At 40.4% G+C, this 41024-nt stretch carries 35 protein-coding genes and 3 tRNA genes; 16 read left to right on the top strand and 22 right to left on the bottom strand.

What is annotated here, in order from left to right:
* Both HDF25_RS11885 and HDF25_RS11880 read left to right on the top strand, forming a co-directional pair.
* The coding region (locus HDF25_RS11885; RefSeq protein ID WP_260409364.1) for a pseudouridine synthase at nucleotides 1-1061 on the top strand (1061 nt) is incomplete at its 5' end.
* 14 nt (nucleotides 1062-1075) lie between these two features.
* A complete protein-coding gene (locus HDF25_RS11880; protein WP_184624987.1) occupies nucleotides 1076-2191 on the top strand; it encodes a lactonase family protein in 1116 nt (371 codons plus the stop codon).
* 218 nt (nucleotides 2192-2409) lie between these two features.
* Here HDF25_RS11880 and bshA read toward each other — a convergent pair whose 3' ends face one another.
* The 3 genes from bshA to tilS all read right to left on the bottom strand — a co-directional run bounded on the left by bshA (nucleotide 2410) and on the right by tilS (nucleotide 5475).
* Entirely contained in the window at nucleotides 2410-3555 is a 1146-nt protein-coding gene (bshA, locus tag HDF25_RS11875) for an N-acetyl-alpha-D-glucosaminyl L-malate synthase BshA (RefSeq protein ID WP_184624986.1), read from the bottom strand.
* 102 nt (nucleotides 3556-3657) lie between these two features.
* Complete coding sequence (locus HDF25_RS11870) at nucleotides 3658-4140, bottom strand: hypothetical protein (protein ID WP_041883721.1); 483 nt, start codon at nucleotides 4138-4140, stop codon at nucleotides 3658-3660.
* Entirely contained in the window at nucleotides 4141-5475 is a 1335-nt protein-coding gene (gene tilS / locus HDF25_RS11865) for a tRNA lysidine(34) synthetase TilS (RefSeq protein ID WP_184624985.1), read from the bottom strand.
* A gap of 111 nt (nucleotides 5476-5586) precedes the next feature.
* Here tilS and HDF25_RS11860 point away from each other — a divergent pair, with 111 nt between their 5' ends.
* Nucleotides 5587-7935 carry an OstA-like protein gene (locus HDF25_RS11860; RefSeq protein ID WP_184624984.1) on the top strand — a complete coding sequence of 783 codons (2349 nt, stop codon included), beginning with the start codon at nucleotides 5587-5589 and terminating at the stop codon, nucleotides 7933-7935.
* On the opposite strand, the gene HDF25_RS11855 is transcribed toward HDF25_RS11860, so the two are convergent.
* Together HDF25_RS11855 and HDF25_RS11850 are read right to left on the bottom strand one after the other, a co-directional pair.
* Nucleotides 7907-8488 carry a non-canonical purine NTP diphosphatase gene (locus tag HDF25_RS11855; protein WP_184625554.1) on the bottom strand — a complete coding sequence of 194 codons (582 nt, stop codon included), beginning with the start codon at nucleotides 8486-8488 and terminating at the stop codon, nucleotides 7907-7909. The genes HDF25_RS11860 and HDF25_RS11855 overlap by 29 nt on opposite strands.
* On the bottom strand, nucleotides 8488-9009 hold the full coding sequence (locus HDF25_RS11850) for a hypothetical protein (RefSeq protein WP_184624983.1): 522 nt from the start codon (nucleotides 9007-9009) through the stop codon (nucleotides 8488-8490). Before HDF25_RS11850 ends, HDF25_RS11855 begins: the two co-directional genes overlap by 1 nt.
* Nucleotides 9010-9119: 110 nt before the next feature.
* On the opposite strand from HDF25_RS11850, the gene HDF25_RS11845 reads away from it, so the two are divergent.
* The 4 genes from HDF25_RS11845 to HDF25_RS11830 are packed head-to-tail and all read left to right on the top strand — an operon-like array spanning nucleotide 9120 to nucleotide 12905.
* A complete protein-coding gene (locus HDF25_RS11845) occupies nucleotides 9120-9707 on the top strand; it encodes a hypothetical protein (protein ID WP_184624982.1) in 588 nt (195 codons plus the stop codon).
* Nucleotides 9708-9767: 60 nt separating this feature from the next.
* Nucleotides 9768-11135, top strand: coding sequence for a peptidylprolyl isomerase (locus HDF25_RS11840; protein ID WP_184624981.1), 1368 nt, complete (start codon nucleotides 9768-9770; stop codon nucleotides 11133-11135).
* A gap of 2 nt (nucleotides 11136-11137) precedes the next feature.
* Nucleotides 11138-12100, top strand: a complete 963-nt coding sequence (locus HDF25_RS11835; protein WP_184624980.1) for an AAA family ATPase — start codon at nucleotides 11138-11140, stop codon at nucleotides 12098-12100.
* 25 nt (nucleotides 12101-12125) lie between these two features.
* The gene (locus HDF25_RS11830; protein WP_184624979.1) at nucleotides 12126-12905 is read left to right on the top strand and encodes a DUF1963 domain-containing protein; all 780 of its coding nucleotides are present in this window, start codon (nucleotides 12126-12128) and stop codon (nucleotides 12903-12905) included.
* Between the two features lie 229 nt (nucleotides 12906-13134).
* Here the strand turns inward: HDF25_RS11830 and HDF25_RS11825 are convergent, their stop codons facing one another.
* The 7 genes from HDF25_RS11825 to mutL all read right to left on the bottom strand — a co-directional run bounded on the left by HDF25_RS11825 (nucleotide 13135) and on the right by mutL (nucleotide 21137).
* Nucleotides 13135-14025, bottom strand: coding sequence for a glycerophosphodiester phosphodiesterase family protein (locus HDF25_RS11825; RefSeq protein ID WP_184624978.1), 891 nt, complete (start codon nucleotides 14023-14025; stop codon nucleotides 13135-13137).
* 97 nt (nucleotides 14026-14122) lie between these two features.
* Nucleotides 14123-14980, bottom strand: coding sequence for a nuclear transport factor 2 family protein (locus HDF25_RS11820; RefSeq protein ID WP_184624977.1), 858 nt, complete (start codon nucleotides 14978-14980; stop codon nucleotides 14123-14125).
* Nucleotides 14981-15020: 40 nt separating this feature from the next.
* A complete protein-coding gene (gene cysS, locus HDF25_RS11815) occupies nucleotides 15021-16481 on the bottom strand; it encodes a cysteine--tRNA ligase (protein ID WP_184624976.1) in 1461 nt (486 codons plus the stop codon).
* 74 nt (nucleotides 16482-16555) lie between these two features.
* On the bottom strand, nucleotides 16556-17665 hold the full coding sequence (locus HDF25_RS11810; RefSeq protein ID WP_184624975.1) for an endonuclease/exonuclease/phosphatase family protein: 1110 nt from the start codon (nucleotides 17663-17665) through the stop codon (nucleotides 16556-16558).
* Nucleotides 17665-18534, bottom strand: a complete 870-nt coding sequence (locus tag HDF25_RS11805) for a rhomboid family intramembrane serine protease (protein ID WP_184624974.1) — start codon at nucleotides 18532-18534, stop codon at nucleotides 17665-17667. The genes HDF25_RS11810 and HDF25_RS11805 overlap by 1 nt, the downstream gene beginning before the upstream one ends.
* Complete coding sequence (locus HDF25_RS11800; RefSeq protein ID WP_184624973.1) at nucleotides 18527-19264, bottom strand: rhomboid family intramembrane serine protease; 738 nt, start codon at nucleotides 19262-19264, stop codon at nucleotides 18527-18529. Before HDF25_RS11800 ends, HDF25_RS11805 begins: the two co-directional genes overlap by 8 nt.
* 4 nt (nucleotides 19265-19268) lie before the next feature.
* Nucleotides 19269-21137: a DNA mismatch repair endonuclease MutL gene (gene mutL / locus HDF25_RS11795; RefSeq protein ID WP_184624972.1), complete on the bottom strand. Its 1869-nt coding sequence runs from the start codon at nucleotides 21135-21137 to the stop codon at nucleotides 19269-19271.
* 135 nt (nucleotides 21138-21272) lie between these two features.
* On the opposite strand from mutL, the gene HDF25_RS11790 reads away from it, so the two are divergent.
* Complete coding sequence (locus tag HDF25_RS11790; RefSeq protein WP_184624971.1) at nucleotides 21273-23090, top strand: serine hydrolase domain-containing protein; 1818 nt, start codon at nucleotides 21273-21275, stop codon at nucleotides 23088-23090.
* A 116-nt stretch (nucleotides 23091-23206) separates the two neighbouring features.
* A tRNA-Thr gene (locus HDF25_RS11785) sits at nucleotides 23207-23279 on the top strand.
* Nucleotides 23280-23334: 55 nt separating this feature from the next.
* Here HDF25_RS11785 and HDF25_RS11780 read toward each other — a convergent pair.
* The gene (locus HDF25_RS11780; RefSeq protein ID WP_184624970.1) at nucleotides 23335-24297 is read right to left on the bottom strand and encodes an isopenicillin N synthase family dioxygenase; all 963 of its coding nucleotides are present in this window, start codon (nucleotides 24295-24297) and stop codon (nucleotides 23335-23337) included.
* 297 nt (nucleotides 24298-24594) lie between these two features.
* Between HDF25_RS11780 and msrA the strand changes: the two genes are divergently transcribed.
* Nucleotides 24595-25194, top strand: coding sequence for a peptide-methionine (S)-S-oxide reductase MsrA (gene msrA / locus HDF25_RS11775; RefSeq protein ID WP_184624969.1), 600 nt, complete (start codon nucleotides 24595-24597; stop codon nucleotides 25192-25194).
* A 61-nt stretch (nucleotides 25195-25255) separates the two neighbouring features.
* Here msrA and HDF25_RS11770 read toward each other — a convergent pair whose 3' ends face one another.
* Nucleotides 25256-26575: an SGNH/GDSL hydrolase family protein gene (locus HDF25_RS11770; protein ID WP_184624968.1), complete on the bottom strand. Its 1320-nt coding sequence runs from the start codon at nucleotides 26573-26575 to the stop codon at nucleotides 25256-25258.
* Between the two features lie 20 nt (nucleotides 26576-26595).
* The gene (locus HDF25_RS11765; protein WP_184624967.1) at nucleotides 26596-27810 is read right to left on the bottom strand and encodes an OmpP1/FadL family transporter; all 1215 of its coding nucleotides are present in this window, start codon (nucleotides 27808-27810) and stop codon (nucleotides 26596-26598) included.
* Nucleotides 27811-28127: 317 nt separating this feature from the next.
* Here HDF25_RS11765 and HDF25_RS11760 point away from each other — a divergent pair, with 317 nt between their 5' ends.
* Both HDF25_RS11760 and HDF25_RS11755 read left to right on the top strand, forming a co-directional pair.
* Complete coding sequence (locus tag HDF25_RS11760) at nucleotides 28128-28760, top strand: NAD(P)H-dependent oxidoreductase (RefSeq protein WP_184624966.1); 633 nt, start codon at nucleotides 28128-28130, stop codon at nucleotides 28758-28760.
* A 263-nt stretch (nucleotides 28761-29023) separates the two neighbouring features.
* Nucleotides 29024-31648: a carboxypeptidase regulatory-like domain-containing protein gene (locus HDF25_RS11755; protein WP_260409363.1), complete on the top strand. Its 2625-nt coding sequence runs from the start codon at nucleotides 29024-29026 to the stop codon at nucleotides 31646-31648.
* Between the two features lie 54 nt (nucleotides 31649-31702).
* On the opposite strand, the gene HDF25_RS11750 is transcribed toward HDF25_RS11755, so the two are convergent.
* From HDF25_RS11750 to HDF25_RS11725, 6 genes are all read right to left on the bottom strand, one after another.
* Entirely contained in the window at nucleotides 31703-32131 is a 429-nt protein-coding gene (locus tag HDF25_RS11750; RefSeq protein WP_184624964.1) for a CBS domain-containing protein, read from the bottom strand.
* 125 nt (nucleotides 32132-32256) lie between these two features.
* On the bottom strand, nucleotides 32257-33846 hold the full coding sequence (locus HDF25_RS11745; protein WP_184624963.1) for a PspC domain-containing protein: 1590 nt from the start codon (nucleotides 33844-33846) through the stop codon (nucleotides 32257-32259).
* 10 nt (nucleotides 33847-33856) lie between these two features.
* Nucleotides 33857-34192 carry a PadR family transcriptional regulator gene (locus HDF25_RS11740; protein ID WP_184624962.1) on the bottom strand — a complete coding sequence of 112 codons (336 nt, stop codon included), beginning with the start codon at nucleotides 34190-34192 and terminating at the stop codon, nucleotides 33857-33859.
* A gap of 633 nt (nucleotides 34193-34825) precedes the next feature.
* A complete protein-coding gene (locus HDF25_RS11735; protein ID WP_184624961.1) occupies nucleotides 34826-35968 on the bottom strand; it encodes a putative sensor domain DACNV-containing protein in 1143 nt (380 codons plus the stop codon).
* Nucleotides 35969-35990: 22 nt separating this feature from the next.
* Nucleotides 35991-36938 (bottom strand): 23S rRNA (adenine(1618)-N(6))-methyltransferase RlmF, encoded by a 948-nt coding sequence (rlmF, locus tag HDF25_RS11730; RefSeq protein WP_184624960.1) that lies wholly within the window; start codon nucleotides 36936-36938, stop codon nucleotides 35991-35993.
* Nucleotides 36939-37017: 79 nt separating this feature from the next.
* Complete coding sequence (locus HDF25_RS11725) at nucleotides 37018-38430, bottom strand: sugar MFS transporter (RefSeq protein WP_184624959.1); 1413 nt, start codon at nucleotides 38428-38430, stop codon at nucleotides 37018-37020.
* Between the two features lie 177 nt (nucleotides 38431-38607).
* On the opposite strand from HDF25_RS11725, the gene HDF25_RS11720 reads away from it, so the two are divergent.
* The 4 genes from HDF25_RS11720 (at nucleotide 38608) to HDF25_RS11705 (ending at nucleotide 40021) form a co-directional block, all read left to right on the top strand.
* Nucleotides 38608-38955: a diacylglycerol kinase family protein gene (locus HDF25_RS11720; protein ID WP_184624958.1), complete on the top strand. Its 348-nt coding sequence runs from the start codon at nucleotides 38608-38610 to the stop codon at nucleotides 38953-38955.
* Between the two features lies 1 nt (nucleotide 38956).
* On the top strand, nucleotides 38957-39682 hold the full coding sequence (gene recO / locus HDF25_RS11715; protein ID WP_184624957.1) for a DNA repair protein RecO: 726 nt from the start codon (nucleotides 38957-38959) through the stop codon (nucleotides 39680-39682).
* 108 nt (nucleotides 39683-39790) lie between these two features.
* Nucleotides 39791-39865, top strand: a tRNA-Val gene (locus HDF25_RS11710).
* 81 nt (nucleotides 39866-39946) lie between these two features.
* Nucleotides 39947-40021: transfer RNA gene (locus HDF25_RS11705), tRNA-Val, on the top strand.
* Between the two features lie 286 nt (nucleotides 40022-40307).
* Here the strand turns inward: HDF25_RS11705 and HDF25_RS11700 are convergent.
* Nucleotides 40308-41024, bottom strand: a 717-nt coding sequence (locus HDF25_RS11700; protein ID WP_184624956.1) for an IS3 family transposase, incomplete at its 5' end; no start/stop codon positions are given.

Raw genomic sequence — 41024 nt, 5'->3', positions numbered from 1 at the left:
ACTTCAAAGCAAGACCTCCAAGAGACGGTGATGCTAAAAGTTTCTCTTCAAGAGGCGCTGGTGGTAAAACATTCAAGCCACGTGCATTCAAAGAAGGCAGTTCTAAAGAAATGCCGAGAAATGAAAGCCGTAGTTACGTAAAGAAAGACAATTTCGGTACTGATGGTGAAAGACCATTCAGAACTTTCGATGATAAAAAGAATACATCCAGAAGTACAGATAGCAGACCTTTCAGAAAGAGAGAAGAAGGTGCTCCTGCTAAACCATATTCAGGTGCACCAAGACCATTTGCACCTAAAACGTCTGTTATGCGTTCCAGAAAGGAAAGTAACAGCGTAGATGATGGTAAAATCCGTTTAAACCGTTATATCGCGAACTCTGGTATCTGTTCACGCCGTAAGGCAGATGAGCTGATCTCAGCTGGCGTAGTTTCTGTGAATGGTGTACCAGTTTCAGAACTGGGTTATAAAGTAGATCCTGCAAAAGACGAAGTACGCTACAACGGTGAATTACTTAAACGTGAAAAGAAGATCTATGTACTTTTAAATAAACCTAAAGATTATATTACCACTACTGATGACCCTCAGGAACGTCGTACTGTAATGTCATTGGTAGAAAAGGCAAGCAGAGAGCGTATCTACCCTGTAGGACGTTTAGACCGTAATACAACAGGTCTGTTATTAATGACTAACGATGGAGATTTAGCTGATAAGTTATCTCACCCAAGTTATGGAATCACTAAAATCTATCACGTAGAATTAAGCAAGAGCTTAAGCCAGGGAGACCTGAATAAAATTCAGTTCGGATTAGAATTAGAAGATGGTATTATTAAACCTGATTCTGTATCTTACGTAGCTGGTGGTTCAAAACGTGAAGTAGGTATCCAGATTCACAGTGGTAAAAACAGAATTGTTCGTAGAATATTTGAACACTTAGGTTATGAAGTTGTGAAATTAGACCGCGTAGTTTATGGTAATTTGACCAAGAAAGATCTTCCACGTGGAAGATGGCGCTTTTTAGAAGAACATGAACTGATCCAGATCAAACATCTGATCAAGTAATTATAGCCTGAATTATGAGAAAACTATTTTGTCTGTTAACCGCTTCCATCTTTTTCTTTTCTGCTCAAGCACAACAGGCAGATTATCATCTTGTCATCGGAACCTATACGGCTCCAGGTAAGAGCGAAGGGATCTATGTTTATGACTTCAATACTTCCAAAGCTTCATTTAAGCTGGAGAATGTAGAAAAGAACGTCATCAACCCAAGTTTCCTTTCGGTTACGGATGATCGCAAGTTTGTATATGCAGTGAATGAGGATGGTGCTCAAAGTGGCGTAAGCGCTTTTAACTTTGATGCGGTTACAGGTAAATTGAGTTTTTTAAATAAACAAAATGCAGAAGGTGCAGATCCTTGTTATCTGATCGCCGATCGTAAAAATGTAATGATCGCCAATTACTCCGGGGGTAGCATTGCTATATTCGGAAGAGAGGCAGACGGTTCATTGAGCAAAGTAAAACAGGTTGTTCAGCATATTGGCTCAAGTGTGAACAAAGCCAGACAAAGCAGCGCCCATGTTCACATGGTCCTGTTCAGTCCTGACCACCGTTACGTAATTTGCAACGATCTGGGGAAAGATAAAGTCTACACCTACGCATATCATCAGGATGCACAAAAAGATGTCCTTACCTTAAAAGACAGCGTAAGTATCAAACCTGGCAGCGGGCCAAGACATCTTGCTTTCAGCAAAAATGGCAAATTCGCTTATCTGGTACAGGAAATGACCGGCGATGTAACTGCTTTCAGTTATACCAATGGTTCCCTGAAAAAGATCCAGGAGACTACCATACTGGCTAAAGACTTTAAAGGAGAAAATGGTGCTTCGGCTATAGAACTCTCTGCTGATGGAAAATTCTTATACGTAAGTAACAGAGGAACTGCCAACACGATCACTACTTTCAAAGTAGAGAACGATGGCCGTCTGACCAGCAAAGGTCAGGTGAGCACAATGGGTAAAGGTCCAAGGGCTTTTGTAATTGATCCAAGTGGTAACTGGTTACTGGTTGGCCATCAGAACAGCAATGATGTTGTTGTGTTTAAACGCGATAAAATTACAGGTACGTTGACAGACAGCGGAAAAAGACTCGAGGTTGGTGCTCCGGTATGTTTTGTATTTGTACCCAAAAAATAAGAACAGATTAATAACAGAAAAAGGCCGGTTCTCTTTGTAGGGAACCGGCCTTTTTCTTTAGGTACTCTTCGACATAAGGCCACCATTAGGCCACCTTTACCCCACGTTCAGGCCACCTTTCACCTTAGGAAAAACGTGGCCTCACCATACCCGAAGGACGTCCTGAATATGGCCCGGTTACGAACAGTACCCGAACACAAAGTGAACCGTCTCTGAGCTTATAATGGTTGCAAAGCCATGTTTTTCGCTATAATTTCATTGTAGTAATCCACATAAAGTGGTAATATCTTTTTCAGATCAAAATCCTGCGCCCTTTTAAATGCATTTTCTTTAAACCTGTTTAGCACCTCGTCATTTTCCAGGATCATAATTGCTTTCGCAGCCATATCGTCTACATCACCAACATTACTCATATATCCGCAGAACCCGTCCACATTCAATTCCGGCAGACCACCTGCATTCGAAGTAATAATCGGGACTTTACAAGCCATCGCTTCCAGTGCAGCCAGACCAAAACTCTCTGTCTCAGAAGGCATCAGGAACAAGTCGGCAACAGAAAGTATTTCCTCGACCGCATCCTGCTTCCCTAAAAAGCGGACATGGTCACAGATCCCCAGATCCCTGCACAATTTCTCATTATTGGCACGGTCAGGCCCATCCCCTACCATCAGCAATTTAGATGGAATTTTATTCAGGATCAGCCTGAACATTTTAATCACATCAGATGTACGTTTAACCTTGCGGAAATTAGATGTATGGATCAGAATTCTTTCATTATTCGGCGCAATTGCCTTTTTGAAATGATCTTTTGGTTTGAGGCTGAATCTTGTAAAATCAATAAAATTCGGGATAACCCTGATTTCATTTGTAATATCAAAGTGATTGTTGGTATCCTCTTTCAAATCTTCCGAAACAGTCGTTACCCCATCCGATTTATTGATGGAAAAGGTTACTACAGGTTTGTAAGTCGGGTCTTTTCCAACCAGTGTGATATCTGTACCATGAAGCGTAGTAACGAATGGAATAAAAATTCCATAGGTTTCCAGGATCTGTTTCGCCATAAAGGCAGCAGAAGCATGTGGAATTGCATAATGCACATGGAGTATATCCAGTTTTTCAAATCTGACCACATCCACCAGTTTGCTGGCCAGTGCAGATTCGTATGGAGCATAATCAAATAACGGATAATCTCTGACTGACACTTCGTGGTAATACAGGTTAGCGGAGAAAAAATCTAACCTTGCCGGCTGACTGTAGGTAATGAAATGGACCTGATGTCCTTCATCGGCCAATGCCTTTCCTAATTCTGTGGCCACAACACCGCTACCACCAAATGTAGGGTAACAAACAATACCTATTTTCATCTGCGTATACTTAATTTTAATCCGATTGATTTAACCGCAAATAACCATACTAAAAATGAGCTTTGTGTTAAACGATTGCAATTATTTTGCCAGACACAGCTATTACTTCTTCATTTCAGCCTGAATGACCAAAAGCATCTCGTTTGGCCGCTGAGTACCAATGTAATACTCCAGCCCGTCACGGTCAGTCAGCACAACAGCATCTTTTCCGGAAGAATAAAAACGGATACTACCTTTACGGTGCAGATTATAGACCGGGTTATTGAAAAGATAACTGCTGTAAGTATCTTTTCTTACATCAGTAATACTGTTTAAATCAATTTTAACTTTTTTTGCCGTCCAGAGTCCGTCAATGATCATACTCTTGTTATGGATGATCGTTTTATACTGGATCAGGAATAAGAGTGCTATCGATATCCCTATGATACCAAAACCAACTACAAGGAATAAATCCTGTGTATTGTCACGATCTCTTTCATATACATAAGCTCCGAAACAGAAAGCTGCCATCAGCAGACGGATACATATCCTGATGTAATCGCGACCTATATATTGTTTCTCCAGAAAAGCGTATTTATTGCCCATTTAATTAAATTTCTGTTCGAATATAGCGACTTTTTTTGTTGTTGCAGTTACTTTATATCTATTGTCCTGGCGTAAACCCGCTACCCATACCACATCTCCATTGCCATTAATCAGGATTGGAATACTATCTTTTTGGGGCAGAGGTATTTTCTGATCTATAAAGAAATCACTTAGCTTTTTATAATTTTTCATTCCGATCGGCATAAAACGGTCCCCTTCCTGCCATGTTCTGATAATAACCGGAAAAATCAGCTTGTCCGCATCTACAAATGCCTTTTGCAGATTATTCTCAAAAGTAATCAGGTCAGAATAAGTAATCTCTATTGTCCGGGTACCAAAGGAAACTGCTGTGTCCGAAGAATGAATAATTTTGTTTGCATGCTCTTGCTCATCGGCAATCCTGGTCAGGATCAATTGTTCGCGGTCTACCGTTAAACGATGGCTGGCACTGTAAAATGAAGTCCCGCTTTGTTTGGTTAATGAAGTCAGTAAATCTTCTACAACTGTTTCCGTAAAATCATAAGTCTTCAGTAATTCGAATAACAGCAACCGCTTAGGGCTAAGCATCCTGATTTTCTCCAGTGAAAGATAAATCCCATCTTTCCGTTCTTCACAAATATCCATTCTTAATTCAGCGATCTTTTGCTGTAAGACCATTTCGGTCTCTGCAAATCGTAGTATATTATTCTCAAAAGTCTCTTCCAGATTGGGATTAATCTCTTTGAGCAGCGGGATTACCCCTAACCTGAGTTTGTTCCTGGCGTAGGCTGTGCTTGAATTGGAGCTGTCCTCTACAAAATCATAGGCATTAGCTTGTATCAGTTCATCAATCCCCATACGAGAAAGGAACAACAAAGGCCTGATCAGTCTTTCCCTTTTAGGCTGGATTCCATGTAAACCAGCAATACCTGTACCCCTGATCAGATTAAGCAAAACTGTTTCTATGGCATCGTCCTGGTGATGGGCTACCGCAATACAATCATAATTCTCGCGCTGTCTGAGTTCTTCAAACCAGTGATACCGTAAATCCCGCGCTGCCATCTGAGTAGATACTTTATGCAGTGCAGCATACGCTTTGGTGGCGAAGTGCGTTACATACAAAGGAACTTCAAGCTGGGTAGCCAGAGAACTGACAAAGTGTTCATCCCTTTGTGATTCTTCGGCCCTCAGTCCAAAATTACAATGCGCAATCCCGAATTTAAATCCCGCCTCTTTAAAAAGATGAGCCATCAGTACAGAGTCTTTTCCACCGCTGACGGCCAGAAGAATCCTTTGGCCAGGATTGAACAGGGAGTGCTGACGGATATAATCGAGGAAGCTTTGTAAGGGTAACATCTTCAAAAATATTTAATTAAAAATTGGTAAGCAAAAAACTAACTTTGCATTGTGCGAAAATTACACGTTTCCGGTAAAATAAATCTGTTTTTTAACATTCATGAAACAATCATGAATGTATTCTATAGTAATCTGCGATTGAAGATTGCAGCAATACTCTTGTTATTTTTATTTCCTTATAGTCTTTCTGCCCAGCAGAGAACAAAAATCATCCTGCAAAGTTCTGAAAGAAGTAAGATTATTATGAAATCGGATATTACTTATCTGCGGAAACCAGTATTCAAACAGGATAATGCAATTCTTACCTGTGACAGTGCTGTTTTTTACACTGCCAGGAATTATTTTGAAGCCTATGATAATGTCCATATCAACCAGGCAGATACCATTAATATTTATTCAGACCGTCTTAATTATGACGGTAATGCAAAAATGGCCCATTTATCAAGTAACGTGCGTCTGCTGGATAAAAGTTCGGTACTGACCACAAACATCCTGGATTATGCCATGGGGCCGAAAGTCGGGACATACGTAAACGGGGGTAAAATTGTGAATAAGGATGCCACCATTACCAGTAAAAACGGTTATTATTTTGCCAATAGCAGAGATGCCTATTTTCGGTTTAATGTGCTTGTAGTTACTGATCAGAGTACAATCAAATCCGATACCCTAAGATATAATACAGCCACAAACTGGGCTTATTTCTATGGTCCCACTAACATTAAGGAGAAAGATGGCGGGAATCTGTATACAGAAAACGGCGCTTATAATACCAAAACCACCTATGCCTATTTTGGTAAAAACAATCTTTACACTTCTGGCAGTAAAAGCCTGAAAGGTGACAGTTTATATTATGACGGACATGCCGGATATGGTAAGGCTGTAAGAAACATTGTCTTCAAAGACACCATCGATAAAATGCTGATGCACGGGCAGCTGGGCTTTTACTATAAAAAAGACCAGCGGACCCTAGTTACCAAAAATGCCTATGCCGGTATGGGGACCAGCGATTCCATTACAGTCAAGGATGTTAAAAGGCCTGATAGTCTCTGGCTCGGTGCCGATACCCTGGAGACACAGATGGTTTTACAAAAAAGCCTAAAACTGATCAAAGGGCCGGTGATCAAAAAAGACAATGAACTTGGAGAAGAGGACAGGGAAGGCAGTAAAGTTGGCAGCAAGAAGAAACCAGCTACACCTGCGCCTGGTGCTAAAACCACAAAAACACTACCAGACGATAAAAAACATCCAAAACCGGAGGTAAAATCACTTCCAGGCGGAAAGGATGGGCTCAAAAAAGACAGTTTGCAGAAAGACAGTCCTCCTTTAAAAAAGATTGATTCCCTGCAAAAAAAACCAGATCTGGTGAAAAATGCAGATTCGCTAAAGAAGAAGGGTATTATATTGAAAAGTGTAGACTCCGTACTCAAAAAGGGGACTCCCCTGCTCAAAAAGGACACTCTGAAAGGGGATAGTCTGAAACTGGCTGTCAATCCAAAAACTGATCCTGCCAAGGCAAAAAACGGGATACAGCCTACTGTGAAGAAAACTGTTAAAGATAGCGTGCCATTTAATCCGGCGGATACAATCCTGACGCGCAGTATCAAAGCTTATCATCATGTCAACGTCTTTAAGTCGAACATGCAGGCCAAGGCAGATTCGCTGTTTTACACCAGTGCGGATTCAACCTTACGCTGGTATAAAAATCCAATTATCTGGTCTCAGAATTCACAGCAGACCGGCGATACGATCTACCTGCAATTGCGGAACAAAAAGCTTAATTCTGTACAGATCATCCACAATGCTTTTGCGGTTAACGTAGATACAGATTCCGCCAAATTCAACCAGGTTAAAGGGAAGATGATTACCGGTTTTTTCAAGGACGGGGCCTTATCGAGTATGTACGTGGATGGAAATGCAGAAAGCGTCTATTTTACTAAAACCGATGATGGGAAAAAGTACGATAAGATGAATCAGACGATCAGCAGCAGGATTAAAATTATCTTCAAAAAGAATGAGATTTCGGATGTAGTACCCATCAAGGATGTCGAAGGTGCGACCACTCCTGTAGCAGACATCAAACAAGATGTGATTTTAACAGGTTTTATCTGGAAGCCCGAATTACGGCCGCGTTCCAAAAAGGATATTACCAATCCCAAGCCGCAGGCAAAAGTAAAACCATTACCCAAAAAGCCTCTGAAACCGGCAGATCCGAAAGATAAAACTATTGATGCCATCAAAGCTAAGATCCCGGGAGCAGCAGGTTTATTGGATCAGGTGACCAAAGGTGTGAATCCCCTGAAGTTAAATCAAAAGGTCGACTCCTTGAAAAAGAACGTAGACCCTTTAAAACTCATAGAGAAAATACCAGCTAAAGTGGTGGATACTGCTATGAAAGTCCTGCCTAAAGTACTTAAGCAGGCAGATTCATTGTCTAAACAGCCTGTTCTTTTAAAAAAGTAATCAGTTTACGCATCGCAATTGCCCGGTGACTGATTTTGTTTTTCTGCTCCATGCTCATTTCGGCAAAGGTTACATCGTAACCGTCAGGCTGAAAAACAGGGTCATAACCAAAGCCATGATCGCCAGATTTAGTTTCCCGGATGGTACCCTCAATTGTTCCTTCAAAAAGGAATTCTTCTCCATTTTGGATCAGGGAAATAACAGTTCTGAAACGGGCAGCCCTGTTTACCTGCCCCTGCATTTTCTGTAGCACCAGTTGCAGATTGGCTTCATCGCCTCTCTGACCTGCATAACGCGCCGAATAGATACCCGGTTCATTGTTTAAAGCTTCTACTTCCAGTCCGCTATCATCTGCAAAACAATCCAGCTTAAAGTTTTCCATTACAAACCGGCTTTTTAACCCGGCATTTCCTGCAAAGCTATCGGCTGTTTCCGGAATATCAGTTGTGCAGCCAATATCGTTCAGGTTTAACACTTCATACTGGCCTGCCAGTAAGGTGCGGACTTCGTTCGTTTTATTTATATTGTTCGTAGCAAAAACTAACTGCTTCATCATATTGAAAGTTTTTTAAGGCTGCCCCATAACATTTTCTTTCCTGCCTGATCATCTGCAAGCCCGTCCAGGTTTCCTGAAAAAACCAGTTGCGTTTTACCCTGGCTGATAATTACGTTCATTGGTTGTTCGTCAATTCCAAGAGCCAGAGGCGATACACCGAAAGCAAATACCACGTTACTGCTAAAGAAATTCTTCAGGGTTTCCAGATCCGTATTTGCATAAGCTGCGTAATTCAGCAGTGCAAAATCGTTCGCCGTTAACTGAATGGCTTTAACGATGTTTCTCAGCAGTTCCCTTCCCTTTTCTGTACTAACCTCATGCTGTCCGTCGTTAACCAGAATAAGAATGTTCTTTTGATTTTTCCCCAGGTATTTGAAGCTCTTTACCTGAGCAGCAGGAGCTGGCTCCGGCAGTGCAGGAGCATCAGAAAGTATATTCTCTTCACTATGGATCAGGTAAATATCCTCCGTAAAAAAGAGACGGAGCGCTTCAGCGCTGGTGGTTAATTGTTCACCCATGAATTAAGCCTTTTTTGGGAAATATTTTTTGTGTTAAAATTAGTTAAATATCTCGTTATAGTGCCTTAATTTATTACTTTTATACCTTTAAAATACCATTTAATCCTTTTGTGAGAAAAATCTGCTTTATTCTTGTTCTCTGTTTTTTCTACCTCAGTACTGTTGCTCAGAGCGTAGCTGTGGTTAACGGCAAGCCTATAAGCCAGAAAGAATTTATATGGGTATATAAAAAACATCGCCCTGACAACACCAGGCCAGCATTGACAGATCTGATCTCATTTTTAAACATATATATTGACTTTAAACTTAAAGTTCTGGATGCGAGAGAAGCCGGATTAGATAAGGATAGCACCTATCTTGCCGAAACCAGGAACTTTGCGAAGGCATTGCTCGACTCGGCGCCGGCAGAGGCAAAAAAAGCAGATTTTTCATTGGTCATCAATGAGTTTAACGAGGCCCTTTTGCTTTTTAATATATCTGAAAAGAAAATATGGAATGGTGTGGAGAACAATGATAAGATGATACATGAATATTATAATGCCCATGCAGACTCCTATCCTTCCCTGTCTTATGAGGACAATAAAAGTGAGGCGGCAGAAGACTATCAGAAACAGATGGAGTGTCTCTGGATAACTTCATTGAGAAAGAAATACACAGTAACAATTGATCAGGACGCATTAAGCAGGTTGATCAGATAATAATCAGACAATCAAGAATAATAGTAAATTTGCAAATAGAATATAATTGAAAATAGTATAATGAAGAAAATTTTATTGATGGCAAGCGGATTGCTCTTCTTGTTTCTAAATGTGCAGGCACAAAAGAAAAGCGTAGATAAGGTAATTGCGGTACTGGGAAGTGACGTAATTCTCCTATCTGAATTAAACCAGCAATACGTCATGTACCTGAATTCAGGAAATCCGGTTGATGAAAAAGTAAAATGTTATATCCTTCAACAAATGCTGGTTCAACATTTATTAAAGCAACAGGCCAACATTGACTCTGTGATGGTGGATGACAAACAAGTGGATGATGAGCTGGATAAAAGGATGCGTTATCAGATTCAGCGTGCGGGTGGCCAGGATAAACTGGAAGAATTCCTGAACCGTTCTGTTTTGCAGTACAAGGATGAGTTGAGACCAGATGTAAAGGATCAGCTCCAGGCCAATAAAATGCAGGGAACGATTACAGAGAAGGTAAGTATTACCCCTATTGAAGTAAAGAAATATTACGATACTTATAAAAAAGACAGTTTGCCTGATATTCCTGCGGAGTATGAAGTAGGAGAAATCGTGCTTAATCCTGAGTTGACAAAATCAGAGAAACAACGTTTTTATGATAAACTTGATGCGATCAGACTTCGTGTAAAGAGCGGAGAAGATTTTGCCTTCCTGGCTAAAACCTATTCTGAAGATCCGGGTTCGGCTGCCGAAGGTGGTGATTTGGGTTTCTTTGACCGTACCATGATGGCTAAAGAATTTACAGCTTTTGCTTTTAAACTGAAACCAGGAGAGCTTTCCCCTGTATTTGAGACAGAGTTTGGGTTCCATATTTTACAGGTTGTAGAGCGAAGGGGTGAGCAGGTTCATGCCCGTCACATTTTGATTCGTCCGCAAACGACGCCACAAAGTTTAGACCGTGCGAAGCTACATGCTGACAGTGTTTACAATAATGTTATTGCCAATAAACTGAGCTTCTCGGCTGCGGCTTCTCTATATTCAGCGAATAAAGACTCTAAATATAACGGGGGTATGTTATTGTATGCCGATAACGTGACTGCGAGAACCACTTTTATTCCAGCTGATAAATTAGATCCTAAAGTATTCCTTGTGGTTGATACCATGAAGGTAGGTGAAGTGTCTAAACCAGTGCCTTTCACAGGTGCAGATGGAAAAGAAGGTTATAAGATTATCTTATTAAAATCTAAGATCCCACCACATAAAGGTAATCTGGATCAGGATTACAGTAAGTTCAAGGAGAAGGCTGAGCAACAGAAAAAGGATCGTGTGATGAGCGAATGGTTTGAGAAAAGAAGGAAGAATACCTATATTAGAATCGATCCTGATTATAACTCATGTGATGAATTAAAGATCTGGACTAAACCAACCGAAGCAGAAAAGAAATAAATATGCATTACGAGAACGACAAGCTGGCAGTTGATGCCCTCCACCAGTTTTACAAAGATATCAGAAATGAAATTGGTAAAGTCGTTATAGGACAGGATGAAGCTGTTAAGTCAGTATTAATCTCTATCCTGAGCAATGGACATTGTTTACTCGTAGGTGTTCCTGGTCTGGCGAAGACGTTACTGGTTCAAACCGTAGCTGATGTACTGGATCTGAATTTTAACCGGATACAATTTACTCCGGACCTGATGCCAGGTGATATCATTGGCACAGAAATCTTAGGAGAAGACAGGACTTTTAAATTCATTAAGGGTCCTGTCTTTTCTAATATTGTCCTGGCAGATGAGATTAACAGGACTCCTCCTAAAACCCAGGCTGCCCTGCTGGAAGCCATGCAGGAAAAATCCGTTACTGCAGCCGGGCATAAGCACATTTTACCCAAACCCTTCTTTGTACTTGCTACCCAGAACCCTATTGAACAGGAAGGAACATATCCTCTTCCTGAGGCTCAGCTTGACCGTTTCATGTTTAACGTTCAGCTCACCTATCCTACATTCGAGCAGGAACTCATTATCGTCAGGAATTCGACTGGTAATAACCCCGTAACCCTGAAGAAACTCATTAACGCCGATCAGATTCAATTTTTCCAGCGATTGATCAAAACTATACCTGTTACCGACAACGTCCTGGAGTATGCCGTAAAACTAACTGGAAAGACTCGTCCCGGCAGTCCTTTATCAACCCCGGAGATTAACCAGTATGTGAATTGGGGAGCCGGTCCGAGAGCGTCCCAGTTCCTTATCTTGGGCGCGAAGTGCCATGCAGCTATCTCTGGTAAATACGCCCCTGACATAGAAGACGTGCAGGCGGTTGCTGAGGCTATCCTCCGCCACCGTATCGTAAGAAATTACCGTGCTGAGGCAGAAGGTTTGTCCGTAGAAAAGATCATTCAGAACTTGCTATAACGGTCCACAGAATATACCTTAAAAAATGGATTCACATTTTGATAAATACAGGCAAGAGTTAGATAAAGAGAATCTGACAACCTTTGAAGATTTAGAAAATCTGATCAGGCCATTAATCAGAACGGCCACAGAAATTGAAGTTTCCAAGCCATCAAAACCAAAAGCTAACACCCAATTACTGTCTCATTTTGGTGGGCAGCCTTATTTTGAGGAGGGAGAAGAATGGCCGAAAACAAAAAAGGGTAAGAACCTAAATTTTATCTTTCAGATCTACAATAATGGTGGGATTAACCTTCCGGGTAATCTTAAATTAGTTCAGTTTTTTTACGATTGGGATGAATTTCCATGGGAAACTGAAAACGATGGTTGGTTAGTAAAAACCTATACCACATTAAACACCAGCCAAATCATAGAACATGCTCAGCCAGCTGAATTAGAAACCACTAAATTTTGCGAAGTAAACTTTAAATCTGTACAATCATTACCTGATTGGGAAGGTATTGGAACGTATAGTAAAAATGCTTCTAACCTATCTTGTGTTTTAGATGAAGATGAGCCCTGGGGTAATTACCAAAAGGCAGTAGAGAAACTAATAGGCGAGCAGGAATACAGGAGTCAGCTAGGAGGTTATCCGATGTGGGTTCAGGGAGAGGACACCCCCGTAAAAGAGGGAGTTCCAATGAAATTATTATTTCAAATTGATTCAGAAGACAATGCCGGGATAATGTGGGGGGATGTTGGATTAATTTACGTTTTTTACAATGAAGCTTCTAATCTGGTAGAATTTACTTTACAATGTCATTAAATTAATTTTTCTATTCAGCTGTGCATAACCTATTCTGCACTTAGTCTTGTATATCCTTTCCGTCCAGGGAGCTGCGTTTTCCTTCATTTGGTATTTCGCGGGAACTGCCAGGAACAGAAAAACCCTGTGAGATCAAAAAAACGTATGCTGTTTTTTAGGCATTCGTGCCATTTTTCATGGTACGACCGGCCTAAAAAATAGCATACGTTTTTTTAAGATCCCTAAAGAATTACTTCTTAACTGGCAGTTCCAGTGAATTGAACAAATTAGGAAAATCAGTGATAATGCCGTCGACTCCCAGTCCTACCATGTATTCCATATCTTTCAGGCTGTTCACCGTCCAGGGCACTATTTTGATCCCTGCGGCATGACATCTGTCGACCAGCCCTTTACCTACAAGCACCGAGTAAGGGCTATAAAAAGTAGGTGTGAACCCCAAGTCCTTAATATTATTATCAAAATCCTCCTTTTCATCGATCATCAGTGCCGTTCTGATTTTCGGGTACTTTTCATGTACATATTGCAGACATCTGATATCAAAAGACTGGACAATTACCCTTTTTTCCATTTTCTTTTTCATGATCACATCCATTACAAGCTGAGAAAACTCCCCAGGTTCGGGATGAAATACCGAATCGCCTTTGCGGATAGTTTTAATCTCAATAGCATAATTAGGTTTAGGCAGTTTATGCAGTTTAACATACGCTTCTACCGAGTCTATCACCTCAGTAAGTAAAGGTTTATAAGTTTTGTACTTCTGCTGCCCTGGAAAACGCTTATGCACCTTATCCCCTACATCAAACTTGCGGATCTGCTCATAATCCATTTCGTACATATTATACTTTTTCTCGTCTTTCAGTGGAATTTCCTTCCCTTCAGGAGTCAGACTGATCTCATTGTTAAAATAAGGTTCATGAGAAAGCACTACCTGTTTATCTTTAGAAATCACCACGTTCATGCCCAGTGTTGTTACCCCAAGATCAAGGGCCCTTAGCATTCCACCGATCGTATTTTCAGGCATTAATCCCCTCGCCCCGCGTTGGCCCTGCTTGTCAAAAGTCTGTGCATAAGTCTGCAGACAAAGTAGCAAAGCAGATACAAATAGTATGTGTTTCTTCATATTTCTTTTCTTTAAAGATTTAACGGATAAATCGCTTTTATGATATAAATAAAAAAGGGTTCCTTAAAGAAACCCTTTCCATATGAAAATAAGAAAATTAGCGTTCAGCAGGCGTATAAATCTGCTGGATCAGGTTCCAGCTATAATCTGCCTGACGTTCATAGATAAACACATAATTAAAACTCTCTCTTAAGTCTGTTTTATAATCAATAGCAGCTACACCATAAGTATAGGCCAGGTCCCCTCCTGTCGACTTATCAGCATTAACAGTTCTAAGGCTCATCTTGCTCACCATACTGTTATAGAAAGCTATAATTTTATCCTTTCCGATTACTGGTTCATATCCAGGAAATACAACCCGGGCATCATGGTTAAGAAAACCACCATAAGCGGCAACACCATAAGATTTCAATGTTGCATTCAACGTTTTTTCAGTTGTTATGATGATATCTTTTTCTGCGGCCCTCTGTTTTGCATTACCAAATTTTGGTTTGAAATAATCCTTGGGTTCTATAAACTGCGGAGCAGCAGCATGTAAAGGTTTATGGTTAGTTGTTCCCAGATCAATTACCAGTTCCCATTTACCATTATTTGCCTTCCATACTGACAGATACTGACCGTAAGTTTTAGTCTCTCCATCCAGTGTATAACCCCCTGAGGTAAAACCCCAGTCTCCGCTACGTGAAACCCTTGCATAATCAGGTGCCCAGGTCAGATTTTTATCATCCGGCTGAGTAGCATAGAAAGTTTTTGCATTTACAGGATTAGGTCTGAATACCAGCGCATCATTTGCACTATATGCATTAAAGGCAGATTTTACCCCGTCTTTTGCTGCACTCGCTGCGAATTCCTCTTCAGCTTTTACCAATGATTTTGTACTTCCGTCAGAGCGCTGAGCATGTGCCCCGAAAGTAAAGGTTGCAGCCACCAGGGTGCAGATAAGTTTATTAATCATGTTATAATAAATAATATTAAATGAGTTGAACTGTTTCTTGTTATACTTTATTCCAGGTAGTCCCTTCTTTACTATCTTTTAACTGAATACCAATATCCTGTAGCCCGATACGGATTTTATCAGAAGTAGCGTAATCCTTATTCTCTTTCGCATTTTTTCTGATTTCAATAACCATATCAAGTACTTCATTCAGTTCGCCATTAGAACTGTCCTCGTCTTTTAATCCAAAGATATCATAAACGAAGTCTTGCATCAACTGTTTTAACTTATCCAGCTCTGCTGCCGAAATACTGCCTTTACCGTCATATACAGTATTAATAATTCTGGCCGCCTCGAATAACTCAGCAATAACTATAGGGCTGTTAAAGTCATCATTCATTGCTTTTACGCAATTTAACCGGATAGGTTCAATTTCAAACTCACCAGTTGCAGACGGCACAAGTTTTTCCAGCAGGCTTAATGAATTCATCAACCTTCTGAAGCCCTTCTCCGAAGCATCCAGTGCATCATTCGAGAAATCCAGTGTACTACGGTAATGTGCCTGCAGCATAAAAAACTTAACAGTCATCGGGCTGTAGCCCTTGCTTAAAAGCGGATGATCACCTGAAAATAATTGTAAAGGCATAAAACCATTACCAGCTGTTTTGGACATTCTCGCGCCATTAACAGTCAGCATATTTGTATGCATCCAATATTTTGCAGGTTGTTTATGATAACAAGTCTCTGATTGTGCAATTTCATTGGTATGGTGCGTAGCTGCAAGATCCATTCCTCCGCCATGAATATCAAATTCTTCACCCAGATATTTCGCACTCATTGCTGAACATTCAATATGCCAGCCCGGAAAACCTACTCCCCAGGGAGAAGGCCAGCGCATAAGCGTTTCAGGTTTTGCCTTAATCCATAAAGCAAAATCCAGTCTTCCCCTTTTCTCGTCCTGACCGCTCAGTTCCCTGCTATTAGCGATCATATCGTCCAGGTTACGATTGGTCAGTGCCGTATAATTATATGTTTTGCTATATTTTTCAACATCAAAGTATACCGTCCCGTCGGTTTCATAAGCATAACCATTCGCGATAATTTCCTTGATCATTTCAATCTGCTCAATAATATGCCCTGTAGCCGTTGGCTCAATACTTGGCGGCAGCGTATTGAACATTCTCAATACATCATGAAAACCCAGTGTATACTTCTGTACAATTTCCATAGGTTCCAGCTGCTCCAGTTTTGCCCTTTTAGCGAATTTGTCATCACCTTCATCACGATCACCTTCCAGGTGGCCTGCGTCAGTAATATTCCGCACATAACGAACTTTAAAACCCATATATTTCAGATACCTGAAAATTAAGTCAAAAGAAATGAAGGTACGGCAGTTACCCAGATGCACATCACTATAAACAGTAGGCCCGCAAACGTACATGCCCACATGGTGGCCGTTCAGGGGTTCAAAATTTTCCTTTTTGCGCGTAAGGGTATTGTAAAGTTGTAAACCGTTCTCCATTAGTATATATATTTTTTTAATTCAGCCCTGGAATTGCAGGCTCAGGAAAACAAAGATAAAAATTTGCAGGTATATTAGTTTATCCTTAAATCACTTCTTACAGGGAAATGATCAGATAGTTTTGCCTCGATAATCCGGTGGTTGATGATCTTGATTGTCTTGGTAGCTGAGATATAATCAATCTGGAAATTCGGGAATTTCCCATTATAAGTACGCCCCAGACCCGTTCCCTGTTCCACAAAGGAATTATGCAGGGATTTGGTCAATTGTGTAACCGCATAGGAAGCAGGTGTATCATTGAAATCTCCGGCGATCAGAAAAGGTGTTTTACATGTTTTCATGTGATCCTTCATGATATCTACCTGTCCGCTCCTTTTGAGAAAAGCAGTTTTCAGCATACGGACTATTCTTTTGGCTGGTGTAATTTCAGTATCCATCTTCTGGGTTACTTTATCCAGATAAACATAATCCTGTTTATCAAAAGCTATGGATTGCAGATGCACATTGTATACCCTTATCTTTTGCTGATTGATCAGGATATCAATGTAAATACTGGCATTTCCGCCATGATTAGTACTGAACAGAATACTTCCTTTATTGACTATCGGATATCTCGAAAAGATAGCCAGGCCGGTTGCCTCATAATCGTTCTGAGAGGAAGGGATAAAATAAAAATTATTCGTTTTCAGGATATGTTTCAGACTATCCGTAATTGCAAAGGCACCTTTACGCCGGGTATAATATTCCTGAAAACAAATGATATCAGGATTTTCATTTCTCACAACATCCAGCATCTGCTGTTTAACCGATTCATTATTAGCTTCTCCATAAGGTTTAAAGCTATGCACATTATAAGTCATCATTCTGACCAGTTCCGGAGCTGATTTGGGTCCTGCACCCGATTCACCAATAAAGCCTACAGTAGCAATCAATGGATGCCAGCCTATAACAATAATCAGGATAGTGACCAGTGCAAAGATTATTCTTCCTTTTAAAATCCAGAAAACGATAAACGCTATATTGAATAATAACACAAAAGGATAGGCTAACCCAAAAAAAGCAATGAGCTCATGTTCACGCGGGTCGAGATTACCAGCCAGAATACCCAGTAATAAGGCGAAAGCCGTAATTATCCCTATCAATAAAGTGATCTTCCCGAAAAATGTGCGCTTTTGTTTCTTCATTAATCCTTGCTCGCCTTGAATAAAATCTCCTTCTCCTCTTTACTCAATTTATCATATCCTGATTTGGAAACCTTATCCAGAACAGCATCAACGTCTTTCTGATTAACTTTTGTGCTTTTATTTTTTGCTCCTCCCTTAGATGGAGTATCATTTTTAACCACCTTTAATTTAGGTTTTGGCTCCAGCCATTTACTCAGGTCGGTACCTCCCTGAAGCACTTTAATATAGGCAAATCCCAGCAATGCACCACCTAAATGCGCAAAACTTCCACCTGGGTTCTGGGAAGCTATACTGATCAGATCAAAAACAATATAAGCCATCAGCAGGTATTTCAGCTTTACATTCCCGATAAACATCAGGCTAATGGAATAATCAGGTACCAGGGTTGCTGTAGCTACAGCAATAGCCATAACCGATGCCGATGATCCGATAATCGTCGCAGCATATACACTACTGGCAAAGGCTGGAAAGATATTATAGGCCAATGCATAAATGATCGCTCCCATCACTCCACCGGTAAGATAGACAAAATGGAACTGGCGTGGTTTTAAGAAATCCAGGAATATTCTTCCCATCCAGAAAAGCCATAACATATTAAACAGTACATGAAAAATATCGTTATGAAAAAACTGATAGGTCAGTATAGTATAAAAGCGGTAAGGCAGTTTGGGCAAAGCTGCAGGAAAGGCGACATATTCACTCAGATAGTTTAAAAACAGCATATGTGTATTCCCTGCAAGGAAATAAGTAACCCCAAAAAGTGCTACAGCCACATAGATGATGGTATTCACACCGATGTAAAAGAACACCGGATTTCCTGACTGGAAAACTTTGTATTTTAACTCCTCTAAAAGATTCTTTTTAGTCATAATAGTCGTAAAATGTATTTTTTTCTTTCCATAACTTCACGAGTATAAAGCCTAATAAGGCACCCCCCAGATGCGCATAATGCGCGACAGAATCTCCCTGGAAACTGGCAACTCCCAGACTAAGCTCTACCAGGATATAGATCGGGATGATATATTTAGCTTTAACAGGTACAGGAATAAACATAATATATAGTTCTGCATTGGGATATAACATTCCAAATGCAACAAGGAGCCCGAATATTGCACCAGAGGCACCTACCATCGGGCCAGAATAAATGCCTAAAAAGGTATTACTTTGTTCAGGGGTCAAACCTCTCAGATTCAAAGAAGCCATCCCCCTGGCTATATCAACAGTCACAGCGCCGGGATTAATGGCAGAACCTGTCATCTGAAATACTTCAAAAGCCTGAACTCCCCATTGCAGGGCCAGTGCTCCTAAACCTGTGATCAGGTAAAAATTGATAAATCTTTTAGCTCCCCATCTTGTTTCCAGTACAGAACCAAATGAAAACAAAGCAAACATATTAAATAAAATATGTGTAAAACCTCCATGCATAAACATATAAGTAATAGGCTGCCAGATCTTGAAAAGCGGCGAATCAAAATAAAATGCCCCGAGATAAAAACCCAGATTGATTCCTTTAGATTCAAAAATATAAGTAGCCGCAAAAAACAGCACATTGATAATGAGCAGGTTTTTAACTACAGGAGGGATATGAATATTATTCATGAGTTTATTTATCAAATTTTTTGTCTATTTCTGCCAGCGACATCGTCTGGATCACTGGTTTACCACTGATTGAAAAGTTCGGTGCTTTACATGCAAATAACTTTTCAATCAGCATATTCATCTCTTCCTGCCCCAGTACCGTACCACTCTTGATCGAACTATTTCTGGCCATACTTCGTGCAAGGGAGTCTCTTTTATCCAGCTTTAATTCCTGTTGGGAGTTTTTAAACCCTTCTATTAAGTGTTCGAAAAGCTGGGTCTCGTTCACCTGGTTACTTCCCAGATCTACAGGAATCCCTTCGATGACGAGTGTATTTTTCCCAAATTCTCTCACTTCAAATCCCAGACTCTTGATATCATCCAGTAAACTCTTGGCCAGCTCATAATCATTAGGACTTAAAGTTACGGTCTGAGGAAACAGACTTTGCTGTGAGGCCCCTTTTCTATCTTCCAGGTTTACGCTAAAACGTTCGTATAATATCCTTTCGTGTGCTGCCTGCTGATCAATCAGCATTAAACCTGATTTAATCTGCGAAATGATGTATTTATTATGCAGCTGCATCAGTTGTTTCTGGATCGGAGCGTATTTATCATCCGGGCCGTTTCCAGGTAACTCCATAATCACCTGCTCAGCTGGTTTTTCTTTAGAGATTTCATACAGTGAGCCCCAGTTTTTAGTACTGGGCTGCTCTCTGCCCTCCATATTTCTGAAGCCTGAGAAACCTCTGTCAGAAGAAGCGGGAGCCTTTTCCGTTTTTTCATCACTAAAGGGATTGAAATCCGGGTTGAAGCTAATGCTTGGAGGAACAATCTCATCCAGTGATTTAGGACTGATCATTCCGCTAAAAGCTGTTTCCTGATCAAAATCAATAGTTGGACTGATATTAAACCTACCCAGAGAACGTTTTACTGCCGAATGGATAATGGCATATATAGATTTCTCATCAAGGTACTTAATCTCTGTTTTGGTAGGGTGTACGTTGACATCAATCTTTGCAGGATCGATATCTATGAACAACACGTATAGTGGAAAGTTATCATCGGAGAGCAAATCTTCATAGGCCTTACTAACGGCATGATTAAGATAAGCATCCTTGATGAAACGGTTATTTACAAAAAAGAACTGTTCTCCCCGGGTCTTCTTGGCAAACTGGGGTTTTCCAATAAATCCTTTGAGATTGATGATGGTTGTATCTTCTTCGACAGGAATCAGTCTTTCGTTATAGTTATTACCAAACAAATGGACGATACGCTGTTTCAATGGCGATGAAGGAAGTCTGAAGATCTCCATGCCATCATGATGTAAACTGAAAGAGATCGATGGATTGGCCAGTGAAATTCTCTGGAATTCATCCATAATATGTCTCATTTCTGCAGGGTTACTCTTCAGAAAATTACGTCTTGCAGGTGTATTAAAGAATAAGTTCTTGATACAGATGTTTGTCCCTTCGGGCATAGCCACCGGCTCCTGTTTGGTAATTGATGCTCCGTCTAGCTCAATTAAAGTCCCGAGTTCATCTTCATAACGGCGGGTCTTCATCTCTACCTGGGCAATCGCCGCGATAGAAGCCATAGCTTCTCCACGGAATCCCATAGTACGGATAGAGAACAGGTCTTCGGCCTTTCTTACTTTCGATGTGGCATGTCGTTCAAAACACATACGTGCATCAGAAATACTCATTCCACATCCATTGTCAATTACCTGAATCAATGCTTTTCCGGCATCTTTAAGGATTAATTGTATCTTATTCGCTCCCGCATCTATGGCATTCTCCAGCAATTCTTTCACTGCCGAGGCAGGTCGCTGAACTACCTCTCCGGCAGCAATTTGATTCGCAACACTCTCGGGCAAAAGTTGTATTATATCTGACATTTATCTCCTTCGTAAAGGTCGCTAATTTAACGAAAATAAGCCTTATACATAAATCTTTTGATTATAAATACCATTTAATGACGAAGCCACTATAAGCTTTTTATATCTTTAGCGTTCTGAGTGTACTATAAATTTATGACAAAAAACAACCTTCTTCAAACACTTGCTGTTTGTATCCTGGCCATTTCTACGTTCAGTGCCTGCGCACAGCAACATCAGAAAAATGAAGACCTGCTGAAAGTCAACGCAAATATCCTTCAGCATACCGTCCTGCTAAATAATCAGGATAACATTATTCCCCTAACCGGTCTCGAAAAAAGAACGATTGCGTCAGTCAGTCTTGGTTTCAGTTATCAGACAGTTTCTGATAGCCTGCTGAATAAGTATGCAAAGATAACTTCCTTCAGTTCGGCAGGTTATGAAAATACCCCGGAGCTTTACAAACTGGAGGATGACCTGAAATATTTCAATACGGTGATCGTTTCCATCCCGGATCTGGAAACTACAAAAGCCAAGTACATTAATTTCATCAACACTATAGCCAAAAGTAAAACGGTTATCATTGCCTTATACGGTCAGCAAACAAATCTGCAGGCATTTGACAGCCTCAATACTCCATTGGTCTGGGCTCAGGACAAAAGCATCCAGACAGCTGCCCTTATTCCTCAGATGATTTTTGGCGGGATTGCAGCAAGTAATAAATTAACCCGTAATATTTCCGGGAAATACACCGCAGGATCGGGTTACACCACAACTGTTACCCGTTTAAAATACACTATTCCTGAGGACGCAGGGGTAAATTCGGATGATCTGAACGAAATAGATAATATAACTGCCGAAGCTATTGGTGCCAGAGCAGCCCCTGGTATGGTCGTTTTAGTTGCTAAGGACGGAAAAGTAATTTTCAATAAGGCTTATGGCAATCATACTTATGGCGGACTACCTGAAAAAGTAACCGACATTTTTGATCTCGCTTCAGTTACTAAAATAACCGCAACAACACCGATGGTGATGCGCCTGGTAGAAGAAAACAAATTAAAATTAGACACGAATATAGGGGCCTATATCGCCCTTGCCAGACCAACAGCGATGAATGACATTCCGGTCAGGGATGTGATGCTGCATCAGGCTGGCTTTATTCCTTATATTCCCTTTCACGATGGTGTAAAAGCCACAGATCACAGCCCCGACTCTTCGGCCGCCTTTCCTACTAAAGTAGCAGATGGTTATTTCATCAGAAAAGATTATTTCAAGGATGTGATGTGGCCTCAAATGCTGAATGCACCCATCAGGACCAGAGGCAAATATGTTTATAGTGATATCAGCATGTATGTGATGAAGGACATTGTAGAACATATCAGCGGAGAACCATTAAACATTTACGTCGCAGAGAATTTCTATGCACCTTTGGGTATGCAGACCGCAGGTTTTCTTCCAAGAAACAGGTTCAGTAAAGATCAGATCATTCCTACAGAAAACGATACGTATTTCAGAAAGACTTTACTTATTGGTTATGTTCATGACCAGGGAGCCGCTTTAGTTGGTGGTGTCTCGGGACATGCCGGTTTATTCGCCAGTTCAAATGATATGGCTATTATGTATCAGATGTTACTGAATAAAGGATCTTATGGTGGACAGCAGTATTTTAAACCGCAAACCGTGGAAACTTTCACGGCACAACAATCCAATGTCAGCAGAAGAGGACTGGGATTTGATCGCTGGGATCCGGATCTGTCAAAAAAATACCCTTCAGCAACTGCTTCTCCACAAACCTACGGCCATACAGGCTATACAGGTACAGCAGTCTGGGTTGACCAGGCAAGAGGTTTGGTTTATGTATTTTTATCTAACCGCGTCAATCCAACGGTCACCAATAAATTAGTGAGTATGGGGATCCGTTCCCGGATTGAAGATGTTATCAATAAAGCTATCGACAAAGGATTAGGAAATTAAAATCCCTATAAAACAAGGGGATATAAAATCAGACCAAATTATTCGGAGGAAACATTTTGTATTCAGCACCAATTTTTCTATAATTGCACCCGGTTAGCGAATAACCGGCTTTAAAAGCCTTCTTAGCTCAGCTGGTAGAGCAACTGACTTGTAATCAGTAGGTCATTGGTTCGATCCCGATAGAAGGCTCAGGAAACAAAAAAGGGTTCATTTTCATGAACCCTTTTTTTATGCATCAGCATTTTTATTTTTTCAATCCTATTTCTCTCAGACGTTCGTCCAGATACTCTCCTGCTGTCATATCTGAATATAACTTAGGATGAGCTTCATCAACGCAAGAATCAAGGCTTGTTAAATCCATATCAGAACGTGGGTGAAGGAAGAAAGGCACAGAGAAACGTGAAGTTTTCATGAGTTCTCTTGGTGGATTAACTACTCTATGTGTAGTAGAACGAAGCTTATTGTTTGTCAGACGCTGCAACATATCACCTACGTTTACAACGATATCAGAGTGGTGTGCTTTAATAGGTAACCATTCATTGCTGCGTGTTAATACTTCTAAACCGTCTGCACTTGCACCAATCAATAAAGTAATCAGGTTAATATCTTCATGTGCACCTGCACGAACTGCATCATCAGGTAAAGCATCAGGATTTTCGATCGGGAAGTAATGGATACCTCTTAAAATAGAATTTCCATTATGTACATGCTGATCAAAATAATCAATAGGTAACCCCAGGTAAGTAGCTATAGCTCTTAACAAATGTTTACCATTGCTTTCCAGTTTACGATAAACCTCATTCGTTACTTCATTGAAATCTGCGATTTCTTCGAGATATTCATTATCAGGATATTGTTCTTTGATAGGATCTCCATCGGTCACTGTCTGACCAATCTGCCAGAATTCTTTAAGATCTGCAGTTTTAGCTCCTTTAGCAGTTTCCTTACCTGGGCTGGTGTAACCACGTTGTCCGGCAAGTTCCGGTTTTTCATATTTAGCTTTCTGATCCGCCGGTAAATGAAAAACGGCCTGGATATTGTGATATAACTTATCAATCAATTCCTGGCTTAAACCATGATTGGTAATTGTTACAAAGCCCGAATCATTAAAAGCCCTGCCAAGTTCGTCAGAAAATTTTTTACGTTCCTGTTCTGTTCCGTCAATATAAGAACCAAGATCTAAGGTTGGAATATAGGGTGTAGACATAATATTTGCTTAATGTTTGAATTGAAACCGAAATTAGAAAACAATTGTTAATAAACCCGTCAATAATCAACATACCAAATACAATATACTAATTTACAATAACTTAAGTTATTAACATTTATACAAAAACAATCTTACAGTACTTTAGTCCATCAATCTGAGGCACCGGTTAGCTATCTTCTGATTTATCGATATACTGTCAATTTAAACAGGATCATCCGGATTAGCAAACCAACTCCTCCTGATCTGCGTAAATTGAGAAACAACAGATCCTTTTACTCTTTATTCTAAATCAAAATGAAGTATTTATCAATTATAGTTTTAATCCTCCTGTCGGTTAACACTACAAACGCACAACAGAAAAAATTACAAAAAGCGACCTTCGGCATGGGTTGTTTCTGGTGTTCCGAAGCATTATTCCAGAAACTCGATGGAGTAGTTACAGTGAAATCAGGATATGAAGGTGGCGTTCTGGCTAATCCGACCTATGAAGAAGTCTGCACAGGCACAACCGGGCATGCTGAAGTGATTGAAGTAACTTATAATCCTTCAAAGATAACTTATGATGAATTGCTGGAAGTTTTCTGGAAAAGCCATGACCCTACTACCCTGAACCGCCAGGGAGCAGATTCAGGTACACAATACCGTTCGGTTGTATTTTATCATACCCCTGAGCAAAAAGCAGCGGCAGAACATTATAAAGCAGAATTAAATCAAACAAATGCTTTTGGAAAACCAGTAGTTACAGAGATTACAAAAGCAGAGCCTTTTTATGTAGCTGAAGGTTATCATCAGAATTACTTCAATAAAAACGCTGATCAGCCTTATTGCCGCCTGGTGATCCTGCCGAAAATGGAAAAACTGGAGAAAGTGTTTAAAGCAAAACTAAAACACTAAATAAAAAGAGGGTGACCGGAAATTAATCCAGCCACCCTCTTTTCGGTATATTCAAACAGGATTAAGGGAATTTCACTCCTCTGTATTTGGTAACATCTACAGTTGGAATACTTGATCCGTATTGTGAATTGATAGATTTGATAAATTCATTGGCAACAATTGCATAACCCATCGGAGTCAGGTGGATCCCATCCAGAGAGAACAGGTTTCCGGTTATGTAACTTGCATTAACAGCTACTCCGTTTACGACTCTGCCAGCTGCATAACTTTTGAATAAAGCATTCGCATCAAACAAGGCCAGACCTTTAGCCGCCGCTACTGATCTGATTGTATTATTGTATGAAGTTGTATAATCAACAATTGAAGCAGCTTCATCTTTATCCAGTACATATTTACTTTCTACCGGATTACGTGGATCAAGACCATATGGGTAGCCCGAAGCATTTGGTACTCCGATTACATTCGCAGCTTTTAACGGAAGCAGAAAATAATCAGCTGTAGTTGCCGGTCTGCTCACGCCTGCACCAGTTTTGATAAAGATAGCCTGTACAGTTGGGGCAGCAGCCTGAACAGCTGTCAGCAGGGCCTGCAAGGTAACTGTTGTAAAATATGGTGTACTTAAGACATCAGGCACAGTTGCAACCACACCTTTTGCTCCTGTACCACCAGCTCCGCCAGTTACCAGAGCATTCGCAGCAGCATTATACAATGCGGTAAAAGTAGCTTTGTCGGTAGGAAAATCAGATGGTGTATCAGCACCACCAGTAGCGTAAAGTAAAACATCGTTATTACCTAACCACATACTGAAAAATGTAAAAGGTTTAGCAGTTACAAAATTAAGGTAAGGCGTATTATTTGTTGGTGAATTACCTGGTAAAAGACGTTCAAAATAAGGATTTACGTTTCCAAGTGGCGCGTAGGTAATCTGGTTTAACCTGATTCCTGGTACACCGTAGTTATTCAGGTCTCCGGTGTATTTTGTCAAAAGAGCAACAGTACCAAAACCAGGCAATGTAATTGAGCCACGTACAGCCTGAGCTGGGACATCAGTAACGATCGGATCTCCTGTCGGAGTAAAACCCGATAATTTTTTATGACCAGTACCATCTGCCTGAGCAGCCGTGAAAAATGGCGTACTGAAAGATCCGCCACCGACTGTCTGCATCTGCGTCGCTATCATTAATGGAAATGAATTTTGCTGTCCATCCAGATACAATCCACCATCTGCATAACCAGATGTTAAAGAATTTCCGACAGCAATGTAGCGGGTAAAGTCAGCACTCCCTTTAGAGGGGGTAATTTCTTTTAATGTGGGCTTGCAGGAGGCCGTTGCAACAACAGCGACTGCAAGAATACTTCTAAATATAAATTTCGAGTTCATAATGTTTTGCTGAAAGGTGATTACCATTTATAGGATAAAGAAATGCCAGGGATATAAGCTACTGTTTTAAAAGTTCCGCTTAAACCTGTTTCAATATTGGTTTCATTTCTTGACATAACTTTTTCATACAAGAATGATAAATCAACACTGAATCTGTCCGTGGCTTTGTATCCAAGACCCGCACTCAGCAACAGACGATTAGCATCCGGTACCTCTGGTGTCACATATCCTTTGCCTACTGGTGTAAATGCATAACCTGCACCTGCTCTTAAAGCTAAACGTTTTGTAGTCTGGTTTTGAATACCCGCACGTAATGCAGCTCCATCATGATAGTTCCTTGGAGAAGAAGTATTTGGAATTCTCGAGTTATTATTATAGTCAAAAGCCAGTACCTTATAAGTACTCCAGTGAACCCAGTTCGCATCCACAGCAATTACTGTTGCTGCAGAAGGATGAAAACCTAAACCAATAGATGAAGTTGCCGGTAAAGGCAGGTTTGCCGAGAATTTAGTCGGGAAACCACTCTTCAACGCATCTGGCACATTAAAAATGGCATCTCCGTCTTTAACTTTTGCAGTCACCTGTGAACGGTGAGTTACCCCGATGGTCACCCCTGAGATCGTTTCTACGTAAATACCAGCATTCCAGCCAAAATTAGCCGAAGTTCCTTTAAGTTCAGCAGTAGAAGACGTACCATCATTCAGTGTAATAGGAACCGCTCTTTTTAAATCAACTTTACCTAAAGCATAAACCAATCCTGCACCAATACCAATATGGTCGGTGATTTTATAACTCAATGTCGGTTGAATATAGATAGCCTGAAGATCCAGTGAAGTTACAGCATATTTACCCGTCCAGTTCGGATCCCAGTGCACCGCACCACCAAATGGAGTATAGATACCCAAACCAAAACGAAGTCTGCTTTCGGGCGAACCAAACACGCCATAGCCCATTACCGGGGTAGCTAATTTATCTTTGGTATATTCAGTGACATTTGAACCGTTCTCTCTAAAGGCTGCCTTCAGAAAAATAGGGCTAACCCCGGCCTGAACACCATTTTGCTTCAGGAATGAGACTGCCCCCGGATTAAAGAATACAGCTGCCTCATCTAAAGCAACTCCTGTGCCCGCACCACCCATGGCGGTCTGCTTTTGCCCCTGAAGGTTAACCTGATAGGATTGGGAGTAGCCCAGAATAGGCACCGCCAGTAAAAAACTTAGTAGAATCTTTTTCATATTTGGTTGGTATTAAATTGATGTTAGGTCTGCTTTATAAAATTTATGTTAACACCTCATTCATAGATTATAAGAATCTGATAAGCCTGGCATTTCGCTCATTTATTTTATGCAAGCATAACAATTAACGATTTTACTAAATAAATAAAACTTATCCAAATCTTAGGACAGATTTCTTTTCATTCATTTAGTTCAATATCATACAAAAGTCAAAACGTATCAGCTATTTCATCAAATAGAAATAACATGTCTACATTTGCTAACACTGTTATTAATTAGATGTTGTAACAGCATTTTAATCCTAGATAAATAAAATTATGAGTTTAATAGATGCGCTTAAATGGCGGTACGCAACAAAAAAAATGAATGGTGAAAAGGTCCCACAAGCTAAGGTTGACCAGATTCTTGAAGCTGCACGTCTTGCACCAACTTCTTCAGGTCTTCAGCCATTTAAAGTAATCGTGGTAACTAATCCTGAATTAAAAGCTAAAATACAAGCTATTGCTTTCGGACAACAGCAAATAGTTGATTCTTCACACTTACTGATCTTTGCAGCCTGGGAAAACTACACTGAAGAAAACATCAGATCTGTTTTCGCCCGTACAAACCATGAGCGTGGTCTTCCTGACGAAACTCCTTCAGATTACGAAGTTCAGTTATCTGCAAACTATACTGTAAGAACTGAGGAAGTTAACTTTAACCATGCCGCAAGACAAGCTTATATCGGATTTGGAATGGCAATCGCAGAAGCTGCATTGTTAAAAGTAGATGCTACACCAATGGAAGGGTTTAACCCGGCACAACTGGATGAATTATTAGGCTTGAAACAAAGAGGCCTTCGCAGTGTTACGTTATTACCATTAGGTTACAGAAATGAAACTGAAGACTGGTTGGTGAACCTGAAAAAAGTTCGTACACCATCTGCTGAATTCGTTATTGAATATAACTAAGCATCATATATTTAATTAAAAGGGAGTCTGAGTTTTCAGGCTCCCTTTTTTGTTCGGGATAATCCCATTCTAAATGTCAAAATATGTTAAAGCTTGGTTCAAATATGGAAGCTCCTGTATAATTCAATATATTAGCAAGATTAATCCCGCATTATAAGCTATACATGAAATACTTAAAATTATCATTTGCATTATTTATACTCTGTTTTTCTCTAAGTTTTCAGGCATCAGCCCAACAGGACACTACTATTTTAAACAAAATAATGAGCAGATCGAAGCTCATCGCAGAAGAACATCCTGTAGAAAAAGTTTATCTGCATTTTGATAAACCTTACTATAGTGTTGCTGACACCATGTTCTTTAAAGCCTACCTTACTTTTGAACAGAATATCCCCTCACCCTTGAGTAAAATAGTTTATGTAGACATCATGAACAGCCGGGATTCACTGGTTAAATCCTTGAAATTACCAGTAACCAACAGCTCTGCTTACGGCAGCCTGGAACTGGATATGGTGAACTTCAAACAAGGCAACTACTATGTACGTGCCTATACGGTATGGATGTTTAATTCCAGCCCCAATTATTTTTTCACCAAAACGATCACCATCGGAGAAGCTATAGACAAGAAGCTGATTACACATTTAAGCTACAACAGTTCACAGAATGACAAGACTCAGACTATAGATGCGCAGATACAGTATAAAAGCATTGATAAAGCTATTCTGGCCAATAAACCGGTCAGCTGGAGCCTGACTTCAAACTACGAGGTAGTTGGCAAAGGAAAAGGGGTTACAGACCAGAATGGTGTTTTGAAAATAAGCATTACCCCACGTAAGAATCAGATTGTCTCTAAAGGAGATCTGGTTACAGAACTCAATATGGGTAATCAGGAAGTACTCAATTCTTCTTTTGTCCTGAAACCTAAACCAGCAAGCACGGATATTCAGTTTTTCCCAGAAGGTGGCGAATTGGTCAGGGGCATACCTACCCAGATTGCCTATAAAGCCATCAATCAGGACGGGCTGGGAATTGACCTGAAGGGAACTATTACGGACAATGAGGGTAATCAGATTACGACCTTTAATTCTGCTCATTTAGGGATGGGTTCTTTTTATCTGAATGCTGAAGCAGGTAAAACTTATAAAGCAAATATCACTTTCAATAACGGAACGAAAAAAGTAGTGGACCTGCCTAAAGCAGTTGAAACTGGTATCACCGTACAGGCCAGTACTATAAATCCACAGCAAATCACTTTTAAAATTGTAGCAAGCGATACTTATTTCCAGCAGAATCAAGGCAAAAGTGTTTATTTAGTAGCTCAGAATGCCGGTCAGGTGTACTATGCTGCACACTCAAAAATACTTACCCAGGTTACTGCAGCAAAAATCCCGACTGATAAATTCCCTTCAGGTATTATTCAGCTGACTCTTTTCTCAGCTACTGGTGAGCCAATCAGTGAACGTCTTGTCTTCGTATTGCATAAAAATGCGATGAACCTGACTCTAAAAACTGATCTTCCTGCCTATAAAACCAGGCAAAAAGTAAGAATGACCGTTTCTGCCAAAGATTCATTACAACGCCTGGTTGGAAATTTCTCTCTGAGTGTGACCGATCAGCAAAAGGTACCTGTGGATGAAACTACAGAGACAACCATTCTCAGCTCGCTTTTACTAACTTCTGATCTTCAGGGATTCGTAGAACGTCCCAATTACTATTTTGTCAAAACTGATGAGAAGAAACGTGCAGAACTTGATATACTCATGCTTACGCAAGGTTATCGCCGCTTCTCCTATAAAGAGATAATGGCTGGCAGATTTCCTGCAAACACCTTCCTCCCTGAGCAGGGAATAAGTGTAACAGGTATCCTGAGAGACAGAACAGGAATGCCGGTAAGAAAAGGCGCGCTGCGTCTGACCAGTCCTGGAAGAACACTCTCGGCCGAAACCCTGACTACGAATTCAGGCCTTTTTGCTTTCCCGAACCTCGTTTTTGAAGACGGTGCAGAATTATTGATTAATGCCAAGTATAATGCGGCAGGAAGCAATATGATGATTATGCTTGATAATCCTCCACAGCCTGAGGTAACAAGCAATCCTAATCTGGCTACGGAAGTGGTTAATATTGACAGTACTTTATCTGCCTATCTGGATAACAGTAAAAAACAGTATAACAACCTGCGTACACTTAAAGAAGTAAAAATTACCGGGGCAACCGTTAAAAAGCCAAGTCATGCAGATTACACAGCCTTGACTGGTTTAAGCATGCAGCCTGACCACCAGATTGACGGTGACCGTTTCACCGGCTGTAATGATATGCTGATGTGTTTGAAAACGCTGGCCATGGGGCTTACTTTTGACGTAGACAAATTCTTTATCACCAGAGACTACATGCAGGGTAACAAGAGCACCCCGGTACAGGTATTTATCAATGGAAATGCAGTGGATGCGATTAACCTGAGCAGTGTATTGCCATCAGATGTTGAATCTGTTGAAATCTTCCTGAAAGATCAGCTGGGTCTGGTTTTCAAGAACTACAACTGTAATGGTGTCCTGGTTGTGAATACTAAAAAGACACCTAAATCAAATATGACCCTGGCCGATCTGAAAAAGATGATGCCTCAAAGCAATATGCTGAAATTCTCACCACAGGGTTATACAAAAACCAGAGAATTTTACGCACCGAAATATTTGACACAAACCAGTTCCTATACAGGAAATGATTTGAGATCAACGATTTACTGGAACCCTAAAATAGTAACGAATGCTGCTGGTGATACCATACTTGAATTCTATAATGCAGATGGTAAAGGAACCTACAGAGCTGTTATAGAAGGTGTGGATGCAAACGGAAATGTAGGCCGTTATGTTTACCGGTATACTGTTAAATAAATTCAAAACACCTGTTTATCACGTTTAAAGGTGTAATAAACAGGTGTTTTGAATTTAGCTATTAATATACCCCTCCAATTGAGAGATCGTTTGTTTCTGATCTTCTATGATGAATTTAACTACGTCTCCGATAGAGACCATTCCCGCCACCTGAGCGTTTGCGATTACCGGTAAGTGCCTGATGTGGTCATCAGTCATTATTTTCATACAATGTTCAAGACTGTCTTCAGGAGTAATAGTCAATAAATTGGCTGTCATCACCTCCCTTAGTTCCGTATCAGCTGAAGACCTTCCCTGCAGGATGATCTTACGGGCATAATCCCTTTCAGTAAATATTCCTAATAACTGACCGGCTTCCATGATAAGCAATGCGCTGATGTTCTTTTCCATCATGACGCTAAGTGCATTCAGCACAGATGTATCTGCCGGAACCGAAAAGATCTGTGCTGATTTAGTGTCGAGTAATTGTTTTACAGTTTTCATCAGTATAAACTTGTTTTAGATGGTAATGAAACTATCCTATGCAGTAGCAACGTCAGCTTCATAACACGTTAGGAGTTAGCTTATTAAATTTACTAAAAAAATTCCTAATTAGAGAATGCCGTTTTTTATTTGTGTTCTGTCGCACATTTTAAGCCCTCAGCTGTCATAACTCCTACGTATCTATCATCCATGTTATTTTCATCATCACACTCCCACAGAGAAAATCCATTTATGTAACGATCAAGATTTTTGTTCATGCTCACTTTAGTCCCTACAGGAAGTTTAACAGTCAGTTCTATGCGCTGATCCCGCCAGTTCGCTCTTTTCATTAAATGGATCTCCGGGCTGAATTTCAGTAAGGAATCCTTCTGGATAAAATCATAACCAATATTCTTTGCATGATTCAGGGCGGTAGCAAAATCCCGTCCCTGTGAGCTGTAACATTCGGTAAGTGACGGTATATTACCCTCAACCGGCTCTATTCTGATCTTTACATTCCTGGGTAAAGATGATGACCCATCCGAATTTTTCTGAATAATTTTCCCTACATAATCAGCCGAATTCAAACGGTAACGCAAACTATCCTCTTTACTGAAAAACATAGATTTATCTATTTCCAGGGTATATACCGGATAAGCCTTCAGCGGCTGATTCTGTGTAAAACTGGCTTGCTCCTTAAATTCGCCTCCAACTTTAGCCACAAAGAAAATGCTGACAGAGAATGCACATAACCAGATGAGTAATAAACCATAGGAAACCATTTTGTTAGTTGCACGGCTGTTAAACGCGATTCTTACAGAGAATAACACCAGTCCCAGTAAAGGAATAGCAATCGTGATAAAAGCTGCAATGGCGAAAGGGGTCAGAAAAGCACCATTAACAATGCTAAATGGAAAAACCTGGGCAGCTCCGGAGTACCATACCCCCAGAACAGCTGCAAGCGCAACGAAATCAGCCAGTAAACATACCGACCCGATCAGCATCAGCGTGATTGCAATAAACTTAAAAATAACCTTTCCTGTACCCTGTAGGAAAGTGCCAAGAACTGCAATAAATTCAGTGATAAAAGTCCCGGAATGTTTAACGAATGGCTTTAGGTGTTCATTAGCGTGGCTAAGATTTTCCTTTAAATTGGATAATTCCTCTTCAAAATTTTTCTTAAACCCTTGTAAATTTACAGCCTCTCCTTTCATTGACATCTTTTCAGACCTGGTTAAAGCCCTGGGTATAGCAATCCATAGAATCAGATAGGCAATCAGTCCTGAGCCACCTAAAAGTACAGTCAGTACGGCAACGATCCGTAATATGCTAACATCCATTTTCAGATAATGGCTCAGACCCGAGCAGACACCCGCAACCATTCCTTCTTCAGTATCTCTGTAGATCTTACGTTCCGCAAATGATGAACCATACGGATTTGAATATCCTACCGAAGGCTCTTCATCCGATTGCTCTTCAAAATCCCTGACAGAGCCCATCATCCCTATGACTACCTGAACATCCGCCAGTTCAATAACCTGTTTCTGCTGGGTATGCAATATTTCGGTAAACATCTCTGCGATCCTGTTTTCAATATCAGTAACAATTTCAAAATCGTCAGCACTTTTACCAAAGTGTTGTTTGACCTCCATAAGGTAATTGGTCAGTAATTCACAGGCATCTTCTTCGATATGAATGATAGAATTACCAATATTTATATTTAATGTCTTTTTCATAACCTGGGCGTTAAAGTTTGGTTGGGTTCTTTGATTGAGTTATTGCAAATGATAATTCCTGCCAGGTCCCATCTAACTGAGATAAAATAGAGGTTCCTAATGGCGTCAGCACATAATATTTACGGGGCGGCCCTGAGGTAGATTCTACCCAGTTGTAGCTTAGTAGCCCGTTATTTTTCAGCCTGGTCAATAAAGGATAAAGTGTCCCTTCCACAACCAGTAATTTTGCCGACTTTAATTCAGCAATAATATCTGAGGCATAAATCTCTCCCCGGGATATAATCAGGAGCACACAATATTCCAGTATGCCCTTCCGCATTTGCGTTTGTGTATTTTCTGCTATCATAAATCAAAGTTATGTGTTTTATATAGTAATATGCAATACATAGTACTATATAAAATCAAAACGCAGAGATAACACACTGATTTAAAGCACAATAATTTTCAACAAAGAATACATATAGCATTCATTTTGATGAATAAAGTGTCAGAAAAGATGAATTTCCACCCAAAAGTTAATCTCTTTTAAAAAGAACAAACCCGTAAAAATTCAAGACAGAGGATGTTTGCTAAATAGTACAGTGATAGCTACTTATAGCTTATCCGGAGTATTCGGAATGCCATTTTATTATAAAATAAAAAAACTTGGTCAACAGAAAGAAATAATTATCAACATTCTAACATAATTCGCCGGTTTTGGCGCAAGGTTTGTTTTAGTCAAACAGATAATTAAAAAGACGGCTATGTTAATTAAATTGAATCTAATATCTCCAACCTTTGCCAGGCAAGAGCGCGTGAGACAAGAAAAAGCGTTAACTCAAAAACAATGGATTACCATTGACAGAATCGTTATGATTATCATGTTCCTGGGTGTAATAGCTGGGGCAATTATCTTTTCTTAGACAAACAATCTTAAATAATATATTAATTTTTTAGCGTTCACCAGGGTGGGCGCTTTTTTTTATGCCCTGATTCCTTTCTATAGCAACAGTGTATCAATCCGGTGTGCCATCACCCGTTCCTGTACAGGAGACCAGGAATAGATCGTAAAATGACCATCTTGTGAAGCTACCAGAGCAATAGCATCATTCTGATCCTGTATAAACTGCGCAGCAGAAAGGTGACGTGTACCACCAACCTTTGCAGGATGCATGACAACCGCGCCGCCACCAGCTATTGGTTCAATAAATGACAATTCTTCTATCAGCTCTTTCCCTTTTGCCCGTCCGATTTTAGCCCCAAAGGCAAGTAATTCATAGTCATCACTAATTACGGTAGCCCCATCAATAGCGGTTAACCCTGCCAGATGTTCAACCTCTCTTTTCAGTACTGTCTGCCAGAAAATCTGGCTTGCCTGCTTTCTATCTTGTTTCAACAAATTGGCTAAACCACAAAACGCAGGCTGAATACCATACTGAATCGGTTTTATAATAGATTGCAGCCAGTTTCTCGAACCATTAGGTACTACAAGCAGTGTCCCTCCACGCTGATGTGAACGCATGGATACTGCCAGCTGAATCAGCACATTAACCGTATCGTTCCAATAAGAAGGAGCGGTCAGATCTAACAGGGAAAGTAACATTGGCGGACAATCGGGATGTCTTGCACTATTTACATCAACGATCTTGATCTGATCACCTTTCAGTACCGCGATATTGGTAAATTTACCAAATCCATATATCCTGCGGTGTTTAATAACCAATAAAGCCGGTTCTGAAACATCCAGTACAAAACAGAAATTGGGAATACTTGTAGTCGTTCCCCAGATATAAAGTTCGCCATCTTCCTGCCATATCCCGATATGAATGCCCGGGCGTTCTACACCGGGAGCTATCTTGGTCAGGATCGTAGGGTTAAGGGGTAACCTGTTTTTAAACAATAATGGACTTCCGCCCTGGGCAGGTGGCAAAAAAGCCAGTGATATTTTTGGAGAATGTCCTTCTTCCTTGCGGATACTTGCCCAAAAGGTAGCATCAATAATCGCCTCCACAATCTCTGCTGAAGGCAAAGGCGCAAGATCTTCTTCACCACTTTCTCTGGCAGCAGCAAGGTGCTGTGCAAAAATAGCTTCAACTTTAGGAGCGATGATTTGTGCCGCCTGATAAGTAGGTTTATAGATCATGGCTTAAAGTTAAGATATTAAATTATTTTTTCCAGCGCTTTCTGCTCCATTCTGTCCGCTCTGCGGGAGATAAAAAGGTCCAGGCTACAAAACGGCTTTGCTTTTGCCCCTGTGCCATCTCAACAGTTTTCACTCCTTTAGCTCCGGCTCTTTCCAACGCATAGTAAATCATGGACAGATGAGCGCTTTTAGAAACCAGACTGGTGAACCAGCAACATTGTGTTGCTAGCTGGGTGCTTTCCTCTATCATTTTCCTGATAAATTCAACTTCCCCTCCTTTACACCACAATTCAGCATTTTGACCTCCAAAATTCAACACAACCTCCCTTCCCTTCTGTTTGCCCAGATTACGGACCTTACGCTGACTGCCTTGCTGTGCTTCTTCAGCAGAAGTATGAAAAGGCGGGTTACACAAAGTGAGATCAAATAATTCCCCAGGTTTTACAACTCCCCGGAATATATTTGAAGCAGCATTCTGCAGTCTGAAAGTTAAGTCGTTTGACAAGGAGGGATTAACAGCTGCGATATTTGTCGCAGAACTGATTGCCCGCTTATCCACATCAGAACCTACAAAAGCCCAGCCATAGATCTGGTGTCCGATAATCGGATAAACACAGTTTGCGCCTACCCCAATATCCAGTACTTTAACTGAATGACCTTCCGGGATCACTTCTTCATTCACTGATGCCAGCAAATCTGCCAGGTAATGGATATAATCAGCCCTGCCTGGAATTGGCGGGCAAAGATAACCTTCAGGGATATCCCAGTCTTTTAATCCATAAAAATGAATCAACAATGCTTTATTAAGAGTTTTTACAGCCAGAGGGTCGGAAAAATCTATAGACAGATCTCCATAGGGATTCAAAAACACAAATGTTTCCAGTTGCGGACAACTGTTTATTAATTGTGGAAAATCATACCTCGAACGGTGTAGATTTCTGGGATGCAGGATTTGCTTTTCAACAGACATAATTTAACGCTTAGCTCAAAGGTAAGCGTTAAATGACAGATTTGACCAGATAAAAGGGAATTTACCTGGTCAAATGCAGTTAATGATTAGTTCTTACTGGTTTGTCATGTGCCACATGGATTCGTTTCATACAGTAAACACCAAAAATTAAAATGTATAAATAACAGGCTGCCGGAAGGAAAAATGAATTCTGGATTCCGAATGCATCGGCCAGACTTCCCTGAACCAATGGGAGCAAAGCACCGCCCAGTATAGCCATAACCAATAAAGATGAGCCCTGGCTTACATATTTTCCTAAACCTGAAATGGCCAGGGTATAGATATTGGAAAACATAATCGAATTGAAAAGACCTATACCTAAAATCGGATATAATGCCATACTACCTTTACTGAAAACAGAAACCAGCAATAAGGCAATATTTACACCTGCAAAGATTACCAGTGTACGGGCAGGTGCCGATTTACCGATTACAAATGCAATAATATTTAATACGATAAATACAATGAAGAAGCTGGTTTGCGCGAAAGTAAGATCCACAATACTGAATACTAACAGGTACACCGCTGCTGCTGCCAGTATCATATAAATCATTTTCTTTGCCTTTGGGAGTTCGCTCAGTGAAATTGCCCCTAAAAACCGTCCAATCATCGCACCTCCCCAATAAAGGGCAAGATAATTTTTACTGACAACCTCGGACAGATTGGTCACATCACGCTGTTCCATAAAAGCAATCAGCAAACTTCCAATCCCTACTTCGGCCCCAACGTAGCAGAAGATACCCAAAACGCCCATTTTCAATTGAGGAAACTTTAAAGCCCCCAAACCTCTTTCAGCAGATTCTTCATTACTGAAAGACGGTAGTTTAATCCTGCTGATCACCAAAGCCAGCACCACCAGGATACCTGCAAAGATCAGATAAGGGATACGAGTAGAATCTGCCGAAGCTGTTCCATCTTTTTCGAGAAACAAAGTGAAGATTAAATGTCCACCCAGGATTGGTGCAATAGTAGTTCCGAATGAGTTGAATGCCTGTGTAAGATTTAAACGGCTCGAAGCACTTTCTTCGGGCCCCAATAGGGTGACATAGGCATTAGCAGTAATCTGAAGAATAGTAAATCCTAAACCAAGTACAAATAAAGCTGCCAGAAAGACCCCATAAATGGATAAAGTAGCAGCGGGATAAAACAAACAGCAACCTACCGCAGAAAGTAATACACCAGCAATAATTCCTTTTTTATACCCAACTTTGTTAACCGGATCACCTGTATAATAGGAAATCAGGAAATAGATAAGAGAACCAATAAAATAGGCCCCGAAAAAGGCAAACTGCACCAGCATAGACTGCTGGAAATTTAAATGGAACTGCACCTTCAGATGCGGAATTAAAATATCATTCATGCAGGTAATAAATCCCCACATAAAGAAAAGAAGGGTCATTGTGACCAATGGAATTATAGAACTGTTTTTTTTAACCGGGATAGAGGTCTCCATGTTTAATTATGCTATCTGAACTTATTAATTGTGAAACTAAATCGAATAAGCAAATAAAAGAAAATAAACCTTCTTCTGAACATAAATTTGTGTTGATTAGGTAAAAAAGCGTCTGGAAGGGTATAAAAACTAAGAGCCTGTTTAAATTATTTATAAGTTTGGAGTTACATCATTGATATGCGAAGATTAATTAAGAGTTTTGGCTATGCGTTATCCGGGATAGCTTATACCGTGAAAACACAATTGAATTTCAGGATTCATCTGACTGCGGTACTGATTGTTGGTCTGGCAGGCTGGTATTTTCAGTTATCTGGTCATGAATGGTTATGGATCATACTGGCCATAGGCCTGGTACTGGTCGCCGAACTTTTAAACACAGCCATCGAATTGCTGGTTGACCTGGTATCTCCGGGTTTCAATGAGAAAGCCGGAAGGGTCAAAGACGTTGCAGCAGGTGCTGTAATTGTAGCTGCTTTTATTGCAGTGCTCATAGGTGCGATTATCTTTATACCCAAACTCATCTGATATGCTCCACAAAACCCGTGGGATAGTTTTAAAAACGACACTATACAGTGAAAGCAGTGTAGTGGTACAAATCTTTACGGCTAAATTCGGCATCCAGTCATACATGATCAATGGTGTAAAAAGGCCAAAAGCTAAAATCAGAATGAATATGCTGCAAGCTCTTCATCTGGTTGACATGGTCGTTTATCATAAAGCGAACTCCAGTATACAACGTATCTCTGAGCTCAGACCTTCACCGGTATTCCGCAGTATCCCCTATGATATCATCAAAAGCACAATCATTATTTTTCTGAATGAAGTACTTTATAAAAGTATACGCCAGCAAAATGCAGACGAAAATATCTTTGACTATATTTTCAATGCGGTTTCGTGGTTTGACGAAACTGAGACAGCCAATGCCAATTTCCATCTTGCTTTTTTATTAAAACTATCCCGGTTCCTGGGCTTTGCTCCCAGTACACAGACTAAAAGTGACCAGAGTTACTTCGATCTGCAGGAGGGAGAATTCAGATCATTGCCCCCGTTACACCCTTATTTTATAGAAAAAACTGCGGCCGGATTATTTATTACACTCTTCACAACCTCATTTGAAAAATTAAATGAAATAAAAATCGACAACCTTACCAGAAGACTACTTCTTGATAAAATACTGATATACTACACCTTACACACCGCTTCTTTTGGCGAAATAAAATCTCATCAGGTTCTGGAAGAAATCTTATCTTAAATATTTTAAAAAAGTTTTGGAGTTTTAGTTTAGAGGTGTATATTTGCACTCCCAACAACGGGGAACAGCTTACTCAGCTAGCCTAACGGCAAAAAGAGTAGAATCAAGGGGAGATTAGCTCAGCTGGTTCAGAGCACCTGCCTTACAAGCAGGGGGTCACTGGTTCGAACCCAGTATCTCCCACTAAATAAGCCCTTCAGGTACAAATGAGGGGTTTTTATTTAACCAAAGCCGGCCAGGCTTCTATCAAATGGCAGAACCAAAGGGAGATTAGCTCAGCTGGTTCAGAGCACCTGCCTTACAAGCAGGGGGTCACTGGTTCGAACCCAGTATCTCCCACTAAAAAGCCTTCAGATTAATATCTGAAGGCTTTTTCATTTTTAGGGGATTTCATTATACTTGAGTTGAATTACGCTCTATATTGTATTCGGGGTTGGAATAGGGTTGGTATAGCTCATGGCTATACCAACCCTATTCCAACCCCGAATACAATACGAATACAAACCAGTTTGTCCTATACTGAGATAAGTTTACAGTAAAAAGTGAATTACTGATTTGTGTTTACAATGATAGTTTTAATTCCTGTTTGTTGTTTACAATGATTTTGGATATTCCTGAATTGAGTTTACTTAACTGCTATACTGAGTGTTTTTGGGCTAACATTCTCCCATTTATGTGTGTTTTGTGGGGTTTGAAAATTACAACTGGTATGCAATCTAAGATTATTGTATTTGTGTATCCCCAGCTCCACAAATGATTTTGCCTGAGCCATATTTTTAAAAGATTTTTCCAGTTCGAGTTCCATTTTTAAGATACCATTGACCCGCTCGGCAATTGCGTTGTCATACGGGCTGCCTGATTGGGTCATGCTGATCAGTATATTGCTCTGTTTAAGCAAAGCAACGTAATCATCACAGCAATACTGCGTCCCTCTGTCAGAGTGGTGGATTAAAGGCCTCTCAGGATATACTCTCCCCTTTAAAGCGGATTTAAGTGCTTTTATGCAACCTATTGCCTTTAAATCACTGGCAAGATGATACCCTACAATCTTCCTGGAATACGCATCAGTGACCAATGAAAGATAAAGGAAACAAGTGCTTGTACGCAAATAGGTGATATCGCTTACCCATATTTCTTCAGCCTGTAAAGCGGCTCTTCGCTGAACAAGATCGGCATGCACTTTAAAACGATGATGGGAATTAGTCGTACGTACCCATTTCCTCTTGCCCTTGATCAGCATGTCCTGGGAACGAACCAGATCAAATACTGCGTCTCTACCCATCGAGATACCATGACCTTGTAAAAAACCAGCATTGAGTGCCTTGTAAAGCTTAATACAACC

The organism is Pedobacter cryoconitis, from assembly GCF_014207135.1.
In the GTDB taxonomy this organism is placed as follows: Bacteria; Bacteroidota; Bacteroidia; order Sphingobacteriales; family Sphingobacteriaceae; genus Pedobacter; species Pedobacter cryoconitis_D.
The sequence above is the reverse complement of the archived record's forward strand: the minus strand, read 5'-3'. Positions and strand labels throughout refer to the sequence as shown.

Coding starts and splice junctions, on each gene's coding strand:
- cysS (WP_184624976.1), bottom strand. CDS start 16,481: ATGGAGAACGGTTTACAACTTTACAATACCCTTACGCGCAAAAAGGAA.
- HDF25_RS11755 (WP_260409363.1), top strand. CDS start 29,024: ATGAGCAGATCGAAGCTCATCGCAGAAGAACATCCTGTAGAAAAAGTT.
- HDF25_RS11835 (WP_184624980.1), top strand. CDS start 11,138: ATGCATTACGAGAACGACAAGCTGGCAGTTGATGCCCTCCACCAGTTT.
- mutL (WP_184624972.1), bottom strand. CDS start 21,137: ATGTCAGATATAATACAACTTTTGCCCGAGAGTGTTGCGAATCAAATT.
- HDF25_RS11840 (WP_184624981.1), top strand. CDS start 9,768: ATGAAGAAAATTTTATTGATGGCAAGCGGATTGCTCTTCTTGTTTCTA.
- rlmF (WP_184624960.1), bottom strand. CDS start 36,938: ATGTCTGTTGAAAAGCAAATCCTGCATCCCAGAAATCTACACCGTTCG.
- HDF25_RS11850 (WP_184624983.1), bottom strand. CDS start 9,009: ATGGGTGAACAATTAACCACCAGCGCTGAAGCGCTCCGTCTCTTTTTT.
- HDF25_RS11825 (WP_184624978.1), bottom strand. CDS start 14,025: ATGAAGAAACACATACTATTTGTATCTGCTTTGCTACTTTGTCTGCAG.
- recO (WP_184624957.1), top strand. CDS start 38,957: ATGCTCCACAAAACCCGTGGGATAGTTTTAAAAACGACACTATACAGT.
- HDF25_RS11830 (WP_184624979.1), top strand. CDS start 12,126: ATGGATTCACATTTTGATAAATACAGGCAAGAGTTAGATAAAGAGAAT.
- HDF25_RS11735 (WP_184624961.1), bottom strand. CDS start 35,968: ATGATCTATAAACCTACTTATCAGGCGGCACAAATCATCGCTCCTAAA.
- HDF25_RS11790 (WP_184624971.1), top strand. CDS start 21,273: ATGACAAAAAACAACCTTCTTCAAACACTTGCTGTTTGTATCCTGGCC.
- HDF25_RS11860 (WP_184624984.1), top strand. CDS start 5,587: ATGAATGTATTCTATAGTAATCTGCGATTGAAGATTGCAGCAATACTC.
- HDF25_RS11770 (WP_184624968.1), bottom strand. CDS start 26,575: ATGAACTCGAAATTTATATTTAGAAGTATTCTTGCAGTCGCTGTTGTT.
- HDF25_RS11745 (WP_184624963.1), bottom strand. CDS start 33,846: ATGAAAAAGACATTAAATATAAATATTGGTAATTCTATCATTCATATC.
- HDF25_RS11810 (WP_184624975.1), bottom strand. CDS start 17,665: ATGAAGAAACAAAAGCGCACATTTTTCGGGAAGATCACTTTATTGATA.
- HDF25_RS11820 (WP_184624977.1), bottom strand. CDS start 14,980: ATGATTAATAAACTTATCTGCACCCTGGTGGCTGCAACCTTTACTTTC.
- HDF25_RS11855 (WP_184625554.1), bottom strand. CDS start 8,488: ATGAAGCAGTTAGTTTTTGCTACGAACAATATAAATAAAACGAACGAA.
- tilS (WP_184624985.1), bottom strand. CDS start 5,475: ATGTTACCCTTACAAAGCTTCCTCGATTATATCCGTCAGCACTCCCTG.
- HDF25_RS11780 (WP_184624970.1), bottom strand. CDS start 24,297: ATGTCTACACCCTATATTCCAACCTTAGATCTTGGTTCTTATATTGAC.
- msrA (WP_184624969.1), top strand. CDS start 24,595: ATGAAGTATTTATCAATTATAGTTTTAATCCTCCTGTCGGTTAACACT.
- HDF25_RS11720 (WP_184624958.1), top strand. CDS start 38,608: ATGCGAAGATTAATTAAGAGTTTTGGCTATGCGTTATCCGGGATAGCT.
- HDF25_RS11760 (WP_184624966.1), top strand. CDS start 28,128: ATGAGTTTAATAGATGCGCTTAAATGGCGGTACGCAACAAAAAAAATG.
- HDF25_RS11800 (WP_184624973.1), bottom strand. CDS start 19,264: ATGAATAATATTCATATCCCTCCTGTAGTTAAAAACCTGCTCATTATC.
- HDF25_RS11750 (WP_184624964.1), bottom strand. CDS start 32,131: ATGAAAACTGTAAAACAATTACTCGACACTAAATCAGCACAGATCTTT.
- HDF25_RS11725 (WP_184624959.1), bottom strand. CDS start 38,430: ATGGAGACCTCTATCCCGGTTAAAAAAAACAGTTCTATAATTCCATTG.
- HDF25_RS11805 (WP_184624974.1), bottom strand. CDS start 18,534: ATGACTAAAAAGAATCTTTTAGAGGAGTTAAAATACAAAGTTTTCCAG.
- HDF25_RS11765 (WP_184624967.1), bottom strand. CDS start 27,810: ATGAAAAAGATTCTACTAAGTTTTTTACTGGCGGTGCCTATTCTGGGC.
- HDF25_RS11740 (WP_184624962.1), bottom strand. CDS start 34,192: ATGATAGCAGAAAATACACAAACGCAAATGCGGAAGGGCATACTGGAA.
- bshA (WP_184624986.1), bottom strand. CDS start 3,555: ATGAAAATAGGTATTGTTTGTTACCCTACATTTGGTGGTAGCGGTGTT.
- HDF25_RS11870 (WP_041883721.1), bottom strand. CDS start 4,140: ATGGGCAATAAATACGCTTTTCTGGAGAAACAATATATAGGTCGCGAT.
- HDF25_RS11880 (WP_184624987.1), top strand. CDS start 1,076: ATGAGAAAACTATTTTGTCTGTTAACCGCTTCCATCTTTTTCTTTTCT.